Source organism: Dysgonomonas sp. BGC7 (genome assembly GCF_001261735.1).
In the GTDB taxonomy this organism is placed as follows: Bacteria; Bacteroidota; Bacteroidia; order Bacteroidales; family Dysgonomonadaceae; genus Dysgonomonas.
Window position 1 is genome coordinate 1 of the sequence record NZ_CVRP01000002.1, and the last position, 57671, is coordinate 57671.

A 57671-nucleotide genomic window follows, 5' to 3' on the forward strand; every position below is an offset into this window, starting at 1 on the left:
TGAAGATTGTATCTCCAATCTGATAGATGCGCACAAATTCTTTTTCAAAGATTGAATCCCGTATATATTTATCCCGCCATTCGGTTCTTATGCTTTCTACAGGTATATATTGAGGCTTACAGCTTGTAAAGAGCCATAGAATAAATAATAAGAATACCCCTATCAGAAGCATTTTTAATTCATTTTTTATTGTCTTATTCATTTTATCCTGTCTTGAAGTACAAACCCTCTTTTTACATCTGCCATATCTGCAATTACACCATTCTCCATTCGTGACATAGCAGCTACTATATTAATGTAATCTTCTGCTGAATACTCAGTCAGTATCTTATCTTTCAGTACGCCTGACCATTTCTCTACAGAGTTAATATATACCTGTGTATGGTTCTCTTGTGGCGGTGCCCACGCTTTTACTATCTTCTCTATAGTATTTCGTTGATACTTGGTCAGATAAGTATGCAGGGTAACAAACATGGCCCTATAGCCGTATGCCATCGACTGAAACTGTTTGAATCGCTTGTCTCTTGATGGGATTACTTCACCCTGAAACTTATCTTTATTAAGCTCGATATTGCCGGGGTTATTATTCAGATACCCTCTTGTCTGTGATTTCATTTTCTTTTTCTATTTGATGTTTTATTACCTCTGCTACTCCTTTGATAAGGTCTTCTTTATTCTCCAGTATTATAGATAAATCTTCGAGGCTCTTATTGAGCTTTCTCTTATCCTTATCGTGTGCTTTTTCGAGTATCGACTTACCCTCTATGAATATCAGAAATCCCGCAGCAATCAACGTCACAAAAGGGTTATCATAAAAGAACATTCCGATGCAGTCGAACATGAAAGCAAAAAGCATCATGGCGTAATAGAGGACAAACTTCGTAACTGTACGCCTCAGTCCGTAAGAAGTCCGGGCTTCGTTCCTCTCTTTTGCTTTACGCCATCCGCTAACAAGATCGGCAGTCATAGCAATAGCCACGATCAGCCACATAATACCCACTATGGCCAGATGAAAGCGTAATGAATCGTAATTCTCACTTAATAATGCCTGTATCATTTTCGTATATTCATTTTTATCTTAAAATATATATTCTGCGATATTTTATCTAACTCCAATCGTTATCATTACTTGGTCCACGAAGCCAGCCATATCCTATTTTTGAGTCATTACCTATTGGATTTCGTAAGCCGTTCACCTTTACGAAAGATGTGACAACACCTCCGTTTATTTCATGGTCTGCTCCATCGATGAAAATGTGAGTACTCAATAGGTCATTACTGTTCACAAGCGTAATCATCTTGGTTAGAGAGCCGCCTGTAAATGTATAGTTGTACTCGGTACTACCTGTTGTCTCTATAACAACCAGATCTACAGGAAATCCGGCTGCATCACCTGTGTTACCAAATAACGGAATATAGTAAACAGTTTTTCCATTATATATAACAGAGCTGAGATTTACGTTAACCGCCCCATCGGTACTTCCATTGACCAATAAGAAAGCCGTACTGTTATTTACATAAACAGTATTTGTCATTTGATGTCCGAAGCTTGCCCTGCACCAAATATTATTTGACATGAAGCGCCATGGTCTGCCGGAGGTATTAACCCCCAGATGTTGCATATCACCTACAAACGTCATTTTCTGTACCGAGCCATCGAAATTGATGTAACAATCTGTATTATTTCCGTCAGCATCAACAGCTGTTAATTTTTTAAAGCTGCCCTCCATAGCCTCTATGTTGGCATCTTTTAGTTTGATGTTTCCGTCTTTATTAAATGTGGCTTTACCTTTAGCAAAGAGTGCGGCTCCTGTCTCTCCATCTATTCTAGCAACTATTTCATTGTTCGAGTTTCGCATTTCAAGGGTAGCGTTCATTATCTCCAGTAGTCCGGCAACAACATTCCATGCCAGATAACGGCTTTGATCTCCTATTCAAGAATTAGATGCATATTTAAGTATTCATGGATTTAAAATTCTTAATAAATTCGATGGGTTCAAAGAAGAAATATTTGAAAACAAATTTGAGAAACAAATATTTGTATGCAAAAAGATGAATAGCCGCGAACAATAAATATTAATAGGATTACCTCATCTTACTGAAATAATCCTATTTATATGCAATTATTCAGACTGGACATTCTTATACCTTTCATTCACCTTACGCATATCTTTCAAAATACTTTTATCCAGCACGCGAGCATAGTGCCGGGTCATCTTCGTATCTGAATGCCCTAGCATTTTAGCCACATTTTCGAGACTAACTCCATTGGCAAGGCAAACAGAAGTGGCATAGGTATGGCGCGCTACGTGAATAATAATCGGTAAAGCGGTAATCAGCGAAACGCAGCGAATCAAACGTAACTCGTTTAATATGAATCAAATTACTCTAATCTGCTACTTTATTAAAAAGCAGGATATTGTAAAATATAGCAGTATTTCAGTTACCAATTCGTTACCACGATAGTTACCGAATTAAAACAGGTAACTTATTACATATCGGAGAAATATAGTTCGGGTTTGTTTGTTCTGATTCACAGCATTTTGCATAACAAAGAGCACTTATAAAACCGGTAACTTTGCCATGCGGCAAAGCCCATAAAATTATAGGTGTATGAAACAAGAAAAATTAAAGGTGTTGCTTTACCTGAAAAAAAGCAGTTTGGATAAATCAGGTAAAGCTCCCATCATGGGACGGATAACCATCGGACGATCTATGGCTCAGTTCAGCCTGAAATTATCCTGTACCCCCTCTTTATGGAATCCAAGAGAAAGCAGATTGGACGGAAAAAGCCGTGAAGCGGTGGAGGTTAATCAACGAATAGAAAAACTCCTGCTTGGTGTTCATTCTGCATTCGACAGCCTCATTGCCCGTAAGAAGCCTTTTGATGCGGAAGCCGTAAAAAATCTGTATCAGGGAAGTATGGGAGCACAAATAACCCTGCTTGCACTCCTTGACAGGCATATGGAAGAACTGCGTGACCGTATCGGCATCGATGTTGCCCCGACTACCTTAAGCGGGTATGTGTACACCTATCGGTCATTAGGCAAATTCATCAAAAAGAAGTTCAAGACCAAAGATATCGCTTTCGGGCAGTTGAACGAGCTGTTCATCCGGGAGTATCAGGACTTCGTTCTTCTCGAACAGGGCTATTCAATGGATACAGTCCGTCATTATCTGGCCATCCTGAAAAAGATCTGTAAGATTGCCTTCAAAGAAGGGTATTCCGAAAAACTTCATTTCGCCCATTACAAACTGCCTAAACAAAAAGAATCTACACCAAAAGCATTAAGCAGGGAGAGTTTTGAAAAGATACGGGACTTGGAGATTGCTGCCAACCGTCATTCGCATCTGCTTACCCGAGACTTGTTCCTCTTCGCTTGCTATACAGGTACTTCTTATGCAGATGTTGTTCGCATAACGGAAGATAATCTTTATACTGATGAAGAAGATAATCTTTGGCTTAAATACCGCAGGAAGAAAACCGATTTCCAAGCCCGTGTCAAACTATTGCCCGAAGCTATTGCTCTGCTTGAAAAATATAAGGATGAGAATAGAGATACCCTGTTTCCTATACAGTCTGCAGAAGTGGTACAACTCAACATGCGAGGATTACGTATTATGGCGGATATTAAACAGCCGATCTCCTATCATTCAGGAAGACATAGCTTTGCCAGTTTAATTACGCTCGAAGAGGGAGTTCCTATAGAAACCATCAGCCGCATGCTCGGGCACAGTAACATTAAAACAACTCAGGTCTATGCCCGTGTTACTCCCAAAAAGCTTTTCGAGGATATGGACAAGTTTATCGAAGCAACCAGCAATTTGAAATTAATCCTATAACCGGAATATGAGTTAATAACAATATGAATCTAACATTTAAAAATATATCATTATGCGAAGTACATTCAGAATATTATTCTATATCAATAAAAACAAAGTAAAAGCAGACGGTACCACAGCTATTCTGTGCCGGATCAGTATAGACGGAAAACAAAGCGTTATCACAACAGGTATCTATTGCAGCCCTGAAGATTGGAATGCCAGAAAAAGTACCATCAAAATAGAAAGAGAAAATAATAAGCTGATAGCCTATCGTAACCGTATAGAGAACACCTACAATCATATATTGAGAGAACAGGGAGTTATCAGCGCGGAACTATTAAAAAACACCATCATTGGGGTTAACTCTATCCCCACCACGTTACTACAGGCAGGCGAAGTGGAGCGTGAACGTCTGCGGCTTCGCTCCATCGAAATAAACTCTACGACAAGCTACCGCCAATCGGGAATATCACAACGGAACCTGAAAGAGTTCCTATGTTCCAAAGGTATGAAAGACATTTCTTTCTCGGATATTACCGAGGAGTTCGGCGAATCGTTCAAACTCTTTCTGAAAACCGTAGGGGAACGCAGGGCAGGCTATATCAATAAATGTATCACCTGGCTGAACAGGCTTATATACATCGCTATCGATCAGGAAGTATTAAGAAGTAATCCGTTGGAAGAGGTGAGGTACGAGAAGAAAGAACCTCCCAAGCATAAACACATCGGTAAAGATGATTTACAGCGACTGCTGGAAACTCCCATGCCTGAAGAACGGTTGGAACTGGTACGCAGGGCTTTTATTTTTTCAACAGTAACAGGGTTGGCTTATGTAGATATATACGGATTGTATCCACACCATATAGGAAAAACAGCGGAAGGTAGATTGTATATTCGTAAACGTAGGGTAAAAACAAATGTAGAGGCATTTATCCCCCTGCATCCGATAGCGGAGCAAATTCTTCTGTTATACAATATCGAAGATGACAGTAAGCCTGTATTCCCTTTGCCTGTCCGTGATAAGATCTGGTACGAGATCAATCAGATAGGAACATTAATCAATCTGAAAGAAAATCTCTCCTACCACCAAAGCAGGCACAGCTTCGGAACCTTGTTGCTCTCGGCAGGAGTTTCGATAGAGAGCGTTGCCAAAATGATGGGACATGCAAATATCAATACGACTCAGGTATATGCACAGATTACAGAGCAGAAAATATCGCAAGATATGGATAAGCTAATCAAACGAAGAAAAATAGCGCAAAACACAGCAGTTCAAACCTCAATAATAATATAAGCCTACCATGAAGAGAGAAATAAGAGAAGTAATTACAATGAGCGATAATGGAATAGTAACTGTTCCAAACAACGTAAGAATGAATATCGGGGAAATAGCCAATTTATTTGGTATTTACTACCGGACGGCAAAACGGTATATCCGTGTCATTGAGAAATCGGGTATTGTGAATGGTGATTACTCCATGTGCTGTACAGTCGAGGGACAAAAAGTCTATCCGGAGTATTATGGGTTGGAGATGGTTATTGCTCTTGCTTTCCATATCCAGTCTCCACAGGCTATAGTTTTTAGAAAGTACTTGGTAAAGATAATCAACACACATTCGCTTATTATACAACTCACGGATAAAATTCAGAAAATAGATAATTACCTTCTAAATTAAATAATGTATTTTTCAAATACAAAGCCAGGCCATTAATTATTGGAAGCCCGCCTTTGTCTATATTTTGTATCTATATTGGCCAATATCATATATGTTTATAATAAATAATATATAACAAATTACAGGTTGACCGTTTTTTTTATTAAAAACAGAGTCCCTTTTAATATTTATAATCCTATAAAAATAAGAAATATTACTTTATTAAATGAATGTTGATGATTTCTATTGTTATATTTATTTCATTTCTATATCTTTACGAAAGGCTAACACATAAGGAATGGAGCAACAAAAAAAAGTTTTTAAAATCCTCTCAATAGATGGAGGTGGTATAAAAGGACTGTATTCGTCAACGATACTCGAAAGATTTGAGGAGAAATATAATTGTTTAACTTCTGATCATTTTGATTTACTCTGTGGAACTTCTACCGGTGGGTTAATTGCTCTTGCTTTATCATTGAAAGTACCGGCTAAAACTATATCTTCTTTTTACTTTGATAAAGGACCGACAATTTTCTCAAAAAGGAGATTCAGCCTTCTAAGACAACTTTTTTATGGTGGAAAATATTCGGAAGTCAATCTGAAAAAATATCTTGAAGAAATATTTGAAGATAAGCTATTGGGCGAAAGTCATAATCTTCTCTGTATACCAGCATTCAACTTAACAGACTCCAGCACATGTGTTTTCAAATTTGATCATAAAGAAGGAGATTATGGAAGGGACAACAAGATAAAATATGTTGATATTGCTCTTGCCACATCGGCTGCACCAACGTATTTTCCTCTTTGCCACATATCGAACTTGGAAAAACAATATGTTGACGGGGGATTGTGGGCTAACAATCCGGCTTTGGTTGGTTTAACAGAAGCCATAGCGCATTTTGTCGGTCCAAAAAAGGATTATAATTCTGTTGAGCTGTTATCTATAGGCAGCTTAGAGATAAAAAAGGGTAAACCGATATATAGTAACAGATATAGGTCAGCAGCTCGATGGAGAGCCGATCTCATTAGTCCCTTTTTTGTAGGACAGGCTTTATTTACTCACAATACTCTTAACTTTCTTCAGAATCATAGCGATATAGAACTCGATTATCACAGAATACCCAGTACAATCATATGTAAAGAGCAAGAAAAACTTATTGGGATGGACGTTGTTTCTGAAAAAGCCTTGAGATTTATAAAAGGCCAGGGGCTGTCTCAAGCAGATGATTGGTACCGGAAAGATTCGATAAAAAGGATGTTCACTACAAAAAAAACATATATCATAAATTTATAAAAGCTTATGGCAAATAATCATGAACAATTCATTGCATTTGATGATACAATTGCTCTTTCACAGACAAAAGAAGATGAACTAAAAAAGAATAGGAAGGCTTTACGGGAAAAAATACGGAAATATTTTAAAGATAATAAGTCTGATGAAATACAGCCGAAATTTAATAGTCAAGGATCTTTTGTTATGAAAACAACAGTTAACCCAATTCCCAAATGGTCAGACGAAGATAAAAAGAACTTGTATAAATATGATATTGATGATGGGATTTACTTTATGGGAAATGAAGAGCCCGCTGATAGATACGAAGAACAAACATACCATAACTGGATATATGATGCAGTTGCTGACCATACTAGCAAAGGAGCTCAGGATCGGACAACATGTGTTCGCGTTCTATATGCAGATGGTCACCATATTGATTTGCCAATATATTATAAAAGAAAAGATATTAAAAATAGTATACCCGAATTAGCTCACACATCGAAAGAATGGCTCGACAGTGATCCTGAAGAATTCTATAAATGGTTTAATACAAAGGCAGATTCGAATAAGCAATTAAGACGGGTTGTACGATACTTTAAAGCTTGGGCTGACTATAAAAATACAATGTCCTCTACAAAAATGCCCCCCGGGTTTATATTAACAATCTTGGTTACTAATAATATTTCTTATAATGGAAGGGATGATATTGCGATGAAAGAGACATTGATTAACATTCAAAATAAAATAGATGATTCTAAAGGGGGCATTTTTAAATGTTACCGACCGACGACACCTAGCAATGAAGATTTATTTGCAGGTTATAGTGATACAAGAAAAAATAACTTTCTTAACAATCTGGATAGTTTTGTTAAATCAGCCAGTCAGGCTATAGAAAATACAAATCAAAAGGAGGGTTGCCTGAAATGGCAGAAACATTTTGGAGAGCGTTTTTCCTGCTCTACAGCCAAAGATAAAGATGAGCAGTCTAATCTTAAAACATATTCATCTCCGGCAATAATAAATCAAAATGCTAAAAGTGCATAAATGGTGTATACTGTTTTAGAATCAGCTTTCACTGAGTTGAGTAAATCTGAATCTATTATAAGGGATTTCAAAGACTTAAAGAAGGGATATATAGAGAAGTGGGAATTTAATACTGAGATACAAGTGAATAGTTTCCTTGTTGAGGTTTCTTTTTACATGTATTTCAAAGAATCTTTTCCTCTCTCCATTCCTAAAATTTATGTAACGGAAGATTCTTATAATAAATTAAAATATATACCACATTTAGATAGTGACAGGTCTATTTGCATATTTGAAGAAGATACCTTGATTTTAGATCCAGATAACCCCAAAGGCATTATTTTAATTTGCTTGAGGCGAATAAAGAAAATTATTCAGGAGGGGTTGGAAGGGAGCAATAGTGATGATTTCAGAAATGAAATAAAAGCATATTGGGTTCAACAATATAGCGAAGAACCAGAAGTCAAAATTCTCAGCTACTTGAATTTGCTAAGTATTTATCCGACAGAGACATGTTTGATTAAACTAAATAAGCTTGAACCTCACTATAGAGGTTTTAGCTATATTTTATCGGATGAGGCAAAGGTATCTTCCCTATTCTTAGAGTTCTTTAGAGTTAAGGGCTATAAATTGAAAGAACAGGAAGCCTTATTTTTAAGCGATTATAAATTAGAAGAGCAACCTCCATATTCCATAAAGAACAAAGATTTACAGACAAAGATAAGCTGTGAATCATTCCCCTTATTTCGGAAATATATAAACCAATCTTTACCAATAAGTAAATATATTTTCTTTCGTAATGGAGAACATATATTAGGATGGGTACATACGGCTTTTAATACAAAAAGAAATGGCTTTCGCCCCGGTACGCTAAATAATTGGAAGATATTTACAAATTTTCAAAAGAATGATTATGTAAATAGGATATATGTTAATACATATAATAATGATAGGATTGAAAAACGCACAGCTGGAATTATTCAGCCTAAATTAAAGTTTCTGATTGCCGGACTAGGGAGTGTCGGGTCGAATCTGATATATTTCTTAAATGCAGTGAATTATCCCGATTATAAATTAATTGATGAGGATATCTTGACAATTGAAAATATCGGTAGGCACCTTTTAGGTATCGATTCTATAAACGCTCCTAAAACTGAAGGAATAAAAAAGTATATCAAGAATACTCGTCCCGATCAAAGTGTGGAAATAAAAACGACTAAGTTAGAGACAGTTTTACTGCATCATATTGAATTTGTCAATGATAACGACTACGCATTTATTGCCATCGGGAATCAAAACATAGAAAATTATTTACTAAAACTTATAAATACAGGTGAGATTACTGTACCTGTATTTATTCTCTGGGTTGAACCATATTTATTGGGAGGGCACTGTCTTTATATTCATCCTGAAAATAAAATAACAGAAAATTGCATTTTTGAAAATTATATTTATCTATTTAATGTAATAAGTTCAAGCGAATATAGAGCAAATAATCCATTATTATCTAAAAATGAAGCTGGTTGCCAAACATCTTATTCTCCTTATTCCCAGAATGACCTTGTTTTGTTTTTGTCGGAAATATACAAAGAGATAAATAGCATAATAAAACGTACTAGTAAAGAAAGCGTTGTTATTAGGTGGACAGGAAATACGCTAATTGCAGATGAACTGAATATATCGTTAAATAGGAATATAGGTAAATCATATAGTTATCAAATCACTAAGTTATGACTCAGATAATTGAAAGAGGAAAATACAAAGTACATGTTCCAGAAAACGTTATCTCCATTCTAAATATGTATAAACAGGATAAAAACCATAAGAAAGAAGCAGGTGGAATAATATTGGGCTCTGTATCAAATGACTATAATATATACATCTCTAAACTGTCATTACCTTCTGTTTTTGATAAAAATAACCGATATTCATTTGAACGGGATAAAAAGGTTGCACAAATATTAATTAACTATGAGTTTCACAACTCGAAAGGTAGAACTATATATCTAGGAGAGTGGCATACTCATCCAGAAAAATATCCGATACCGTCAAAAGTAGATATTGATATGATACAAGAGCAATATAAAGAAAATCACATAAATGATGAATTCTTAATACTATTTATAGGTGGTCTTGAAGGGTTTTATTTAAGTATATATGATGGACATACATTGATGAGTTGATGTGGTATAAATACTGTTCTTTTGGATCTATACAGAGATACAAAAAACTGCCTGGTGATATAATTAAGAAGGTAATGTGGTAAAAAAAACATACATTTGCAATATCAGAAGGATTATAATTTTGATCTTGATTTAATATCTAATATATAAATACGAATACAAACAGATTACAATTAATTATATGTTTATACAAACAGACTTTAATATAAGCAAGTGTTTTGAAAATTTAGGGTTCAAGAGAATTAAAAAGGACACTTGCCACCATGTAGAAAAAGATAATATTTCGATCTTCTATTATAAACATGATAAACTATCTATAAATACAGGGGGAGGTATGGATATGCAGGTGTTCAAGGGAAGTGAATTAATCTATCATGGGCTTACTCCAACCTCTGAAGAATCTTTGCTGCTTTTATTGGATTTACTTTTCCCATCTTCAGATTTAATAAAAAAGATAGAGATGGCTTTCGACTGATATAAGAATTTTTTTATTCAAAATAAAAATATAACATGAAAAAAACTTTACTATTCTCATTCCTTATTGTACTCATACCTCTTTTATGTTTTATATCATGCAGCAATGATGATAGCCAAGAAAATGTAAACATTGGCAGTATTAAGGGGTTGGTTGAAAAGGGGCCTTTTGTTTCAGGATCTTCTGTCAGTATCTATGAACTGGATAATAATCTAAATGCAACAGGGCGTGTATTTGAAGCTAAAACAGATAATGAAGGAGCTTTCTCGATAACGACATCGACATCTTTAGTCTCTAAATATATTAAGTTGTCTGTAACCGGATTTTACTTTAATGAATACACCGGTCGTTTATCTGATGCTCCGGTTTCTCTGGAGGCGATAAGTTCTATTGATAATGTAGATAAAGCAAATGTCAATGTCAATACTCTAACGCATTTAGAAATGCCGCGTGTTATAAATCTCGTATCTTCGGGCAAAAGTTTTCAAGAGGCAAAACAGCAAGCACAAAAAGAACTATTGAATGCTTTTCTAATAACCAATCAACTAATGATCCCGGAGGAGACCAGTATAACAGCCAATAATACATCTGCAAATATATTGATAGCAATTTCTTCTATTCTATTAAATGAGAGGAGTGACGCTCAATTTACTGAATTTATGAGTACATTGAGGAATGATCTTTCTGATGGAACAATAACTCAAGACACTAAAAATAAAATTGCAGAATCAAGCCTTAAACTAAGTTATTCCAATATCAAAGATAATATCAAGAAAAGATATGACGAATTAGGTAAAACTGTTGAAATTGGAAATTTCGAGTTATTTATTGATGGTGATGGTGACGGGCAAATTGGTGATACATACGAGGAAAATAAACCGAATGATGTTATCACAACGGAGGATGTCTTTACGTCAGAGCAAATGGTGAAACAATTCTGTACTGCCTCTGTAGCTCAATTATATACATTTATCCAAAACCAATACTTATTCGACGGGGTATATACAAATACCGTTAGTAGCGATAATCTTAACCGTTATTACGAATTAAAGTCAATTTACGAGCATAATCTCACATCATATATGGCTTTACCTAGTGACTTGTGGAGTTCTACTTATAAAGCGATAAGATATGATAATACACTTATAGAAAAATCAGGTGAAACTAATTTAGATTGGTTCAAAAAATATCAATATTATTCGAGAGTTTTCCGGGCATATAAATATTTAAATATGGTAACTCTATGGGGTGATGTGCCTTTAGTTACATCTTCAAATATTATAGACAACCCTTATTTCGCTCGCGCTCCGCAAAAAGAGATCTTGAATTTTGTTATTAATGAGCTTGAAAGTGCCTATCAGAATTTACCGGAGAGCAGCTATCAATTTGAATGTTCTAAATATTTTGCAAAAGCGGTTCAGGCAAGAGCATTTTTACAAAATGAAGAATACAATAGAGCTTTGGAAGCCGTCAATATTATAATTAATAGTGGCAAGTTCTCATTAAGCAATGATATTAATTCTATATATGCAGGGAACAATAAAGAAAATATTTTTGAATTGCCAAATTCAAATGACTATTCAAGTATCCCTTATCGTGATTTAATTAAAAAAGGAGATAATATAGCTGTTTGCCGTTATTCCGATATTTTATTGATGGCATCCGAAGCAAATCTTAAATTAGGTAATGCGAATCAAGCTATTATTTATCTAAATCAAGTTCGTAATAGAAATGGACGTACCTCAATCAATAGTTCATCTAATATAGAAGATGCTTTAATAAATGAGTGGAAAGAAGACTTGAAAAATGAGGGCCTGTATTTTTATGCATTGAAACGCTTTGATAAAGCTAAACAAGTATTAGATATTTCGGAAAATAAACTTTTGTTACCAATTCCGATATCGGAAATGAATGCTAATCCTAAAATGACGCAAAACCCGGGATACTAAGATTAGTATATCTGAAAGGAGCTTCTGTCATAAGGGGTTAATTATATAAAAGACATGCCAGTGTTTATTTGCTTGTTTTGCATCCATAAAGAAAGAAAGAAAGAAACAAACAAGCAAAATACCACAAATGGTTCTGAGCTTTTTCCTATGCAGGAGACGGCTAGTTTCACTCTGATATAGTAGAAGTATCTATTTCAGAAGAGCGAGGTGCCAAATAATTTCTGTTTCCCTTTTAGCATACCCTTTTACCCGACAGATTATGCTTCGCACCATATCCCTTTGGCGAAAATACATGGATAAGCCAAGCGGTCAAATTCAGGCTCTACGAGTTTAGCAGAAAATACTACACCCTGCGTTATCACTCCGGTATAGTATTTCCTGCTAAAAATTTGACGCTTAACTTTCCTCATCTGTGGAGCCAAAGGGACATAGCATGCGAAGCCGACATCCGACGCATAGGATACAGGGCCGGCTTAAGGTCAACTCAATAAAATACAAAAGAGAGGGGAACAAAAGCTGCTCCCCTCTTCCTCTGCATAAGACCGGATTGTCATAATACTCCTTTTCTCGTCCTACTGCCCTCCCTTACGGTAGTTCTCCTCCAATAGCTTCTGTATGTCTGATTCTCTCTACAGGGACTTACTGCCTACCTGTATTTAGAGAAAAAAGCTATGTGTTTATAAGCTTTTTCTTACAGTCAGATACAGCCCTTTGAAATTATACAGATTGAGGATTTTTATCTATTTATGCGAACAACTCATCTTATGCCCCTGCTCTTTCTTCTGGGAATTTGAACCCGTTCCTCTTTTTGTGCTTTATTCAACACATCAAAACGCTTGTTTTCTTCCTTGGTCATAGCTGACAAACGGATGGTAATATCCTCCCAGTTGAAGTCCTTACCTAAAAGGTCTATCTTTTCCGTAAAACGGATATCATCATAATAACTAAGACCTTTGGCTGCGCGATAGGGGTTTGTCTGCGGATATTTTGTTCCGAATGCCGTCAGCATTTCTTTTAGCGATAAATACCCCGATAAATAAGCCACATCGATAAAGTCTTTCAACCGGGTACCATTGTCGGCAATAGCCGATAGTTTCATCGCTGCAATATCCTTCAGACTGTATAAGCGTATACCATCATCCTCTATTCTAGCTTCTACATCCGGATAATCGTGGCGGATGAAATCCAGTTTGACACCCTTAACTTCACCTTTCAGGCTGAGTCCTTCGCGAAAGTCACCTCTGAAAGCATATTTATCCTGTAAATATTTTTCAAGCCATGAGGGATTGAATTCTTCTACGGTAAATAAATCAAGGTCGATGCTTTTTCGGTGTCCGATAAGCAATGACAAAGCAGTACCTCCGGCCAATGAGAATTGATCGAATACGGTATCACTCATAATAGATTTTAAGAGTTCATAAGTGCCTGTCTCGACTGTTTGCGTATGTAACATTTGAGATCCTCCTTCTTTAAGTTAAAAGCGGTACAAACAAAAGCAATATCTTTATCGGAAAGGATCAATACTTCATCCCGTATGATTCGTCTGACTCCATCCATTCCCCCGTAAAGAGCGAACAAGGCATAATAATCTTCATCCCAGCCCCTTTCTATAACACGCTCTACTACCAGAGCCCTCATATATTGCCAGTCAAAACTGCAAAGGTCATATTCCCACAATAAACTGTGCCTTACCTTTGGCTGGTGTTTGATTTGTTCTTTCCAGTCAGACCACATAATGCATTTTTTTATTTGTTAGAACAAAAATAAGTATTTCTATCCGAATGGGGTCTATTATAAAGAGTTAATTGCTATTGTCATGCTGCTTCTATTCATGATTAAACAAAATTGATTAAATAATGATTCTCTTATTTATCCGTCCACGAATGAACAGCAAGCCGGTAAAACGCCAAAGCCGAAGCCCTAAAGGGTTTTCCTGAACAGGAAAAGCTTTGTCTTATTTACCATTGCCTGGCTGTATGGTAAAAGTTACCGGATGAAAAAGAAAAAAATAGTTGGGTTTGGGCTAGCTTAGTCCACATCTGAAGTTCACTGCCATCCTTTACGGTAGTTTTCCTCCAATAGCTTTTGTATATCACTTTCCAGGTACAGCACCTTACCGCCCAACTGAATATAGGGTATCTTGCCTGTGGTCCGATAATCCTGTAATGTCCTTCGGCTAACCTTCAGCCTGTCCGATACTTCAGGATCGCTCAGAAAACGTTCCCCGTTCAGGGTTGGTTTACATCCTGCCAGTGCTGTTTCTATTTTGTCCAACACCCTGTCCAATGAACCGAAGAACCGTTTTATACGATCATTCTCTTTTGTCATAATTTGGTTACTCATACCTCTTTGATTTTAATTTGTTAATAACTGCTTCCACATCTTCAGGTTTGTAGAATATTTTATGGTTTATCTGGGTAAAAGACAGTGTTCCGTTATCCCGGTAAGTCTGAAGGGTACGCTTGGAGATATTCAGTATCCGGCACACGTCCTGGTTATCCAACCAGCGGTGCAGGCTCTTATCCTGATGATCCCCGCACAGTTTTTCCACCCTGTCACAAAAAGCCTCGAAACGGCTCATCATCGCCTCGAAGGTTTGCGCTTCCATGTTTATTACTTCCATATACGTTACTTTTTATAATGAATAATTTCGTTTACAATCGCAATATATACCACTAAATAGCAAGTTTTTCCCCTGTGGCACCATTTGTCGCTATTTGTCGTCATTTGTCACCTTTGAAAAGACTGTCTCGTCCTTGAATAGGTTGACAGGTTCAAATGACAACTAAAAATGAAATAAGACAACTTGTCTCGTCCAAGTAGACGGACAAAGAAAGAGTTAATTGTGGGAAGTTTTGGGCACGGCCTCCTGCACTGTATAGAATGGCGCTGATTTGGAAGCGTATGGCGTCGGTACTCTGTGATTTTCGTTCTCCATAAGATAAAAGCAGCCTGCGGAAATGAATCCGTAGGCTGCTTTTATTGCCTGTCCGATCTTATATATCTCTACATCTATACCTTGCCCGAATATGCCTATTCCCTTATAAACTTGCGGTATGCCTCATTTTTGACCGACTCATAAGGTGTGTTGCCCTCTACCTTGTCCAGAGCCAGCAGGATGCGTTCCTGAGCACGGGGGATACGGGTGATCAGTTGTTCGAAGAATTCCGTATTGCATAGCTTGAAGGCTGTCTCGATCGAAGTTCTCTTGCCTTCATCCCCAACTTCTTTACCCGTAGCCAGCTCTCCCATTGTTTCCAGGTCATCCCATATCACCCCGGAATCTCCCTGATCCATCATCCGTGCCCGGGAAATAGCAGCAACAAGGTTCTTATGCATCAATTCTTCCAAGAGTTCTTTGCTGACAAGCGAACGGGCTACACTCACACGCAAATCATAACTGCTTTCTTCCATATAAAGCGAGGCTTTACTTAATTTCTGTGCTATAAAGCCGAGTGCTATTTTAGACAACCTTAGCATTTGTTCTTTTATTGCTTTATATATATCCAATACCATGCTGCGGTGCATATCCACAAATGCCCTTCGATGCGATGGACTGATCAGAAACAAGCTGATCCATAGCCACAGGTTTATGGCTATAAGTATTTTTATCAATGTCTCCATTACTCTGTAGGGTTAAGATTGTTTGTACGGTAAATAGTGTCTATATCCTCTTTAAAGGTCTCCAGATGATGCTGAATGATATTTTCCACATAGCTGCTGATGGTAGCTTTGGATTCGTCCATCAGGTGGACAATACGCATCAGGCGGCGATGGGTAGCAGCCGTAATATAGAGTGGTTTGCGGTGGGTAAAATCCACCCGTACAAAGAATGCCTCCTGATAGTCATCCTGGGTTTTACGTTTTCTTTTTGCGGGAGCTTTGGATAATGGGAGTTCTGTTGAGATTGTTGTTATCGATGCAGGTGTATTATCCTGTTCTGGCTCACTCTTTGCCGTATCTGAATCATCTGGTATAATATCAGTAGGCTCTGTTTCTTTCTCTTCCTGCTCTGTTTTATGTACAGGCTGATTCGGATCAATACCGTTATGTACCAATTTGAGCAGATCATCGTATTTATTTGCTGTTTTTTTTGTTGCCATTATATTCGGGGTTTTAAGTGAATAATATCCAGTAGCTCATCGATCAGCATATCCAAATTGCTGCCTTTGACCAGGTTCTTATCAGCAGGGAATATGGTGGAGAGAAAGACGGCATCGCTGCCCTCCAGAGATTGCTCCTTGTCATAGCGGACGGATTGGGGAATGGCTGTCTGCATCAGGGATAAACCGAACTCCCGGATAACGCCTTGGTAATGGGTGAGCCATTCTTTTTTGATCCGTCCGTCGATACGGTTCCAGAATAAGTGGATGGATTTCAGGTTTATATCCGTATGTTCCTGTATCAATTCACTGGCGGGGATAATAAACGAAAGGGTGCTTTCCATCGAGAGACGGGAAGCAGACATGGGAACAAAGACATAATCCATCCCCATAAAGGTAGCAATCACCCCTTCGTTATTAATTGTTCCGGGCAAATCAAAAAAGACGACATCATAACCGGCAGCCTCTTTTGATAAAAATTCTTCCGCTCTGGATATAGCTTCTTCCGGTTTAGAGCAGACAACCGGATAAGTCTGTTTACCCAGTGATTCGAATAGGGTAATAGCTTTGGATTGGTAGTGCAGGTTGGTTTCCAGTTGACGGATCTCCCGTTTGCGCATGTCATGGACGCTACACTGTGGGTAGTCACAGTCCATCACGGCAACATTCAGCCCTTTTTGGTAATGCAGGTAACTTGCTGCCAGGATTGTGAATGTACTTTTGCCTACTCCTCCCTTTTGGGTGGAGAAAGCGATAAATAAAGGTTTTTGTTTCATACGAATTGACAGTTTTAAAATTAGACATAGTGTAAGTGTGAACGTTTTCAGTTTTTATATCCTGATTAAAAGTTATATCGATAGTTAGACAATTTTATATTTATCTTATTTTCAAGAAAATATTAAATCAAGAAAAATTGAAAATTTGTCTTCAAATAACCAATTTATCAAGTTTGATAATTATCAGTTTACCAAAATTGAAAGGCTATTTTAAAAGCAGCAAATCATAAAAACGACAGATTTTCCAACTTTACTATTTTATCGATAAGTTAATATCAATCAATTTTGCTATCGGTAAAAACTGCCTATTTTAAGTTTATCAAGCTTTCAGGGGACGAATATATAACAACTTGTCGATCACTGCATAATACCGGATTCTATTGCATGAAATGGCCTTGTTTTGCACTAAAATGATGATGGTACCATCGGTTGGTTTGATTTAAGAGAGAGAATTTAATTTTTTGTACGCGGTCATTTTCCTCAATTATAGGATTGGCAAATCTCAGCAGTTTGCACCGGTATTTTTATGCCTGAAATGGTAATATATAGCGAGTTTCCGCAGAATAATCCGATTGGGGTAAAGTATTGTATTCCAGGGAATATTATTATTTAATTCGTGGTCTGTATCATTAAAAAGACAGACTTATGAAAAGTAAAAAAGCAGTACTAGCGGTTTCTTATCCAAACCGTATTTTTAAGAATGATGTAACAATTAAATGTCCGGGCTATATGGTTTTATGTTCCGGAGGGTGTTTAACGGTTGCCGCCAATTCAAAAAATAAAGAGACTACCACCTCTTTATTTTTTTCTCGTCGTCAAAGGAGCGAGGTTATGTTTTGATTGCATCAAAACCCTCGCTTTGGCTTATCAGCCAAAGGGGAAATTGCTCCCGTTGGTCGACAATTCCAGTAAAAACGATTTAAAAACTATATCGTAATTGAATCAGGACAATCAAGATAAGCGAAAAGGAGGACGCCCGAAGAAGAGCTCCGTTACTCGTAAAGACAAGACCATTGCGGTCTGCTTTTCCGAGCCGGAACTCTATGCTATCCGGCATCGGGCAGCCAAAGCCAATCTTCCGCTTAGTGTTTATTGTCATGATGCTATCCTGAACGGTGAAATAAAAGAACCACTCAAAAAAGAAGAACTGGATATGCTTCGAAGCCTCTCCAACATGGGAAATAATCTAAATCAATTCGTAAAAACAGCCAAGTTTTTGAGCGCAAAACGGCTCGAAAATATGGCTATTCCATTACTGGAATCGATACAAAATATCATAAACAAGCTTTCGAATGATTGGAAAAATAGTAAAAGGAAGAAGCTTTAAGGGGTGTATTTCATATGTTTTGGCTGATAAAGATGCTAATATTTTAGCGAGTGAAGGTGTCTTGGAAACCGATGTTAAATCCATTATCAACAGCTTTTATATGCAAAGTTTGCTCAATCCGAACCTCTCGAAATGTGTGGGACATATTCCGTTGGCATTCTCTCCTGATGACAAAGAGCGGATGACGGATCAGTTTATGGAACGCTTAGCAAAAGAATATATGAAATTGATGGGCATAGAGAATACACAATATATCATCGTTCGCCATAGCAATACTTCTCACCCACATTGCCATATTGTATTTAACCGAGTGGACAACGATGGCAAGACTATTACTGACAGGAACGACCAATATCGTAACGAAAAGGTATGCAAGCAGTTGAAGAACAAGTATAATCTGACTTATGGAAAAGGTAAGGATAAAGTGAATGTTCTGAAACTAAAAGGAGCGGAGGAGACTAAATACGAAATTTACCATGCGATTAAATATATACTTTCTAAAGCCCAAAATTGGCGACAGTTTGAAGAAGCCCTGAAGCAGAAAGGTATATCCATAGAATACAAGCGTAAAGGACAAACAGATGAAGTACAGGGGATTTCATTCAAAAAAGGAGAGCATTCGTTCAAAGGTTCGGATGTGGATAGAAAATTTAGCTACTCCAAGCTGGATCGACAGCTAACTGAGAATAGCTATTCTCATGAACAGCTACAATATGAACAACAGCGAGTAACCCCACCGAAAGAGGCAGGAGCCAGCTTAATAGAAAATGCTGTTTCTGGAGTAGCTGATGCAGTATCATCTATAGGTGGTTTATTTGATATGCAACCGTCTAATTACGATATGAACGAAGCGGAAGCCTTGTTGCGGAAAAAGAAAAAGAGGAAAATCAAGAGACCAAGACTTTAAAATAAATTATTAACAACTTAAAAATAGAAAAATATGGCACAGTCAGTATCAAACGATGCACTTTGGGAAAAACTTTCAGAGGTCGATAAGAAATTGGAACGTCTTTTCAATACACAAAAACCATCCAATTTAGATAATGAGCAGGCAATCATCAAGCCTGATTTTCAGAAAGAAAGAGACGAAATTGTATCTAAATTAGAGAGGTACATTCAAGGCTTGGGGACACATTGTGATTCTCATTTCAATGTTATTCATAAAGATATTGAGCAGTTAGAAAAGGATACGGAAGGAGTATATAAGATACTCTCTTGTCTGTCAGCTATACTGAAGGAAACCGGGGAACAGTCTGGAACAAAGCAGGATGATGGAAAGTCCTACCTGAATTTCAAATTATTCAAACTGCGGAAATCGTCTTTGGTGATTGCTATTCTTGGTTTGCTGGTGTTTATTCTGACATTGTTTTGTATGAAGCAACAGAATGATTATGTGTTACTGTTGGACGAAAATTATAAACGGAATATGGCTATGCCAGCTGTACAGGCAGAAACAGATAGTCTAGAAACCGTTTGTAAACGGAACAAATAGAAAATCTCTACCAATGTTTTCCCCCAATAAATAATCAGTCTTAATTTAACTATGTTTTTTATCTTTGCCATCAACATTACTCTTCGAATAACCTCTGGTGCGAAGCGTACACAGTTCACACCAGAAATTAGTATTTTTCAAAGTTTATTTAAAAGCCTTTCCAAAAGCATACACTTCCGCAACTTGAGCTACATTTCGCCTTGATTCCTCAACAACGTATTTAATATAACGCCCTCTCACCTTTGTTGTTACTTTAGATCCAAAAGAATTGAGATATAAACCTGTGACAGATTCTTTTTCGGGTTGAGTATGAGGCAAACTTATTTGCGCAATTTTAGTCATACCTTCATTAGATATAGTAGCACTAGGGTCGTTACCAACCCAAACAGAAACTTCACGCGCATCCCAGTTTGCAGCATCAGTACGACGGCAGATTGCCACAGAGTCCAACTCCGTAGTATAACCCATATCTATCAACACCCACTGGGGCATTTTGCTCATCAGGTCTTTATCCCCTTCGTGTGAGTCACTGTAGCCTGTATGCCAGATACTGGTTGTATTCCCATCTAGTATTTGATAAGGATCGTCTCCAGAAACCCATGTAGTAGCAAAAATCACTTTCCAATCATTTATTCTGTCAATGTCAGTCTCTTGTGGACCCGTTTGGGTTATCGTGACTTCTTTTCGCTTATCACCTTTACTGATAGTCAGGTTTGTGGTTCGTGTCCCAGCTGGTTCGTCAAATGAAGATACAGTTATCTCTATTACATTATTCTCTATTTTATAGGTGCACCATGTGTCGGCAACAACACCATCTACGGTAAATTCTCCGGCATTGGTAACAATAACAACTTTTTGACTACTTTTCTTTGAATTAAAGAACATCTCTTTAGGTCTTATACTCAAAAAAAGGTAATCCTCCTCAAAAAGAGTCCCCTTATCATCGGAACAACCACTTAGCATAAGTGAAGCCAACATCATGAAAATTATTTTCTTTATCATAGTCTTCTATTTTTTATTGAACTTACAAATGAGTTATTTGAAATCGTTTATTGTTTTATCTGTAATTCTGGAAAAATCTTTGGTAGGTTTAGGGTATTTTTTTTCTGCAATATATTTTTTACAATCATCGATCATTTTCGGCGTAACAGTAAACCTTACCACTCCATAATCGTCAATATTCATATCAATTGGAGTCAGGAATCCTGATTTTTCGAAGAAATCAGTCAAATCGAGTTGAGCTACATCGCTACAGATCTTCACAAACTCAATCTGGCATTGTCCATCTGTTTCGGGATTAGGATTGTTTCTTATTGTTTCAAAAACCTTAGGATAAAAATCGTTCTTGCCCAATACATTATGTATATACAATTTTAGTTGCCAGAATGGAACAAGCTTAACCAGGACATCATCTTCTACATTTCTAGCATTATGAGGCTCCCCGTCTATGGCAAATCTCTGATATGCATCTGCATATGAGTTTTTTCTTGACAAGCGCGTTTCTACACCAAACTGCTCTACAATAAATTGAGAGAAAATATTGTTCGTAACTTCTCCCATTCCTATCCACTTCAGTCCGGGACGGGTTTGGTTTATATGGCCGATTTCATGAGCCGGTCCCCACCAACTGTCGAAATTAGCAGGATCCTGATTCACATTAAGAATCATACTTTGAGTGGTAAAATTATAGCCTGTGTGGTATGAGCCTGCATACATATAGCTATTAGGAACTCCTAAAAGGTACATTCTGTTTTTGAATTCTCTGTTTGTTCCAAAAACACCCATAAACTCTTGTTGAAGTCTGACTAAATCATCATACTTATTAATAAGGGCCAAACCATCAGGTGTGTATTGCCTGTAGGCTTCTGTTTGAAATGTCATATGGGCATATTTACCAACCAAATCGAACATCAGAAAAGTTGCTTTATTCAACAAAGTAGCCCAATCTTCTTTTTTATGTTTTTGACTATCGAAATATCCGTTAACTATACCTGATACAAAATTTAACTTGACAGCAGGTTCTGTACCGGTATCAGTTTGATACAGAACATATACCAACCCATCCAGATCTGCCTTAATTATATTAAGTCCGTCTTGCAGGAAGTAAGAGCTTCCACCCATAGCTACCTGTGGATTACTAATAATAATATTAACATTTTTGCTTTCAATTCCTTCAGCCATTATAATCAGATCTTTACCCTTCTGAGCATAAATTCCTGTAGGATTATCCCTAAGGCTATATTTAGCCGTTTTATTGGCTGCTGCCTGAATATCAGGGTGTATCCAAGACTTATACTCCTGTACCCTGAATTCTTTCCGGTCAATTCTGTTTTCAAGTATATCCAAAGCCAGATTACGATAGAATTCCAGAGGAACTTCATCTATTTTGGAACGATTCATTTCGGCTTTGAGTTCGCTACACGATCTGTCTGTAAATACGGTTAACAAGTCAAATTCAGCAGGAACCTTCTGGTAAAATTCCATTTCGGCACAGGAAACAAAGCCTCCTTCACCGCTATTGATCACAAACCGAATCGATTTAGGTTTTTCTATTGAGGTTGTAAAGTTGATTCTGGAGACAGAGGATGTACCTTTAAAGTCGTAAGAGCCGTGTTTTACAAACTCAGGATTCGATTCGGTAGAAACAAATAAATCAAACTCTTTGAAGTTTCCATTTACACCTGTTACCCTTGGTTTATAAAGGATATAATCCATTGTTGATATATTCTCAAAATTGTATGTGAGTGTAATCGGTAATCCTGTTTTATCCCATTTGGAATGATACATTGTAGTCATATCCCCATCAAATGTTTCATTGATGCCTGAATCGTCTGATTGTTGGGATGAAGCTGTTCCGTTCTTAACCGTTAACTTAGTGTCATTCCCCAATTGATTTATACTAGATGCGAAACTATATTGTGTTATCTCGAAAGTAGTAGTAGCATCTCCTCCCCCTTTAAGACGGACTGTCATTTTTCGGTCTTGGTCTGTATTATTGTCTTCTGTAGCAATCGTCAATTTCCCGTTAGCATAACTAAATGTTGCCCAGTCGGCTTGAGACGGCGATGTTGCCGTAATATTCTGTACATTGGTATTCACATCCAAAATACGAGTTTCTCCTTTGATGGGAAAGGTATAGCTATGTTCGGCAAGTTCAATATAACTCTTTGTAACATTATCATCATCACTGCATGCAATGAGGCCCATACAAAGTCCAAAGAGAATAATTATGCTTAAAATGAATTCGAATGTCTTTTTCATAGTTTTTATTTTTTATAATTCCATATAAATCTTTATCTCGGTTCCGTTACTATAAACGGTTGATAGGGTGAGAGGCTGAACGTGAAATTCCCATACGTATTCGTTCCATTATATCCGGATATTTCAGCCTTTACAGTATATTTTGAATTGGCATTATAACTGTCTACTTTCAGAGAATAGAGATAAGTCTTGGTTTTATTCGTACCTCTAAAGTTATCGGCAAAACCACGGTGAGTATCTTCTGAAATAACTTTCCCATTTTCGAGTAACTGTACTTTTTTGATGTTCAAGAAAGATTCTCCTTCGGTATGAAATAGGCCGGCTGTAATACGTCCGTTAGCATATACCTTATTTGTCACATCCCATTCTAATATTTTATACTTGGATGAAATTTCGGCAGGAGTCCACGTTCCGGCTATATAACCTCCCGGACGGTAATAATCAATTTTCAACTCATCGAGTCTTAACTTGGTACTCTCAATCCGTTTAGAAAATTCGTCAAAATCTTTCTCACCTTTGCTTATCCATCCTATTTCGGAAACAGCCATTAATCGTGGAAAATTTTGCACATTCATATCTTTTACTTCTTGAGGTATAGCTGTCCACATATTGGCTTGTAGTCCCAATACAAATTTTTCCTCATGTGGCTCAAGCCCTTGAGTAGGATCGTACAGGTAAATACGCTCTAAGGAATTAATATTGCCATATGCCAAGTCGGAGGTAGTACCATCGTGACGGCTTTCTTGTGTAATATCGAAATAAAGATAGCCCGTAGGCGTAGCTACTACACGATGTCCTTTACTGGCAGATTCTTTTACCGCCTTACCTCTAAGCCAGGCCATTATGGCTGTTTCTTTCGGTAGACTTTCATCCTTTAGCACATCGTTCCAGCCAATAGGAGTTTTACCTTTTTGTTTTACAATCTGAGATACCCTTGTTACAAAATAACTTTGCAGGTCAATAACGGTGGACATATTATTTTTCTGCATAAATTCTTTTATATGAGGTTCATTTTCCCATACTGTATGTCGCACTTCATCACCCCCAAAATGGAAATATTGCCCCGGAAAAAGAGGGGCAAGTTCAGAGAATACATCATCGAGAAACGTGTATACATCTTCTTTGGTTGGATCAAGAGTATTAGGCGTAAACTGATTACCCCAAATACCCCAGGATGCAAGGAACGGAAAAACATAATCGGGGTAAACCTTCCGATTGACCCCCAAATGTGGATAGACAATAAGTACAGGCCAGCTATGCCCCGGAACATCTATTTCGGGAACGATTGTAATATTTCGTAATGCGGCATAAGCAACAAGTTCTTTAATCTGCTGCTGTGTATAGAAACCGCTGCGTTCGGCAGGTTGATTATATTCAGCCGGAAATACCGTTGTTTTCTCACTTGTAAGCTCTGGATACTTTTTTATCTCTATACGCCAGCCTTGGTCGTCTGTCAAGTGTAAATGCAATACATTGAGTTTGTATAAAGACATTACATCTATATACTTCTTCATAACTTCGACACCGAAAAAAGTACGGCTTACGTCTTGCATGTAGCCTCTCCACGAAAACCGAGGTTGGTCAACTATATTTACTGAGGGAACAACCGCGCTCAAATAATCAACCTTTCTGTCTCGCTCAATCAGGGGCGGCAACAGTTGACGCAATGTTTGCCCTCCATAGAGTAATCCCTCTTGAAATGGGGCCGAAATCAGTACTCTTTGTGAACTGACAGTTAGCTGATAAGCTTCTTTGTTTTCCGCTTTTGATACTTTTCGCAGAGCAAATACAATTCCCCTACGTTGCGAAGCCGGATTTTTGACTGTTTTTACTGGTAATTTATATCCGGTTGATTTTCGTAAAACTTCTGCTATAAGGTCTGCAATCTCAAAAGATTCCAGAGGACAAAAAATTTCAGTCGTTTCATCGATATGATATTCTCCTTGCCCTACGGTTATTGACTGAGGCTTTGGTATTATCGAGATCTCAGCGCTTTGTCCATATAGCTTTCCTCCAAAAAATAATGTTATGACAGAAGTTATCAATGCAATTATCTTGTAGTTTATTTTTCTCATCTTTTGGTTTTAATTCGTTCTTTTTTTAATACGGGCAAGGGTATAAGCTTGCCCGTGATTTGAATAATTATTCTACTTCGAAAGGCTCGGAATAGTTGTAATGTGTAGTACCTGTAACACATGCAGCAACACGTACATATACAGGTTTACCCGGATCTACTCCGCTAACTGTTACGGATAATTCTTTATCGAGATTGTCCGCTTCCTTGTCTGCGGAAACAGATATTTCTTTAAAGTTACGGCTTCCATCAACAGTGACTACCTGTGTGTTTTTGTCCAACAAAGGCGTATTTGCCCATACAACTCTATATGTACTTAATCTTCCGGTAGTCGGATTAGAGGACTTACTAATTATAAATTTAACAGTAATATCGTTTCCGCTGAAACTCAGATAAGCATCATTGATATTGATACGTAGAAAGGGCTCAAGATAAAATTTAATGTCCCCTGAGGTAGGAATCGATGTTCTTATTGTATCTTGATCAGTCACAAAAAATGGACCTTGAGGAACAAGCTTATAATTACCTGAAAAAATCATAGCACCTTCAAATGTCCCATCTCCTTTAATTGAAAAATAAGTAGGTTGTACGTAGCCTTCTTCATAGAGAGCTATCTTGGCTCCGCTAACGGTTTGTACAGGAATCGTTTTTTCCTGTCCGGAACCTTTAGTCGTCATATCTATAATAGCTCCTTTCACTCCGGCATCGGGAGCATCATAATTATCCTGACTGCAACGAAGGAATAAAATGGATAGGATTATAGTTATATATATTAAATTTTTCATAATGTATCAATTATTAATAACCCGGATTTGGAATAATGGTAGGATTAGACGATATAACCTGATCATCTATCTTATTATAGTACAACTTCGAACTAAATACACGCGGTATTTTTAATGCGGCTTCACGTTTGAAAATGACTTTATATTTAGATATTGGTTGTCCTTCAATAAGATCAGAAGATTGAACCAATAGATAAGGAAATAACCCCTTAAATTGGTGATTGTTGATTTTATCCTCCATCTTACGCCAACGGATTAAATCCCACCAGCGTCGATTTTCAAAAGCCAACTCAGTCTGCCTTTCTTTTCTTACCAGTTCAAGATTTATACTCGTCAGCCTTTTTACTCCTGCCCTATCGCGGATCTTATTCACATAGTCTAAAGCCTTATCTGTATCTTGATTCAATTCTACGGCAGCTTCTGCATAATTGAGATAAATCTCGGCAAACCGGTAAACGATATAATTTTGGGTGGATTTTCCAGAATCTATTTTACCTCCGGGATTCATATATTTTTTTAAATAGAACCCGGTTTTTGTAGGGTCGCCTGTAGGAATTATTCCATCTTTTCCGCCAATGGCTGTAGTTGTATTTTTATACTTACTTGTCAGATCGGCAGCTAATGTAGGGGCATTGGTACTTATTCCTTCAATAATTCCTCTCCTCACATCTATAAAATCTCCTTGCCAAGATCCGAACGGAACCAGAACAGAGGCCATAAGGCGAGGATCCTTATCTTTGAACAAGTCGTACGGATTATCAAACTCTATTGGTTTACCATTTGAGTCACTCACCTTCAATGTTCCTTCGGAGCCATCAATGTAATCAAAGGCTTCTACAAGTTCTAGAGTAGGGTTAGTAGCACAACCGTAATCGACCTTGAATGATTGAGGTGCGTTGAAATAATCGAAGCTGTGCGCTTTATCTACCGTGTAGGCTTTTACAAAAATGAGTTCTTCATGCCATACTTTGTCTAAAAACAGATTCTGAAAATTAGCTTCCTTATCCGCATCCTTTTCGTAAAGTTTAAAGTCTGTATTCTTTATTATTTCTTCAGAAGCTTTTTTCGATTCATTAAAGAAGAAATCCGCATCGGCACTTTGTATTCCACACAATCCGTTCATGCCGGCATCGTAAACTCCGTATTTTGCAATGCATGCAGCATGTAACATGGACTGTGATTTCAGAGCTAACGCCGCGTATTTAGTTGCACGGTACAGGTTCTCGGCATTCGGCTGTTTTGCGGCATCCGGTAATCCCACAATTGCGGCATTCAAATCTTCGAGAATGAATAGATATGTGTCCTTTTCGGTACTGCGAGGTACTCTTAGCGTTGTAGGATCAGGATTAAATTCCTGAGGCTCCTTTATTATAGGTACACCTCCATATCTGCGTGCGAGTGTGAAATAATAAAATGCCCTGATAAATTTTGCTTCAGCTAGATATAGTTCTTTCTCTTCAGCTCTTAGATTTCCGTTTGGTACTTTCTTTATCATGTCATTCACATCCCTGATTTCAAAATACCCTTTATTCGTATTCCACCAAGAAGTGAGGTTATTTGGGAAAAACTGATCGTTTGTACTTCCCCATGTATAGCTGCGTATGGCTTCATCTGTCCATGTGGATGGATATGCAGCTTGGGCACTCATTTCATATTCAAAACTTTCTACTTCCATTCCGGAGTATAAACGTGCCAGATATGCTTTAATACTTGCCGGATCGCTCCACAGCTTGTCTTCATCTATTGTATCTCTGGGATTTGTATCCAAGAAGTCGCTGCATCCCGAAAACAGAGTGATAAAAGCAAATAATACTATAGCTATATGATTTTTTATCTTATTCATAATTATTTGGATTAAAACGTTAGATTAAACCCTACATTATACGATTTTTGCTGAGGATAGTAAAAACCACGACTCCCCTGGGATGCCTCCGGATCGAATATGTCCAGCTTAGTGAATGTGAGTATGTTATATGCTGTTGCGTAAAAACGTAACGATTCCAGCTTAAATTGCGTAAGGAGTTTCTTGGGTACGGTATATCCTATCTGTACGTTCTTCAAACGAAGATAGGTCGCATCTTGAAGCCAGAAGTCAGAAACCCTTCTGTTACTTTCTTTTCCTCCGGCGTAGGTTGATGGGTATTTTCCGGGTATCCATCGGCTTTGAGGATCAAATAGATCTTCCCGATGCCACCTATCGTAGAATACCTCGAGAGAACTAGCGCCATTGAAAAAGGGAACCTGTGCTTCACTATCGAAGTAAGCGTCGAAATTTGCTGCACCTTGTAGAAGAATTGATACATCAAAATTCTTATACTCAACAGTCAAATCCATACCGAACATTATTTCCGGTGTATTATTACGCCCGATAATAGCCTGATCGTTGTCATCAATAACACCATCGCCGTTTAAGTCCATATATTTAATGTCTCCCGGAGAAAGGCTATTGTTCCCATTATTATCCTGAATGGCCCAATTCGCTATTTCTTCGTATGATTGGAATTGTCCCGCCGACTTATAACCGAAACGTTTATTCATCCAGCGATACATATCATTTACACGCCAGTTGTTATATGAATTAGTCGCATCTGCTTGTTCCAGATATTCATATTTTGCACGAGTAAAAGACATATTGCCGCCGACACTGTAAAAGAGTCCGTTTTTCAATCGGTTCTGATGTTTAAGCATTATTTCAAATCCACGATGAGAATCGCTATTAAGATTCTCCTGAGGCATTTTTTGCCCAAACTCTAAAGGAAGAGATGTTAGGCGGGTAGCTCTTTTTCCATCACGGCGACGATAGAAAAAGTCTATTTCTCCTGTTAATTTATTATTGAATAGACCAAAATCGAGACCAATGTTGGATGTTTTAGATATCATCCATGTCAACTGATCGTTAGGAATACCCAATGACGAAGCTGTAGGATAGATGAATTCGCTCTCCCCTCCATAAGATCCGAAGATATACCCCGGAATAGTATTCCCTTTAATATCTTTGCCCGGAGTTTGATAACCTGTACGATCCGAATAAGGTTCCATAGAGGCATCATCACCCAAGCGTGATGTCGATGCACGAAGTTTCAGATTGGAAATAACTGATGAGTATGGCTTCATGAAATTTTCTTCGGTAAGCCTCCATCCTACAGATGCGCCAGGGAAGAAGCCCCAACGTTTCACTTTTGGATAGGTGCTGGATGCATCGTATCTAAAGCTTAGCTCAAGCAGATACCTGTTATCAAAAGCATAATTAATACGTCCAACATGTCCGATTGAGTTTTTGTCACTTCCGCTACCTTCATTCTTTTGTCCGGTTGCGAGACCTAAATTCAGCTCTTCCATATTGAAAAGAAAGTCTCTGCTGCCCCTGACATAATTACTCCATGTCTTAGTATATTCTCCGACATAAAGAGCCGCGACATCGTGACGTCCAAATTTATTTTTATATTCGAGGGTTGTTTGCCCTATTGAGGTACTTCCCGCCGACATATTTTCATACAAATATTGCGGAGGAATCCCTGCATTGGCATTTATTACTTTATCTGTTGACTTATCATACTTGAATAAATCATAATATCTTCTTAATTTTTTATCCCAAGTGTTATAGGTTCTGTAATAAAAACTTGCTTTGGCGGTCAGACCTTTAAGGAAGGGTGCATCGTACTGAATTTCTCCTTTACCTTCAAATACTTTGGTCTCTTGTTTATTATATCCACTCAAGTCTTTATTGGTCAACACAGCAGGATTTTGCTGAGTAAGATTAGTTACTGCAGGATAATTTTTATCTCCATTCACGTAAGGGCTGTACATTGGATGATTTCTCAACAATCCCCCCATCACAAAGGAAAGACTTTCATAAGGAGATTCTCGATCTTCTTTTCTTCCCGATAGATTGATCCGGGCTGTCAGATTACTAGCAAGTTTGGCATCAACATTGGTTCTGAAGTTATAACGTTTAAAGCTTGTGTCTCCTGATTTGTATAATCCTCCCTGATTGAGGAAGCCTAACGATGTGAAATAATTGATTCTTTCGCTTCCCCCACGAACATTCATATTGTATTGTTGTTGTGGTGCAAAGTCACGTATAACTTCCTTATACCAATCGGTATTCGGATAATCAATACCTCCGGTTCTCCAGTTTTCGAGTTCTTCTCTTGTTATATTTGGTTTCCCTGTACGGTTTATTTCCGATTCAAGCATCATTTCCTGATATTGTACCGAATTTACTGCCTTAGGAAACTTTGTTGGCTGTTGCCATCCAAAATTCGATGAAAAAGAGAATTTCGGTCTGTCGAGTGTACCTCTTTTAGTTGTAACAATAATCACTCCATTGGATGCTCTGATACCGTACACAGCTGCGGCTGCGTCTTTAAGGATAGAGATACTTTCTATTTCATTCGGATCAAGTTGCTGGAAATTAGCAGGTACTCCATCCACAATAATAAGGGCACTACCAAAACCACGAATATCAATAGTTCCCGGTGCTGTTCCCGGTGCACCACCCCGGTCGACAATACGTAAGCCCGGCAGACGTCCGGTCAGAGCATTTGCGGCATCAGAAACAGGAGATTTCACTATTTCTTTAGCGTCAACAGTAGCAATAGCTCCGGTTATAGACTTTCGTTGCTGAACACCATATCCGACAACTACAACTTCTTCTAGCTCTGTATTTTCTCTAAGACTGGCATTTATTGGAGTTTTATTATCCACCTTTGTTTCCATAGACTCATAACCTACTAATGATACGACTAGTATATCACCTGGAGATGCATCTATTTCGAATTTTCCATCTATATCCGTTTGAACTCCTTGTTTGGTCTTCTTGTTGACAATTACTGCACCGGGAAGAGGCTCTCCTTGGATATCTGTTACTGTACCTTTGACAGGAGCAACCGACTGCGATGTGGCCGAGGGTTTCGATTGTGAGTTTTCCGGTTTGTCATATTGCAACAATATTTGCTTTTCCGGTTTTACTTGATAATAAATCCCAGTTCCTGAAAAGATCTGCTTTAGAGTCTCATTTATCGAAGCGTTGTTAATACTAACAGATTTATTAGTATTAATACCCGGCAGATCATTATTGTAAAAGAAACTATATCCTGATTCTTTCTCGATCATACGAATAATCTCACTGATTGGCTTATTTTTTGCCTGTATCGTAATCTGTGCTTTAAGATTAAATGCACAAATTGAGCATAATAAGGCAAGAAAAAGTGTCAAAACTTTTCTTTTTCTCATAGTGATTTAAGTAAATATGAATTGATTTGATTAATTTTGGAATCTTCTATGTGTATAACAATACCATTTCCTTTAAGATCATCAAATCAAAAGGAATTTATGCTTGTCGCACATTAAGATTTTTCTTTTATTGTACGGGCTTAACTTTGGCGAGGGAAGCCTGTACTTTTTTTATTATTCATGTTTCTGTCATAAGTTTAAATTTTAGGTTAATATTTCCGGGTTTAATTATATATAAGAATAGTATCGCCTGATACCCTCTTGTATTTCAGCCTATGACGACTCGTCGTACTTAAAACTTCCAATACATTTTCGAGACTGCTATTTTTTATGAGTCCTGTAAATTGTTCCTTTTTCAGAATTTCTTTACTGAAAATAAAGTTCACATCATACATCCGGTGCAACATCATACAAATATTGTGGAGTTCTTCTCCATAAAAATCCAACTCATTGTTCAGCCACAACAAACTACTTGAGTTTGGACTAATTATATCTTTATGCATCTTACTTGTAACTAAATCATAGTGAAGTCTTTCATTAGGATCTAAGAGAAGTTCATTTGACAGGTTACTTACCTTCACCTTTCCTTCGACCAAAACAACAGCCACCATGCTATCAGAATCATATGATCTCACATTAAAGGTTGTACCTAAGGCTTCAACCTTTAAATCTTTGGATTGCACAACAAATGGTTTTTGCTTATTATGTGCTATTTTAAAATATGCTTCGCCTTCCAATTTCACTTTTCGGTCTACTTTGTTATAGTTCTTATTATATGTCAATGATGATGATGAGTTTAAAAAAACTTTTGTCCCATCGGGTAAATCAACTTCGGCTTTTTGTCCGTTATTAACTCTAAAGATAACCTCTTCGGATTCGCTAATAGCAGCCTCATGATTTATGCCGGCATGAAATGCAAATACGCATAAAATAACAGATGCAGCGACCGAAACGGCAATATAAATCCAACGGAATCTATTTTCTGATTTCTTCGTGGTTTTATATAATGTACTCTCTACTTCCGGAGTCCAATTAATCTGACCTCGGATTTCCTCGAACATCTGGTTTCTGGTATCTTTATCCATATCGAAAGAAGATCGCTGCCATATATCTTGTAAAGTTCCGGGTCGAGTATTCTCATCCAAAACCTCATTCTTATTGTTCATATTTGATTCGGATTTATCCTTTTCATCATTAAGATGGATTTTACCCTTACAATTTTTGTTCTTTTCCATGTTATCTATATTGAATATCTTTGAGAAAGTTTTTCCCTTACAACCCATTCATTTATTTAACCATTATTAACCCTTGTCTGACTAATTGATAACCTCAATGAGTTTGCTTTTTAGATATTTAATAGTTCGGTGTATTTGGGTTTCGACTGTTTTTTCAGAAATGTTTAATTTTACAGCAATCTCTTTGTTGGTTAGGTGACTATTTCTTCTCATAAGAAATATCTCTTTTCTGGCAGGCGGCAAATCGTTTAATAATTTCTCTATTTGTACATTTAGTATTTCATTATCTATCTTACGGATAGTTTCATCTTTTGATGATATTTCATAATCATTTAGATTCGTTATTAACATTACCCTCAATTGACGTTCAGACTCTTTATAGACTTCATTCTTTGCAATCTGAAATAAATATCCGGAGAAACTTCCTGTATCGCTATCTATATGCTCCCTGAACTCCCATATTCTCAAAAAAGAGTGCTGGGTAATATCTTTCGCTATTACAGCATCATTTAATAAGGTATTAACAAAATTGTACAGTTTTCCACTATATTTATAGTATAGGGTTTCAAATGCCTGATGACTCCCTGATTTAAGCTGACAGATCAAATATTCTTCTATATCTTTTGATTTTTGTTCTGCTTTCATGCCCATTATTTATATTTTTCAATTACCAAAAGTAATTATTTTAGTAATATCCAACTATATTCTTTTAATTTATAACAGAGATATGGGTTAACTTGTGGTTGTATTACTAAATATTCTGAAGAAATCTCCTAATTAATCGAAAAAGTTGCCTACAAACAACGAAATAGATACTACAAAAAACTCAGAATATAATGATATATCGAAGTAGTTTATGTGAATTTGAAATATTATTTTACCTTTGATCCAAGCTAATCAACCTGCTCAATGCGGAGCAAATTGATGAAGTTATCTCGTTACTTATCCGTTACCTATTTCGAATTATAGCCAATCCAAATGATTGACTCATACAGTGATAGTCGAAAACATTTGGTTTGTCTCTAAATCGTTACCTGTTTTTAAAGAAAACAGTATGTAATATACTAATTAATAGACAGTAAGGTGTCTTACTGTGTGTATGGTTAAGTTACTATCCAAAACATAGCAAATCGCAGAAAAACACACAAAACAGCCTTATATACTAAAAAACAACCAAGTAAATCTAAGAAAAACGCAGAATAATAATCGTTACCTTTTTGGAGATATTCTACAAAATGCAATTCAGAGAAAATTGCAGAATTCCAATCTCTATTCTTTTATATAAAAGCTTAATAACAGAAAAGTCGGAAATAGAGAGAGACGTAGTCGAAATATTGCTAAATTCGTGACCAGACCAACAACCTATGTTATATCTCATAAACTCAAGAAACTAACATAGTAGACCCTGAAAATCATTTATTTACAGGAGCTTTCTGATAATAAAACACCTAGACTTTATAATAGTCAATAACATCTTGAAAGGTGATATAACAAATACAGCATGAGGTAAATTTACAGGCATAATAATCATATTACCCGCTTTTAGTACGTGTAGCGTACCGCCAATTTTAATTTCAACTTCCCCATCCAATACCAGAACGATTACATCAAAAGGTGCTGAGTACTAACTCAACTGCTGATCTTTATCAAAAGCGGAAAGAGTAATGTTACCAATATCATTCTTTGTTATTTGTTGACTCACAACACTATTTTTCGAATACTCAATATTATTGTCAGGTAAAAATACTGTTACTTTTTCTGCTGTCACAACCTGTATTTAACTGGATACAAAATGATTGAAGCAATTGGGATGTGAAAAAAGATGGTTTTATAATAATCCCAAACTATGGTCAATATGTAATTATTGCGAGTAATATCTGTTTTCAAAAAGAAATCATCTCCTAACAACTATCTATTTGCAAACAACGATTACAATAAAAGAAATAGTAAACCAAAATATGGTAGATAAAATTATCTCTCCCACTTGTCTAAAAAAACATCCATCCGTTTTTTGAGGATGGATGTTTAAGCATGAATTATTTCTGAGTTATTTTCTATTTTACTTTATTAAGGACGTTTTTTACAATAATAAGATAGTTCTTGGTTGTTCATCAATCTGCCTGTAACTACCTTATCTGTAGGCTAAAGAAGCCTCCTTCTTATTTAGCTATGCTGAGTTTAGCTATTCCCCAGATAACTCCGCCCGATGTAACATTAAAGGCTCGCGAAGCTGTATTATTACTACCCAGCACATAATATCCGTTTTCGTCATTGTTATTTACTACTCTGAAATATATTTTATCATTGATAACAATTATACCTTGTGCACATTGGAATGTATAAGTAGATTGCGGCATACCTAGAACTTTAGTTCTTCCGGCTGATAAGTTTTCAGTATCAAATACATAATAATCATAAACAACATCAGTCAGATTACCTCGAAAAGAAAGCGCTTGAGATCCCATTTGTGTATACAGTTTTCCATCTTTTACACAAACAACCCCCATTGATGTTCCTTGCATATAATCATCGGCATAAATAATCCAGTTATTATCAAAATCAGTAGCATTCTTTTTAATTCTCACAATGGCCGATTTATTAGTAGCGCCTGTTGCCCCGAAACCATGAGAGCACATATATAAAGCTCCATCATCGCCCATTGCCCACATTTGATTTTCGTTTCCGGGATATCCGATATAACTGATATTATTATTGCGGATGCTTTTTTCGTATTTTCCACTAGTAAGATCTATTACTGCTAATTCGGCAAATCCCAGGGGAGTATTTTTTATAAAATTACCTTTTTCATTAGCTGTATTATAAAACACATCTACATACAACTTACCATCTTTTGCCACAATTAGATTGGTTCCTACATCCTGATAAGGATAATCTGCATTTCTCAGCGATGAGAGGTCTATCTCACCTGTACGTTGCATAGTAGACGGGTTAAATTTCTGAATCTTCATTAAATCTCTATTCAAATCGATATAGAAAGCAGTAGTCTCATTATAGATATAATAGTTAGAATTGTTACCCGAAGTTATACGTCCGCTTTCGACAAGATTACCTGTAGCATCAATCGCGTATCGGATAATTTCATCTTCTCCGCCTTCTTTACCTAAACTGGTTCTTTTGAATACCCATTCGCCATAAGATCTCATACCGTTGGTTCTCATTGATACAGATCCTGTTTTTATATTATCAATATTTCCTGAAGGAAATTCAGTATACGTTGATCCATATCCGACATAAGGCGAAGTGGTTAGATCACCCGTCAACAAAACATAATAATCTTTTGATTCCGTAGTCGGAGTTTCATCATTATTGTCGTCGGAGCAAGATACCAACGTGAATCCTGCGAGTACAATAAAAACACTAAATAATTTTTTAAATAAATGATATTTTTTCATAAATCTATTGTTAATTAATGGTATAACTTAATTTTATATTAAAATTACGACCCGGATTCTGTATCCGGTAGTTGTCGTATATGTCTGAATCGAAAATATTTTTAACTTCCGCACCAATGGCAAACTTATTATTACCGGTATTTATAGTCCACGAACAGCCGATAGTATGTAAATTCTGATCTGGAATGGTAATATCACTTACATTAACTTTGGGTTTTCCCCATAAACCTAAAAAACCATCTGGTTCGTAGTTTTTAGGAACGTAATTGAGGTAATACTGTCTGACAAATCCGTAATGCCAGTAAAAGGAAATGTTATCGCCACGTTTCAATAAATTATTGAATTTGGTCACAACCCCTAGATTAGAAAAGAAATAAGGAGTGTTTCGAAGACGTGCATCTTGATATGCCGGATCATTCTGACCAAACAAGCGAAAGTCTTGGTATGTGAAGTTTCCTGTAAATCTTAACCAAGGTAAAGGGGAATAACTAAGGTCAACTTCTGTACCTAATCCTTTTACCTTATTTACATTCTGATATTTACCGAACATTCCGGTATTTACCAACAGAATAAGATCGTAGGTGCGGCGATAGAATAAATTAAGTTCGGCTGTAAACTGCGACGTAGAATAATAACCTCCAAGGTTGACGTTATAACTGCGCTCAGGTTTCAATACAAAGTTTGATTCAATAAATCCGCCATCACCAAAAAATTCCGATTGTTCGGGCAAACGGACGGCCGTTTCTCCCGATAAACGAATAAAAGAGTTGCTATTAAATGTATATTTCAGAGCATTGCCTACTCCCCAACGAGTTGTAGAATTTTTACTAATTTCATCTTTCTCGGAAATGTAAGAACCATCGTATCCCTTGGTATTTATATAGTATAATTTAGCTAAAAAATCATTCGATAATTTTCCTTCCATAAAATACGATTTGAGCCCCATACCAATAACAAGCTTGTTATATTTTGCAGGCACAGACAATATATCTTCTCCATTCTCAAGAATCTTATCACTATACGGATCTGAGCCCTTCCTTTCAATATCGGAATATACAATGTTGACCTCAAGTTTTTGATTCTGATTGAATGAATAACCAATGTTAGTTCGAGAAATAAAGTTGCGGAATGATAATTTAGTTAAATTTCCATCAGAAGATGCTTCTCCCCTACGAGATGGAACGGACATGAAATTTCCATACCAGTCATAAACACCTCTTACTGTATCGGTATAGTTGGTGTGAAGCTTATTATACACTAAAAATTGATTTATATCCAATTTGTTATCAATCAGTTTTTTTTTGTAATTCAATGTTGGTATAAACGAATGGGAGCTTCTTTCTACACCTCCAAAAGGCGTAGTCATCGTTATACCAAAGTTGTTATCTTTTCTGACATCAAAATAAGTAATACCAAAACGAAGTTCGTCAGCCCAAGGTTTATTTCTCACCCCTCCATATAGTTCAGTATAAACATTCGAAAAACCATTATGAAATAAACGTAGTTTCTGATAATGACTTACAGCAGTTTCTTTATCTGCTACAGGTACATTGGCTTTATAGTCGTTATCCGAATAGTTATAGAAAATATCGGCACCCGCAAACCATCCTCTACTATCATTCCATACCCCATGTAATGCTATTCGGTGTGTATTGAATGAGCCATATTGATACGAAGCATCAATTGTTTTACGATCTACATCTTCTCTCATTACAATATCGACTGCTCCTCCCAGAGCATCGGCTCCCAGATGCACAGGCAACACACCTTTATATACCTCAATACGATCTATTACATTAACGGGAACAATGGAAAAGTTGAATGCAGATCCTAAATAATCCATCGGTATTCCGTTCTTAAAATATTTTATTGCCTTACCTTCAAAACCATTTAACATCAGACTCGCATTAGCCCCAAGCCCACCGGTTTCTCTTATGCGTATACCTGCAGTTCTATTCATCAGCTCAATTAAACTTGCCGACTGAGTATTAACCGCTTTTACATCCAGCACTGTAGCTTTAATAGCCTTTTGGCTCAAGATATTGGCTTTAGATTTGCCTTGTACCGATACTTCATTTAATTCTACCGATTTAATCGTATCTGATTGAGCAGAAGCATAGCACACGTAACAAATAAGGAAAAATAAGGATAATATGTATTTCATTGTCTGTTTTTAATTTAGTTTGATAAGACTGGGTAATAAAACATCAATCATGTATTTTATCCAGACCTTCATTTATGTATTTTTCAGCATCCCATAATTTATAATATTTTCCGGCATGCTCGATGAGTTCGGAGTGAGTTCCTTGTTCTAAAATCCGTCCTTTTTCCAATACATATATTTTATCAGCACCTACAATGGTTGATAGTCTGTGTGCAATAATGATAACAATTTTATTTTTTACTAATTCGTCGATTGCTCTCTGAACAGCTAATTCATTATAAGCATCTAAGGATGAAGTCGGCTCATCAAGAATTACAATAGGTGTATCTTTCAGTAAAGCACGGGCAATAAATATCCGTTGTTTTTCGCCTCCCGAGAGATTGCCTCCTATATCGCCGACTCTTGTCTGATAACCCAATGGAAGATTTGATATAAATTCATGACATTGTGCGCGTTCTGCAACTTCCATAATCTCTGCATCCGTGGCATTTTCCTTAGCCATCCGAATATTATTCATTATTGTATCGTCAAAAAGATAAACATCCTGAAAAACGACCGAAATGGCAGCCATCAATTCGCTTTGGCTTATATCCTGTATATTTATTCCTCCTATACTGATCGACCCTTTCTGACAGTCCGCATACCTCATAACCAACTTTGTAATGGTCGATTTTCCTGAACCAGATTCGCCAACCAATGCTATGACAGATTTTGGAGGAATAGTTATATTTATATTTTCTAAAATCCATGATTTATTCCCTTCGTATTTGAAGCATACATCATTAAATATAATATCATAATAATCAGGTGATTTACAGATCTGAGGATAAGTCAAAGCTTGTATTCCCATCATCTTCTTTATCTGCTGATAACCAGCTTCCAATAAGCTGAAGAACATGGTCATCGCTATAAAATTAGAGATAGGTTCAGCAAAACGAATGATAATAATCATCAAAGCAGTTATAAGCATAGCATTACTACTTCCACTAAGCACAAATAAAATACAAACACCAACGGCTATAAGTAAGCCTATTTCCATAGCCGAAGCTATAATAAGATTCGATTTGGTTCCTTTATTATGCCCTATTATCTGTACAGATTTCACTTTTTCGATAGTATCAAATAAGCGGTTAATTTTTGCTCCCGAATTATTACTTAGCTTTAGAACCGGAAGTCCCTGTACATATTCTACAGATTCGGCCGACAGTTCGGAATGCACCTTATTCAGATAGTCCATTCCTCTGTCGAAAGCAGGTTTACGCCATCTGTAAAGAGGAATAATGCATGGAAAGATGAAGAGTATAACTAATGCTATTTTCCAATCAAAGAGAAATGTCAAAAGTCCCACTGTAATAGGTATCACAAGCGCATATATCATTAAGCTGCAAACAGTCATACTATAACTGATTACCTCATCTACATTACTCCCGATAATGGAACTCCATTGTCCTGAACGTTTTCTCGACAAAAGTTCTAAGGGAACCTGTCGCAATTTCTCGCCCTGTTTAGTACGCAACTCATACTGAGCCAGAGATGAATAACCTGAGTAATCATAGTTCTGCCCAATCCATCTCAATACTGCACTAATAAAAATAAGGAGAAAAGACAATCCTGTCCATAAATATATATGACTCTCATTTATGTTTTTTCCGAGAGTTTCAAAAATGGGATAAAAGCATACATAGGCATAACCTTGTGCCACAGCTGACAGTGTAAGTAAAAGCAGCGATTTTTTTAATTTCGGTTTTACCGAGCCCGACGACTCTACTATTTGATTGTATATCTCTTTAAAAGAGTTTATTTTATGTGCCATTCCTTTTATTCAATATATTATTCTCTAAATATGCCAATTCCGAGCTTGCAGATAAGCATCCCATAGACGACTATATGTAACCGACGATGACATTAATTGCTCGTGATTACCCGACTCGGAAAGTTTTCCTTTGTCGAATACGAGAATAAGATCTGCCGTTTTTATAGTAGGCAGCCGGTGAGCAATCATTATTACAGTCTTTCCTTTCATCAGGTTCTTTAGTGCTCTCATCAAAAGGGCTTCATTTTCCGTATCAGAAAATGAGGTAGCTTCGTCAAGCACCAATATGGGTCTGTTTTGCAATATTGCACGAGCTATGGCTATACGTTGTTTTTGTCCTCCCGAAAGCATATCTCCTCTTTCTCCCGCATTCGTTTGATATCCTTCAGGAAGCTGACGTATAAAATCGTCGGCCTGAGCTGCAATGGCAGCATCAATAACCTCGTTTTCTGTAGCTTCAGGATTGCCCATTCTAATATTATTTATAATAGTATCAGAGAATAGAAAATTGTCTTGAAACACGAAAGCAATCTGATTCATTAGAGTTTCGCCCGACATATTCTGGATATTAACACCTCCGATCTTTATTTTACCTGAACTAACATCCCAAAAACGGGGAATTAGTTTTGCTACAGTAGTTTTACCCGCCCCTGAAGCTCCTACCAGTGCAACAAACGAACCTTGCTCTACTTCAAAGTTTATATCTTTCAGAGCTGCTTCATTTCTATTGGGGTAAGTAAAACTCACATTCTCAAATTTTATAGATGAGTCTGAAGGTTGTTCATTCGAAGTATTATTATCAGCTAAACCTTTTTCGTTCAATAATTCCTCAATTCTCTTTGCACTGATATTAGATCTGTCTATAACATGCGACAGACTTCGGTATGGCATTATCGATTCGATCATACCTGTTCCAAAGAGTAACGAAGCGATGAAACCCGACAAGGGCAGTGTCCCTTCTTGATACCAATATGTACCAATAATCAAGAGTATTATAAATGTTGGCAATGGATTTAGTACCAACATCGAAATACGGGCTCCAAGTCCATTTTGTTTATACCAGTCTTTCAATGTTTTTCTGTAATGAATTAAAGCTTCATCGTAACGCCTAAAAGATTTTTCTCCTCCATCGAATATGCGTACTACGGGCATTGCTTGTATATATTCAATAACTGCTACATTAATTTCTTCCTTTGCCTTGTTGTATGCTGCAGATAATTCCTTCTTGTTTCTGATACTCCAAAACATCAGTATTAATCCAACCAAAAGAATGACCAGACTGATTAGAGCCATTCGGTAATCGAACCAACAGAGGGCCATAAATGTAAAGATAGGAGCAGCATATGCTCTGGCGAATAAAGGAGTACTGTCCGCAACAAAACCATGCAAAGACCTAACATCATCATTTATAATTTTACTTATTGCCCCTGAGCCTGTTTGTGCAAGAAAGCCAATAGGTAGAGCAGATAAATGAACAGCTATTTTTTTACGTAATACAGCTTCCAAATCATATGCTGCATAATGGGATAGGTCATAAGCCCTGAGTCGAAAAATATAACTAAAAACAGTGCATAATAGCATTGCCGAGAAATAATAAAAAACATCTATTTGATCGGAATTATTTAATGCCAGAATTAAATAGACCAGAAAGATCAGAACCATAACGCTCAAAACAGATGAAAACACAGAACAAATAATAGCTCTTGCTATTTTATTTTTAACAGGTAAAACTATATGCCAGATCGATTTTTTTTTTGTCATTATAAAGGGATCTACGTTTCAGACACCAAAATTAGATGTACTGTATACAAAACGAGTGACGCCAAAAGGAAATAAAGTGACGTTAGAGGGATTATTATTCAGAACAATTATAAATAATGACGACATGTATATAAATTTGCAAATCTCTATTGAGGCTATTTAAGAATTAAAAAAACTCATGAAAAAGGAAATGCAAAGCAGATTTGCAATATTAATCTTCCTGTTATTGATATTTCTTGTCCTAACTTTTGTGATTACCATAAGCGTTGGAACTTTAGATATACCACTCGCTGACACCGTTAAGGTTATATTAGGTAAGATGGGAGGATATGAATTAAATGTCGATAATCCGTTTTCGAATATTATATGGCAGCTCAGAGTTCCCCGCGTATTGATGGCTCTCTTTGTGGGAGCCGGACTTGCAATATGCGGAGTAGTGATGCAGGCTGTGGTACAGAATCCTTTGGCCGAACCATTTCTCTTAGGGATATCATCGGGAGGATATTTAGGAGCCGTTTTTTATATTATGCTTGGAGCTTTTATTCCTGTTTTTTACACCGAATTGGGAATAGTTTTTTTTGCTTTCGTCGGGGCTCTACTTGCTTCTTTTTCTGTAATTTTCTTATCTTCTTATAAAAGTAAACTATCTACCACCAAGCTTATATTGTCGGGAATGATTATTAATGCAGCTTTTCAGGCTGTAGCAAATTTCATTGTAGCCATTTCCGGTTCGTATGAATCTATATCACGTATTGCATTTTGGACTATGGGTTCTCTTAATGCTTCAAAATGGGAGTCTTGCTTATTGCCTGCATGTACAGTAATTATCATATCAGCGTACTTTTACTCGCAATATCGAAATCTGAATATTTTACTTCAAGGTGATGAAACTGCTGTAACGTTAGGTGTTAATGTTAATTTATTTCGTAAACTGTACATATCAATAATATCGTTGATGGTAGGATTGCTCGTTTCTTATTGTGGAATTATCGGATTCGTGGGATTGGTTATTCCTCATATCGGAAGGGCTCTTGTTGGAGCAAACCACAAACGTTTAATCCCAATCGCTTTTTTATTAGGTGCAATATTTCTTATGATAGCCGATTGTGTAGCCAGATCTTTACTTGAGAATATGGAACTGCCCATTGGTGTATTTACAGCTCTTGTAGGGGCGCCTTTCTTTGCATATATTATGATAAAAAAGAATTATTCTTTTTCGAACTAAAAATTATAATGAAGAGTACAACAGACTTAAGAGTTGAAAATATACATGTAAAACTAGGCGATTCCCTTATTATAGACGGAATAGACCTGAATGTTTGTAATAACTCTTTTACTGCAATTTTGGGACCGAATGGAAGTGGTAAGTCAACACTACTGAAAAGTATATACAGAGTACTAAAGCCTTGTATGGGATATATATATCTGAATGACAGAGAAATACCGGAAATGACAGGTAAAGAGGTTGCCAAGAAGATGTCGGTAGTCTCTCAGTTTCAGTCTAATTCATTCGATTACACTGTCGAAGAAACAGTCTTTACCGGGCGCACTCCTCATCTAAAAGCATTAGAAAAAGAAAGTTCTGAAGATAAAAAAATAGTAAAAGATGCTTTAATAAAAACGGGTCTGCTAGAATATAAAGATCGAAGTATAGCAACTCTTTCGGGAGGAGAAAAGCAGCGGGTAGCTTTAGCTCGTGCCATTGCTCAAAATCCATCAATCATGATTTTAGATGAGCCCAGCAACCATTTGGATATCAAGTATCAGATAGAAATATTATCGATAATAAAAAAACTGAATATTAATATTTTAGCCGCTTTACATGATGTATCATTAGCAGCAATGTTTTGCGATTATATATTTTTTATAAAAGGCGGAAAAATCCGTTATCAAGGGATACCTAAAGATATTATTACAAAAGAAATATTAAAAGATATTTATGGAGTAGACTGTGAAATCTTTGTTCATCCCGACACAAATAATATTTGCGTCAGTTATTATAAATAATTATCAAATATAAATTTTATGATAAAGAATTTAGCTGTTATTTTTTCAGTCGCTTTAATTTACAGCACTCTGATTATTTCGTGTAAACAAACGAATAAAACTGAACCTGATAAGACAAATATAAATAAATACATAGGGGAAGATAAAAAAACAATATATCCTATCGAAGTGATATCATACGATTCTAATGGAAAGCCGGTTACTCAGGTATTTGAAAAAGCACCTTCTCGAATTATAACCACAAACCTATCGGCTATAGAAACTCTATTAGAGCTGGGGCTGGGAAATAAAATTATAGGCACAACCAAACCGGATAATGAAGTGGATGGAAAATGGAAGTTTGCTGTTAATGAATTAGAACAAATTGGTGATAAAATGACTACTTCGAAAGAGATTATAGTGGGTAAATCACCTGATATTATTATCGGATCAGCTAAAGGATTAACCGATCAGTATTTAGGATCGTTGTCGAGTTATAATGCAATGGGTATAAAAGTATATACGCAGTCGGCCAGTATTATACAAAACAACCCTAAACTGACAACTATTATAGATGATGTTAGGATATTAGGTTTAATATTTGATGTAAATGTGGCAGCTGAAAATTATGCAATGCAATTAGAACAGATATATAATGGAGTGATTGATAAAGTCTCAAAAAAGAAGACAAGCAATAGATTGTCATTATTACCAATGGTTGCTTTCGACTCCGAAAAAAAATCTTATTCGTCTTTCACTGTTTCCGAAGGACTTCAGCTAGACATATTAAATACATTAAATATTAAGCCGGGAATTGAAGGTGCTTCATTGAATAATAATTATGAGAATCTGATTGGTATCAATCCCGATATTATTCTTTATATAAAGGCTGATAGACATAAAAAGTTAGATGATGTGGCTATCGATTTTATAAAAAAAGATGCTTTACTAAAACATATATCGGCTGTTGATAATAATAGAATATATACAGTAACGTATGATAATTTTATGGATTATGGAGCTAGAAATTTCGCGACATTACTACAGCTATATGAAAGCATATATGGTAAATAGTAAGTATCAAAGAAAATCGTTAAAATAGATTTTGCCCGTTTTTCAGATCACTGGGTAAATATCCGTAATAACGTTTAAAAGCAACAGTAAAATGAGTGGGGTTTTTATACCCCACTGTAGCCGATACCTCACTTATATTTTTGTCACTTTCTATAATCAACTGCTTACTGTAATGCATACGCTCTTCCATTAAGTATTTAAATATAGTAGTGTCAAATACTTCTCTAAAACCTTTTTTCAGTTTAAATTCATTCAGCCCCGATATACGAGATAATTCTCTGATAGAGTATGGATTGTCTATTTTCTGAGAAACAATTTCTCGGACATGATATATTTTATCAATATCATCTTTCGTTAAAAATGGAGAAAGATAATTCTGCGAAACATTCTCTCCTTGCTGTATAACTAATAAGATTAGTTCAATTACTTTAGATTCGATAAATATTTTTTTTAAGATTCCTGTTAGTTGACACTCCATCACATCCTTTAGAATAGCCATCATTGGCTGAGAAATGGTCATGTTTTGAGCAAAATATCCGGGTTCTTTATTCAGAATTTTTTCACCAAAAGCTCCGAGTATTTTAAGGTCTCCGTTTAACAATCTCAATAAAAAGTCTCGGGATAATTCTATACCGATTGATTTTTTATAATTATTTTGGGGTTTAAATGATAATATGCCGTCTATATGGGGAATATAGAAAAAACTGTATCTACCTTCATGTATTTCTATATTGTACTTACTGTTATTTGTTCGATATTGCTTATGTCCTATTAGCTCAAAATATATTTCAATATGCTCTTCGTCTTTATCTACCGGAATGCTGAAAATATCTTTCTGTAGCAAATTTGCCCTATCAATAGAAATTCCATTAATTATTGTTTGAGATATATTACCTCTTATATTCTTATAATCAGGACTATTATCTATTATCTCTGTTCTTTCTTTAACTGGTTCTTGTTTGATTTTATTAATATCATCCATACACTATTGTTTTGGGGCTAATTGCTATATATATAATAATTATAACTTACAAAGTTAGCGAGAAGCACACAAGTATGACATACCTAAAAAAGACTAAAAACTACTTTATTTATCATTATATATTGGTAACTTTAAAATTAAAAGATTATATCTTATCAAATAAAAGTGCTAAAGTTTAAGGGGGAGTCCTAGATCTAATTATTCTTTATCTTCAAAAGCGGAAGACTACAAATTGACCAGAAGTACCATCGTCTTATCATCCAACTGAAGGTAAACAGTTTTATCTGCTTCTTGTTTGAGAGTAACCAAAAGCATTCGGGTATAATTGGTTCTCATATGCATCATTATTATCCAAACAAGATTGTAAGGATAGGAGTGAACAAAAACTCGAATCATTAATAAAACCAATCTTATAATTCTCATCGTTAAGTTGTTAAATATTCCATATGTAGAGTATAATACACATTTAATTTCAACATCTCCCAATATTTCGCACCTTGTAATCCATGTCTATTGTGCTTGTTAAATACTTTCTTCATGGTTTAATTTAATTCAAAATTACAGGACGATTGTGAACAATATTTCAAATGCAACTAAATTGCATTAATTGAATTTATATTATATTTGCAGAAGAATTGCAAAAAGAATGAAGTTTCGACAGAATAAAGACATACAATCGATAGTAAAGGTTATTTTCTTAACCCTCTTTATTTGTTATGCCGGTTCCATTACGTTTTTTTTTCACTCTCACATTATTAATGGAGTTACAATTGTCCATTCACATCCATATAAAGCTGATGAGAAGGGAAAACCGCTTCATACTCACACGGGATCAGAAATACAGTTGATCCAATTCTTGTCTTCGTGGCATTCTGTTGGAAAAATTACTTTTACCTTTACTTTTAAAGTATTCCAATCATACTATATCATAAAAATAGCAAGTAAAACTGAATCTGTAATAAAAGGTTTTACTAACTATTTTTATCTATTAAGGGCTCCTCCTTCATTTTATTATTATTGATTTTATTTTAGAGAATCCCAAATATCAAATTGAGATTCAATCTGTTTATGTACTTACTTTTAAAATATCAATAAATAATAAAATGAAAAAATATATATACATTTTTTTATGTTTTGTGTTTTCCCTATTGGATATACATGCTAATAAGCCTGTGGAAATACAGAAGACAGATGCCAATGTGGTTGGGCATATAATTGACAAAAAGACTGGAGAACATATTCCTTATATGACAGTCTCATTAAAAGGGACAACCATAGGAACAACAACCGATGTGACAGGGCATTATTACCTAAAAGATCTTCCTGAAGGGAAATTTATGATTGAAGTAAGACTCGTTGGCTATAAAACAACTTCAAAAGAAATATTTATAGAAAGAGGAAAAACGCTTGAAGTTAATTTTGAATTAGACGAAAGTAGCGTTTCTCTTAATGAGGTAGTTGTTTCAGCTAATCGCAATGAAACGGAGAGACGTCTGGCCCCCACACTAGTAAAAATATTAGATACCAAAACCTTTGATAGGACTAATTCGGTTACCCTTTCTCAAGGATTAAATTTCCAACCCGGAGTCCGAGTTGAAACAAACTGCCAGAATTGTGGATTTACTCAAGTTCGCATGAATGGATTAGAAGGTGCTTATTCTCAAATCCTGATAGATTCACGTCCGATATTCAGTGCATTAACCGGTGTTTACGGGTTAGATCAAATCCCTGCTAATATGATTGAACGGGTTGAGGTTATACGAGGAGGAGGTTCCGCTCTCTTCGGATCTTCAGCCATAGCCGGGACAATAAATATAATAACAAAAGAGCCAACCCGTAATTCGGCACAACTTACCCATACCATAACAGCAATTAACGGTGTAAAAGATTTTGAAAATAATACAGGATTTAACGCTTCTCTGGTATCTGATAATCAAAAGATGGGCATTATGGTATTCGGTCAGAAAAGAGAGCGATCCGGATATGATTATGACGGAGATGGTTTTTCTGAATTGCCAAAATTGGAAAACAGGACATTAGGGTTTAGATCTTTTATAAAAACAGGAACCTATTCTAAACTTTCTTTCGAATATCATAATATGCATGAGTTTCGCAGAGGTGGAGACCGGTTAAACAGTGTCCCTCATGAAGCATATATTGCAGAACAGATAGAATCATCTATCGACGGTGGAGGTCTGAATTATAATATATTCTCGCCTGATGGAAAACATCGTATCAACATATATTCTTCAGCACAATTGACAAACCGTAAAAGTTATTATGGCGGTGGAGAGCCGGTTTCTGTTATAAATGCCGGAGATATGAGTGATCAGGACAAACTGGATGCAATAAATATACGACTAGGTTCGTACGGAAGGACGAAAGATGTTACCTATATTGTAGGAGGTCAGTATTCTTATGATTTTGATAAATTCCTATTTATGCCTTCTACACTAACTACCGGATTAGAATACAATCATGATGATCTAGAAGATCAAAGTGGATACAGACCGGAACCTATCGATCAGAGAATTAATATCAAAAGTGCATTCTTACAAAATGAGTGGAAAAACGATATGTGGAGCTTTTTAGCCGGAGTGCGTATTGATAAGCATAGTTTAATGAATGATGCAGTCATCAGTCCACGTGCGAATATCAGATATAATCCGGTTGAAAATGTTAATATCAGAGTGAGTTATGGTCAGGGATTTCGGGCTCCACAGATATTTGATGAAGATCTGCACGTTGATATTGCAGGAGGAGAGCATATTATAAGAAAAATCGATCCGAACCTAAAAGAAGAGAAGTCTCATAGTTTTAGTGCCTCCGTAGATTGGTATCACCAAGTAGGAGCTGCTGAATTAAATTTTTTGGCTGAGGGATTTTATACAATACTCAATAATCCGTTTACATCAGTCTCAGAAGAGCAAGAAGACGGTTCTATCATTAAACGGACTGTTAATGCTGCAGGTGCAAAAGTATACGGTGTAAATTTGGAAGGACGTGCGGCTATAGGAACACTTTTTGATTTTCAATTAGGAGCCACAATTCAAAAAAGCCGCTATGATGAAGCCCGAAAGTGGTCAGATGATGACACGGACGATGTTATAGCTGAAAAGAGAATGATGCGTACACCTGATGTATATGGGTATTTTGTAGCAACATTAACACCCTGGAAGACATTCAGTACATCTCTTACCGGAAATTACACCGGCAGTATGCTTGTACCGCATGAAGCAGGCTATATCGAAAAGAACAGAACTGAAAAATCCGATTCTTTTTTTGAACTGGGATTAAAACTAGGGTATGAAATAGCTTTGTATAAAGGTTCTACACTCGAAATAAATGGAGGTATCCGCAATATGTTCAATGCATATCAAAAAGATTTTGATAAAGGTCCGGATCGGGCTTCCAGTTATATATATGGTCCTGCTATGCCCCGAAATTATTATGCAGGGGTAAAGCTAAATTTTTAATTATTAGAGACACTTCTTTAATTTTATGAAATATTGTTTTCATTTATATGCATAAATGTATATGATGATTTTAGGGAGCATTGGACTGTGATAGTTTGATGCTCTTATAAAATAAACCAAGAAGATGATGATAAATCCATAGTACCATGAAAAATATTACATACAATATAGTCTCATTTCTTTCTGCGGACAATTTACAAGTCGTAAAAAGGATTTTAGCGTGTTAAATATTCTGAGTAGTTATATAAGTTTAGAGAATTTAAAAGTTATAACAGGTTATTCATCTGGCATCTAGATAAATGAATAACCTGTTATTTATAAATTCCATCAAAAACGAAAATTAATACTCAATCTGAAGATTAATATATTCGAATAATCCCATATTATAGGTCGTATTCTTATAAATTATCCCCAAATAATATTGTCCCGACTCCCAAGCTTTCAGACCATCAATCGGATTCCCGGCTGGAGTATTATTATCTATATCGGCTCCAATTTTTAGCTTTGGCTTACGAAGAGTTATGGGTGTGGTTGATCTATCAGTCGTTGTTGAGAATGAGCCCGAGGCGGGAACTCCTACATGTTGCGCAACATCTACAACGATCGCTTTAGAGTAATCTATTGCCTCAAGTGTTTCCGGTCTATGGTTGTGTTTTTTATTGATGAGTATGATTACAGCTTTACCATCTCCTTTGAGTCCTGAAACCGCAGCCCTAGCGTTCAATAGTTCATCCTTGCTTATGCGTAAATCGGTTTTATCAGGATTGGCTGTATTGTATATTTCTCTAAGAATTTTGTAATTATTGTCTACTGTACCTGCGTAGAATGAGAAAAGTTGAGGATCAACAGGGAGGTTGGCAGCCAAGTATAAGGTAATGGCTCTTTTTTCTTCAAGGGTTGTTCCATTTTGATCTTTAACGATGATTATAAAATCATACTTTCCCTCAACTGCGTCTGCCGGGATGCTAAAATGCTCATGTATAAGTGCATTTTTGACATTTTGATATTGCGACCAGGTTTTCTCGAAACTCCAAGCCTTCTCATAAGTTTCATCCGGTCTGGGCACAATTTTTATCCCAATACTATCAATTTTTGTTGCTGCTAGTACCTCAGCATTGAAATGAAAATCCTTTGCTATAGTTCCTATTTCGTTATTATTCAATCCAATTTCAATGTTAGTTATTTTTGCGGTTTCCTTTGGTTCTTCATTTTCAGGATCATCATCATTGTTGCACGAAGTAAAAAATACACTAAGGATAAATAGTGGTAAAAAAATGAATTTGGATTTGCTTAACATCGTTTTCATAACTTATAATTTATTTGATTATTAAAAATTTTATTTATCGATTCTATTATTCTAATCTTCTGTATCTATATCGACAAGAACAGTAATCGTAACGTTGATTTGGTATTCAGTCCCTCTTGGAATATTGAATTTTCGATATCCAAGAAATATTTTACCGCCTGTTTTATAGGTAATAACTAGAATTGAGTTCAGTGACTATGCCCATTCTGTAGTCCTATGTAGTATATAAACCCTAGTCCTAATAGGATAAAGACAATATTTATCACTAAGTTTTTCTTGGTAGTATCCCGTAATATTTCCGGAATTAAACAACCTGTAGCAAGATAAATAAAACCTCCTGCGGCTACAGGCAGCATGTATATAGAAAAATGGCCAACCTGAGCTCCGATCCATAGGGCTATTATCGTTCCTAATATCGCGGTACAGGCTGAAATAAAATTAAATAGCAAAGCCTTACGTTTATTAAATCCGGCACGGAGCAATATGCCAAAATCGCTGATTTCCTGTGGTATTTCATGTAAGATTATACCTAGTGTTGTAGCCAGACCCAGTTCCGGGCTGAACATCCATGTCGCACCAATGAGTATACCGTCTACAAAATTGTGTATTCCATCGGCATAGAGGCTCAAATATCCGTATGGCTTAATGGTCTTCTTGTTTCCATGGCTGATATGTAATAATTGTTCCAGTATAAAAAACACAAAGAAACCTCCAAGGATAAGCCACGAAGTTAATCTGGCTGATTCCATATGAAAATAAGATTCGGGGACCAGCTGAAAAAAAGCATTCCCTAGTAATGTCCCTATAGCGAAGCAAATCAGCAGATTCAATATTCCGCTTAATTTGTTCGATTTAAAATATAAAAGAAATACCCCGACAAATGACAGGGTACTGACAAAACATGCGCTTAATATCGCATATAAAGCATTATTAATTTCCATATCTGTAGTTGTAATTTTAATTTATTTGATAACCCGTACCAGTTCTGCATCATATAGCATATACATCAAATGGTAAGGATCATTTCTGTTTAGTCGTAAAATGCCTTTTATTTCGATAAATTTATCTGTCTTAACTCGTTTGAGCTCTTTATGTCCTTTTTTTACAAAAATTTCCATAACCGTCTCAATACCTCCTGTGCCACAGAAAAAGCACATCGTTGACGGAGATTTAGAAAGGGCAAATATTTTACCTTCCATATCAATAGGTACATAAAAGCCTTTGATTGATATCGGCTTATTATTTAGAGCTTCAATACTGGTACCAAAGTGAGCTACATCGTAATATTGCTTTAATGCTTTTACATACTCACGTTTCCAATATATGTCATTTAATGCCTGCCAGGCAATCGGTTTTTGTGCTTTTAGCGAACAAAGACAACAAATGAAGATTATAGAAAGAAATACTTTTTTCATTGACTAAGTGTTTTTGATATATTTGTTTTCATTGCTTTAACAGCAGGAATAACTGCGGCTGCCGCACCAATAATTATAGAAGCAATCAATAGCGAAAGATCCGTTAATGTTGCCCATTTTTGCAATGTGTAATTAAAGTTATTATCAGTATAAGAAGATAGTAAGAACATTGCCAAACGGCTGGTCACAAATCCTACTATATATCCGATAATCGCAAAACTTATCCCTTCCAGAATAACGATAGCAAACAATCGAAATCGACTTCCTCCCATAACGCGTATTAAAGCCAACTCATATTTTCTTTCTTTTAAGGAGTTCAGAAGAGAGATAAATATACTCAAGGCTGAGATTAGGATTATAAATCCACTTATGTAGGTCAAGGCTTCTATTCCAAGGCCCAACAAGGAGTACAGGCGATTTATTTCCTGCACCGGGGATGCCGCCTGCATATTTGTCGATTTATTGATCAGCCGTGGCAAGGTGATAGCACCCATAGGACTTTGATACTGGATTAACAACGTTGTTATTTCTTTGTGGTTTTCTCCTTTCTCGTGTTCATGCTTCTCATGGCTGTGATCACAATCTGCATCGTGCTCATGATCATGTCCTCCATCTGTATTATGCTCATGATCCTGTTCTGCCTCGCTATGCTCGTGATGATGCTCATGGCTATCATGTATTTTCCATACACTCTCAATATTGGTTAAGATCAATTGGTCGAGCACCGTCCCTGTTTCTTTAAAGATGCCTGTTACTGTATAAGGAGTACTCTCATGTACATCATCCGACTCTGCCGATAGACCGTGTACTCCTGCAAATTGCCGGCCTATTGCTAAACCTGTTTTTGAAGCAACTTTCGAACCTATCGTTACCTCAAAGTCTTTTAGCCATAAGCTTCCCGCTTGTATTTGTCCATTATAAATAGTGGGGTATGCCTTATTGGTTCCAACTATGCGGAATCCGTTAAAGTTATCTCCAAGAGCAAGAGGAATAGCTTGTTTAATCAAAGGGTTCTTACTCAGTTCTATTGCCTCATTATAATCTATATTTCCGGTTGGATAGTCAACATGGTAAATTCCTGATAATATAAGTTGTAAAGGGCTGCCTTTAGCTCCTACAACCAGATCTATTCCTCCGGCATTTTTATCCATCTGGTTTTCAAAAGAGTCTTTAAGGAGGAAAACCAAAGAGATAATGGTTACTCCGGTTGCAAAAAGAATTATATTCAAAACCGAGGATAACGGACGGCTCTTTATTTGTTTGAAGTTGAATTGTATAATATTCATGTCAGTTTTTCAAGATTCTAAATGAACGATTTTTGAGAAAGCCTGAATAAGCCTGTTGTCATGTGTGACGATTACCAACCCCGCCTGAAGTTTTTCAGCTTGGTAGCGAAGCAGCTTTACAGCTTCTCTACAATTTTTATCATCAAGGCTGGATGTCGGTTCATCTGCGAGGATTAGAGAGGGTTTATTTATAACAGCCCGTGCTATAGACAGGCGTTGTAATTCTCCCTGACTCATCTCATTTGTTTTACGATTCCGACAATGCACTATATTTAAAGTCTCAAAAAGGCTATCCATATATATATTATCTACTGACAAGTTATTAAGGGATACTGCCATCTTTAGATTTTCCTCTGCTGTTAACGATTTTATAAATTGAGGCGTTTGAAAAACAATTCCGATTTCCCGTCTTCTGTATTTATCCAACTTGGTACCTCTTAATTGAGCAATGTCATTTCCTTTTATCAAAATACTCCCCCTTTTGGGTGTAACCAGACCTGCAATCAGGTGAAGTAATGTTGTTTTCCCACAACCCGAAGCTCCGGTAATAAGCAAATGTTCTCCTTTTTCACACACAATATCCGGAAACACGAACGTATCGTTCTTATTATAAGAATATTGAACACTATTTGTTATTAAGTTTTTTTCCATAACCAATAAAATTTTCAACAAATGTAATTATTTTTCCATACATGCAACTGTGTTGCAAATGAATTTATATTACATTTGCATTATTGGTTCGTTTCAGATTTAAAATACATCATTATGGAATCTGTCAAAGAAATATTACACAGGAATAATTTAAAAGGAACATCTGCCCGTATTGCCATCTTGAATACGATTATAGGCAGTGAGGATCCTTTGAGTGAATCCGATATAAAAAAAAGAATACATGAAATTGACAGGGTAACATTCTATCGCTCAATTAAAAGTTTGTTGGATACGAAAATTATTCAGGGTATGATCACTCAAGGTAAAATAATCAAATACACCTTCTGTCATGAGAATCATAGCAGTGAAACAGCAGTCCGGTTTTATTGTACCGAGTGTAAAAAACTGACAGACGTGGAGATAGAAGCCCAGATTCCTGTTGTTCCGCAAGGATATACGGAAAAGACATGCAGTATAACTATAACCGGAATTTGCAAAGCATGTAATAATTCAGATGAAGAACAATAATGGTTTTTGTAATCTAACATCAAAATATAAAAGGTTTAATAATGAAAGAGATCAAAGAAGAATATAAATTAATTGAATTCTATGCAAACTGGTGTGCTCCGTGCCGCACATTCGAGACCACTACTGCCTCAATAGAGAAGAAAAATGAGAACCTGAATATTCAAAGAATAGATATAGATTCCCATCCGGGTCTAGCCCTACAGTTTGGAGTTCGCTCTATACCTGCATTGACACTGCTTAGAGGAGAAACTGAGATTTGGAGAAATTCAGGTATGATATCTGAACCTGAACTGGTTTCTGTATTAGCAAAGCATTTAGATAATAAATAAAAAGAAGATGGAAGTAAGCAATCTATTTTATGGAATACTAGCCGCATTAGGCTATGTATTACTACAATCGCTGTTTATTGTTGGTGTGCGAATCGCTGGCGATGACAGCACCGAAATTCTACCCAACGGAAAACAAAGGGATCGTATGGGGATGATATTATATCCGGTTTTAAAATACCTGAGCCGAACAAAACAGGAAAAAGTATACTATGATGGTTCTCAGTTTACGAGTCTCATAGATCAGATTCGGATGGCGCTACCCGATTTGGATATGATTGAAGGAGGTGGTCGATTGAAAATAATAAAGAGAGGACAGTCTTTGGGGATATATGTCAATAAAATAGAAGATGCACTCTATCATATTGACAACAGGGTAAAGATGGAAATAGAAGAAGGATTGCTTCGGTTTTACAGAATGGACGAGCAATACCGGCTCAATAAATACCTGCGGAAACCTATTCTTCAATGCCCTATTTGCATGGCCTCAGTCTGGAGTATACCCAGTTATTGGATACCCATTATATATAAGTCCGGATTTAATATGGAGATATTGTATCTGGGAGCAATTAATATCTGTGTGGTAGCTTGTGTCAATGCCCTTATCTGGATGAAGTTCAAATCTATGCAAAAATCATTATTATAAAACGAATTATCTAATCAAACAATGAAGGGCAAGATATCCGTGACAATAATAACCGGTTTCCTCGGAGCCGGAAAGACTACTCTTATCAATAACCTGATAAAGAAGCACCCTGATAAAAAATTTGCTATTATCGAAAATGAATTTGGCGAAATTGGCTTGGATGGGAGTTTTATTATCGGAGCTGATGAAAACATATTCGAACTGTCCAACGGATGCATCTGCTGTTCGTTGAACGCCGATTTTTATGAACTGATCAATAAGTTACAAACAGGAGGCTATGATTTCAACCATTTATTGATTGAAACAACGGGCATAGCCGATCCTACATCGATCGTAAATGCTTTCCTTTCCGATTATGAGATCATTGAACGTTTTACTATTGATTCAGTTATCTGTCTGGCGGATGCCGTCAATATTGAAGATCTGATAAATTCAGAACCGGAAGCCCGTAAACAATTGACTATCTCCGATATTATCCTGCTGAACAAAATAGATTTGGTAAGGCAAGGTTACTGCGATGAGCTAATAAGTAAAATACAGGATTTTAACCAACTGGCAACGATATATCCGACTTCACAGGCAGATATTTCACAATTAGAAATTTTAGATACCCATCAATATTCAGGTAGAAAAATAGAACAATCAGTTTCGACTTTTAAAAATCTGGCCTTTCTAGGTAATAATAATCTGAAGCATGATATCAAATCAATCGGAATCTCCATTCCCGGAGATCTGGACTTTGAGCGTTTCCGCTTCTGGTTCGAGACGATCCTCTTTTTTGCGAAATATCGGCCATACCGTGTAAAAGGGATTCTCAGTTTCAAAGATGTACCCGAAAAATGTATTCTGCATGCGATAAAAGATAATTATGTCTTTGACAGGGGTGATTTATGGAAGCCGGATGAAGAACGTTATTGCAAGCTCGTATTTATCGGTCGTAATCTGGATAATCTGGAAATAGAAGAAAATATATACAAATTAAGAGCAGAATAATAAACTAAAAAAATAATGAATAAGATACCAGTAACAGTCTTAAGTGGCTTTTTAGGAGCCGGAAAGACAACCATATTAAATCATATTCTCAATAACCGCGAGAATATGAAAGTCGCTGTAATAGTCAATGACATGAGCGAAGTCAATATAGATGCACAGTTAGTGGAAAAAGGTTCGGCACTTTCCCGCACAGAGGAAAAGCTGGTACAGCTCAGTAACGGCTGTATATGTTGTACTCTGCGCGATGATCTTGTAAAGGAAGTAACCCGCTTAGTTGAGAACGGAAATTTCGACTATCTGCTGATAGAAGGAACGGGTATAGCTGAACCTATGCCGATAGCCCAGTCATTCAGTTACGCTTTCGAAGATCTGGGCGTTGATCTGACTAAAATTTCACGTCTGGATACAATGGTAACCGTTGTTGATGGATTCAATTTTTATAATGATTTCGGATCGTCTGAAACATTAACAGACAGGGATCCTGATAATACGATCAGCGAACGTTCCATTGTAGACCTCCTTGTGGAACAGATTGAATTTGCTAATGTCATTGTTCTGAATAAAGTAGACCTGATATCGGCACATCAACAGGAAGAAATGAAACGTATTATCCGAAAACTAAATCCGGATGCAAAGATTATTCAAGCTAATCATGGTAAGATTGATCCGAAAGAAATACTAAATACTCATTTATTTGATTTTACTGAGGCTGCTCAAAGTTCGGGTTGGCAGAAAGAACTTCAGAATAAACATACTCCCGAAACAGATGAATACGGCATCGGCTCATTTGTGTTTCGTGAGCATCGCCCCCTACATCCCAAAAGATTCAAGGAATATTTAAGCAAAAACTGGGATGCAGGCATTGTCCGCAGCAAAGGATTCTTCTGGCTGGCAAGCCGTAAGAATGAGGCATTATTACTGAGTCAGGCCGGAGGTTCTATCGTGGTGGAACGTATCGGTTCTTGGTGGGCTTCTTTTCCAACAAAAGAACGAAATCAGCATCCTTCGTTTCAGGCGAATGAGGAATATATTATGGGACGTTGGGATAAGGCATGGGGTGACCGTATGAATGAAATAGTATTTATCGGACAGGATATGGATGAGAAAAAGATCAGACAAGAAATGGAATACTGTCTCTGTACGGACATTGAATACAATGCCTATCAGAATGAACTAT

53 protein-coding genes and 2 pseudogenes (1 of these 55 running past the window's edge) are annotated in these 57671 nt (G+C 36.5%); 22 read left to right on the top strand and 33 right to left on the bottom strand.

The features are described 5' to 3' along the window. From BGC7_RS01430 to BGC7_RS17545, 5 genes and pseudogenes are all read right to left on the bottom strand, one after another. Positions 1-202, bottom strand: a pseudogene (locus tag BGC7_RS01430) (hypothetical protein); the annotation flags it as partial. Beyond that, positions 199-615, bottom strand: a complete 417-nt coding sequence (locus tag BGC7_RS01435) for a structural protein P5 (RefSeq protein ID WP_050699783.1) — start codon at positions 613-615, stop codon at positions 199-201. The gene BGC7_RS01435 and the pseudogene BGC7_RS01430, both read right to left, overlap by 4 nt. After that, positions 584-1057, bottom strand: coding sequence for a phage holin family protein (locus tag BGC7_RS01440; RefSeq protein WP_050699784.1), 474 nt, complete (start codon positions 1055-1057; stop codon positions 584-586). Before BGC7_RS01440 ends, BGC7_RS01435 begins: the two co-directional genes overlap by 32 nt. Positions 1058-1106: 49 nt before the next feature. Continuing rightward, positions 1107-1859: a hypothetical protein gene (locus tag BGC7_RS01445; RefSeq protein WP_185112934.1), complete on the bottom strand. Its 753-nt coding sequence runs from the start codon at positions 1857-1859 to the stop codon at positions 1107-1109. Positions 1860-2123: 264 nt separating this feature from the next. After that, positions 2124-2312 (bottom strand): annotated as a pseudogene (locus BGC7_RS17545) (tyrosine-type recombinase/integrase); the annotation flags it as partial. A gap of 301 nt (positions 2313-2613) precedes the next feature. On the opposite strand from BGC7_RS17545, the gene BGC7_RS01450 reads away from it, so the two are divergent. The 9 genes from BGC7_RS01450 (at position 2614) to BGC7_RS01490 (ending at position 12386) form a co-directional block, all read left to right on the top strand. Continuing rightward, complete coding sequence (locus tag BGC7_RS01450) at positions 2614-3843, top strand: site-specific integrase (RefSeq protein WP_050699786.1); 1230 nt, start codon at positions 2614-2616, stop codon at positions 3841-3843. Between the two features lie 52 nt (positions 3844-3895). After that, positions 3896-5119, top strand: a complete 1224-nt coding sequence (locus BGC7_RS01455) for a site-specific integrase (protein ID WP_050699787.1) — start codon at positions 3896-3898, stop codon at positions 5117-5119. Between the two features lie 7 nt (positions 5120-5126). Beyond that, complete coding sequence (locus BGC7_RS01460) at positions 5127-5501, top strand: helix-turn-helix domain-containing protein (protein WP_050699788.1); 375 nt, start codon at positions 5127-5129, stop codon at positions 5499-5501. A 277-nt stretch (positions 5502-5778) separates the two neighbouring features. Further along, entirely contained in the window at positions 5779-6774 is a 996-nt protein-coding gene (locus BGC7_RS01465; RefSeq protein ID WP_050699789.1) for a CBASS cGAMP-activated phospholipase, read from the top strand. A gap of 6 nt (positions 6775-6780) precedes the next feature. Further along, positions 6781-7800, top strand: a complete 1020-nt coding sequence (locus BGC7_RS01470) for a CBASS cGAMP synthase (RefSeq protein ID WP_050699790.1) — start codon at positions 6781-6783, stop codon at positions 7798-7800. Next, positions 7801-9513 (top strand): E2/UBC family protein, encoded by a 1713-nt coding sequence (locus BGC7_RS01475; protein WP_050699791.1) that lies wholly within the window; start codon positions 7801-7803, stop codon positions 9511-9513. Beyond that, the gene (locus BGC7_RS01480; protein WP_050699792.1) at positions 9510-9962 is read left to right on the top strand and encodes a Mov34/MPN/PAD-1 family protein; all 453 of its coding nucleotides are present in this window, start codon (positions 9510-9512) and stop codon (positions 9960-9962) included. The genes BGC7_RS01475 and BGC7_RS01480 overlap by 4 nt, the downstream gene beginning before the upstream one ends. 181 nt (positions 9963-10143) lie before the next feature. Continuing rightward, positions 10144-10437 carry a hypothetical protein gene (locus BGC7_RS01485; protein ID WP_050699793.1) on the top strand — a complete coding sequence of 98 codons (294 nt, stop codon included), beginning with the start codon at positions 10144-10146 and terminating at the stop codon, positions 10435-10437. A 35-nt stretch (positions 10438-10472) separates the two neighbouring features. After that, a complete protein-coding gene (locus BGC7_RS01490) occupies positions 10473-12386 on the top strand; it encodes a RagB/SusD family nutrient uptake outer membrane protein (protein ID WP_050699794.1) in 1914 nt (637 codons plus the stop codon). Between the two features lie 257 nt (positions 12387-12643). Here the strand turns inward: BGC7_RS01490 and BGC7_RS17800 are convergent, their stop codons facing one another. The 8 genes from BGC7_RS17800 to BGC7_RS01525 form a co-directional block, all read right to left on the bottom strand. Next, positions 12644-12796, bottom strand: a complete 153-nt coding sequence (locus tag BGC7_RS17800; protein WP_157258613.1) for a hypothetical protein — start codon at positions 12794-12796, stop codon at positions 12644-12646. Positions 12797-13143: 347 nt separating this feature from the next. Then, on the bottom strand, positions 13144-13785 hold the full coding sequence (locus tag BGC7_RS01495; RefSeq protein WP_050699795.1) for a nucleotidyl transferase AbiEii/AbiGii toxin family protein: 642 nt from the start codon (positions 13783-13785) through the stop codon (positions 13144-13146). Between the two features lie 8 nt (positions 13786-13793). Next, a complete protein-coding gene (locus tag BGC7_RS01500) occupies positions 13794-14120 on the bottom strand; it encodes a DUF6922 domain-containing protein (protein WP_006799146.1) in 327 nt (108 codons plus the stop codon). A 312-nt stretch (positions 14121-14432) separates the two neighbouring features. After that, the gene (locus tag BGC7_RS01505; RefSeq protein ID WP_050699796.1) at positions 14433-14729 is read right to left on the bottom strand and encodes a helix-turn-helix domain-containing protein; all 297 of its coding nucleotides are present in this window, start codon (positions 14727-14729) and stop codon (positions 14433-14435) included. After that, positions 14722-15009, bottom strand: coding sequence for a helix-turn-helix domain-containing protein (locus tag BGC7_RS01510; RefSeq protein WP_050699797.1), 288 nt, complete (start codon positions 15007-15009; stop codon positions 14722-14724). The genes BGC7_RS01505 and BGC7_RS01510 overlap by 8 nt, the downstream gene beginning before the upstream one ends. Before the next feature lie 410 nt (positions 15010-15419). Next, positions 15420-16010: a hypothetical protein gene (locus tag BGC7_RS01515; protein ID WP_050699798.1), complete on the bottom strand. Its 591-nt coding sequence runs from the start codon at positions 16008-16010 to the stop codon at positions 15420-15422. After that, entirely contained in the window at positions 16010-16489 is a 480-nt protein-coding gene (locus tag BGC7_RS01520) for a DUF3408 domain-containing protein (RefSeq protein ID WP_050699799.1), read from the bottom strand. The genes BGC7_RS01515 and BGC7_RS01520 overlap by 1 nt, the downstream gene beginning before the upstream one ends. Next, a complete protein-coding gene (locus tag BGC7_RS01525; protein ID WP_050699800.1) occupies positions 16489-17265 on the bottom strand; it encodes a ParA family protein in 777 nt (258 codons plus the stop codon). Before BGC7_RS01525 ends, BGC7_RS01520 begins: the two co-directional genes overlap by 1 nt. A gap of 645 nt (positions 17266-17910) precedes the next feature. On the opposite strand from BGC7_RS01525, the gene BGC7_RS17805 reads away from it, so the two are divergent. The 4 genes from BGC7_RS17805 to BGC7_RS01540 all read left to right on the top strand — a co-directional run bounded on the left by BGC7_RS17805 (position 17911) and on the right by BGC7_RS01540 (position 20084). Next, positions 17911-18105 carry a hypothetical protein gene (locus BGC7_RS17805; RefSeq protein WP_157258614.1) on the top strand — a complete coding sequence of 65 codons (195 nt, stop codon included), beginning with the start codon at positions 17911-17913 and terminating at the stop codon, positions 18103-18105. A 97-nt stretch (positions 18106-18202) separates the two neighbouring features. Beyond that, positions 18203-18592, top strand: coding sequence for a plasmid mobilization protein (locus BGC7_RS01530; RefSeq protein ID WP_050699801.1), 390 nt, complete (start codon positions 18203-18205; stop codon positions 18590-18592). Then, positions 18558-19499 (top strand): relaxase/mobilization nuclease domain-containing protein, encoded by a 942-nt coding sequence (locus tag BGC7_RS01535; protein ID WP_050699802.1) that lies wholly within the window; start codon positions 18558-18560, stop codon positions 19497-19499. Before BGC7_RS01530 ends, BGC7_RS01535 begins: the two co-directional genes overlap by 35 nt. A gap of 33 nt (positions 19500-19532) precedes the next feature. After that, a complete protein-coding gene (locus tag BGC7_RS01540) occupies positions 19533-20084 on the top strand; it encodes a hypothetical protein (protein ID WP_050699803.1) in 552 nt (183 codons plus the stop codon). A gap of 144 nt (positions 20085-20228) precedes the next feature. Here the strand turns inward: BGC7_RS01540 and BGC7_RS01545 are convergent, their stop codons facing one another. The 13 genes from BGC7_RS01545 to BGC7_RS01605 all read right to left on the bottom strand — a co-directional run bounded on the left by BGC7_RS01545 (position 20229) and on the right by BGC7_RS01605 (position 41825). Then, a complete protein-coding gene (locus BGC7_RS01545) occupies positions 20229-21086 on the bottom strand; it encodes a discoidin domain-containing protein (protein ID WP_050699804.1) in 858 nt (285 codons plus the stop codon). A 33-nt stretch (positions 21087-21119) separates the two neighbouring features. Beyond that, complete coding sequence (locus BGC7_RS01550) at positions 21120-23345, bottom strand: M60 family metallopeptidase (RefSeq protein ID WP_082206412.1); 2226 nt, start codon at positions 23343-23345, stop codon at positions 21120-21122. 32 nt (positions 23346-23377) lie between these two features. Beyond that, a complete protein-coding gene (locus tag BGC7_RS01555; protein WP_050699806.1) occupies positions 23378-25420 on the bottom strand; it encodes a beta-N-acetylhexosaminidase in 2043 nt (680 codons plus the stop codon). Between the two features lie 67 nt (positions 25421-25487). Next, positions 25488-26204 (bottom strand): DUF3823 domain-containing protein, encoded by a 717-nt coding sequence (locus tag BGC7_RS01560; protein WP_050699807.1) that lies wholly within the window; start codon positions 26202-26204, stop codon positions 25488-25490. A gap of 13 nt (positions 26205-26217) precedes the next feature. Then, positions 26218-28047: a RagB/SusD family nutrient uptake outer membrane protein gene (locus BGC7_RS01565; RefSeq protein WP_050699808.1), complete on the bottom strand. Its 1830-nt coding sequence runs from the start codon at positions 28045-28047 to the stop codon at positions 26218-26220. 11 nt (positions 28048-28058) lie between these two features. Next, positions 28059-31439: a TonB-dependent receptor gene (locus BGC7_RS01570; protein ID WP_050699809.1), complete on the bottom strand. Its 3381-nt coding sequence runs from the start codon at positions 31437-31439 to the stop codon at positions 28059-28061. A 224-nt stretch (positions 31440-31663) separates the two neighbouring features. Next, entirely contained in the window at positions 31664-32674 is a 1011-nt protein-coding gene (locus BGC7_RS01575; RefSeq protein WP_185112936.1) for a FecR family protein, read from the bottom strand. A gap of 81 nt (positions 32675-32755) precedes the next feature. Then, positions 32756-33319, bottom strand: a complete 564-nt coding sequence (locus BGC7_RS01580; protein WP_050699845.1) for an RNA polymerase sigma factor — start codon at positions 33317-33319, stop codon at positions 32756-32758. Between the two features lie 775 nt (positions 33320-34094). Then, positions 34095-34265 (bottom strand): cupin domain-containing protein, encoded by a 171-nt coding sequence (locus BGC7_RS18275; protein WP_347339023.1) that lies wholly within the window; start codon positions 34263-34265, stop codon positions 34095-34097. A 568-nt stretch (positions 34266-34833) separates the two neighbouring features. Next, entirely contained in the window at positions 34834-36087 is a 1254-nt protein-coding gene (locus BGC7_RS01590) for a hypothetical protein (protein ID WP_050699811.1), read from the bottom strand. A 10-nt stretch (positions 36088-36097) separates the two neighbouring features. After that, positions 36098-38251 (bottom strand): TonB-dependent receptor plug domain-containing protein, encoded by a 2154-nt coding sequence (locus tag BGC7_RS01595; RefSeq protein WP_050699812.1) that lies wholly within the window; start codon positions 38249-38251, stop codon positions 36098-36100. A gap of 43 nt (positions 38252-38294) precedes the next feature. Beyond that, complete coding sequence (locus BGC7_RS01600) at positions 38295-40064, bottom strand: ABC transporter ATP-binding protein (protein WP_050699813.1); 1770 nt, start codon at positions 40062-40064, stop codon at positions 38295-38297. 24 nt (positions 40065-40088) lie between these two features. Beyond that, on the bottom strand, positions 40089-41825 hold the full coding sequence (locus BGC7_RS01605; RefSeq protein WP_050699814.1) for an ABC transporter ATP-binding protein: 1737 nt from the start codon (positions 41823-41825) through the stop codon (positions 40089-40091). 178 nt (positions 41826-42003) lie between these two features. Between BGC7_RS01605 and BGC7_RS01610 the strand changes: the two genes are divergently transcribed. Genes BGC7_RS01610 through BGC7_RS01620 form a run of 3 tightly spaced genes read left to right on the top strand, consistent with a single transcriptional unit; the run spans position 42004 to position 44885 of the window. Next, positions 42004-43050 carry a FecCD family ABC transporter permease gene (locus BGC7_RS01610; RefSeq protein ID WP_199318997.1) on the top strand — a complete coding sequence of 349 codons (1047 nt, stop codon included), beginning with the start codon at positions 42004-42006 and terminating at the stop codon, positions 43048-43050. A gap of 8 nt (positions 43051-43058) precedes the next feature. Next, positions 43059-43832 (top strand): ABC transporter ATP-binding protein, encoded by a 774-nt coding sequence (locus tag BGC7_RS01615; protein ID WP_050699815.1) that lies wholly within the window; start codon positions 43059-43061, stop codon positions 43830-43832. 18 nt (positions 43833-43850) lie between these two features. Beyond that, positions 43851-44885 carry an ABC transporter substrate-binding protein gene (locus tag BGC7_RS01620; protein ID WP_050699816.1) on the top strand — a complete coding sequence of 345 codons (1035 nt, stop codon included), beginning with the start codon at positions 43851-43853 and terminating at the stop codon, positions 44883-44885. A 19-nt stretch (positions 44886-44904) separates the two neighbouring features. On the opposite strand, the gene BGC7_RS01625 is transcribed toward BGC7_RS01620, so the two are convergent. Both BGC7_RS01625 and BGC7_RS17810 read right to left on the bottom strand, forming a co-directional pair. Beyond that, on the bottom strand, positions 44905-45867 hold the full coding sequence (locus BGC7_RS01625) for a helix-turn-helix transcriptional regulator (protein ID WP_082206416.1): 963 nt from the start codon (positions 45865-45867) through the stop codon (positions 44905-44907). Between the two features lie 225 nt (positions 45868-46092). Then, a complete protein-coding gene (locus tag BGC7_RS17810; protein ID WP_157258616.1) occupies positions 46093-46290 on the bottom strand; it encodes a hypothetical protein in 198 nt (65 codons plus the stop codon). A gap of 680 nt (positions 46291-46970) precedes the next feature. On the opposite strand from BGC7_RS17810, the gene BGC7_RS01635 reads away from it, so the two are divergent. Then, complete coding sequence (locus BGC7_RS01635; protein ID WP_050699818.1) at positions 46971-49343, top strand: TonB-dependent receptor; 2373 nt, start codon at positions 46971-46973, stop codon at positions 49341-49343. 340 nt (positions 49344-49683) lie between these two features. On the opposite strand, the gene BGC7_RS01640 is transcribed toward BGC7_RS01635, so the two are convergent. From BGC7_RS01640 to BGC7_RS01660, 5 genes are all read right to left on the bottom strand, one after another. Beyond that, positions 49684-50649, bottom strand: coding sequence for a DUF4625 domain-containing protein (locus BGC7_RS01640; protein ID WP_050699819.1), 966 nt, complete (start codon positions 50647-50649; stop codon positions 49684-49686). 188 nt (positions 50650-50837) lie between these two features. Then, complete coding sequence (locus BGC7_RS01645; RefSeq protein ID WP_050699820.1) at positions 50838-51590, bottom strand: ZIP family metal transporter; 753 nt, start codon at positions 51588-51590, stop codon at positions 50838-50840. A 21-nt stretch (positions 51591-51611) separates the two neighbouring features. After that, positions 51612-52064, bottom strand: coding sequence for a hypothetical protein (locus BGC7_RS01650; RefSeq protein WP_050699821.1), 453 nt, complete (start codon positions 52062-52064; stop codon positions 51612-51614). Then, on the bottom strand, positions 52061-53350 hold the full coding sequence (locus BGC7_RS01655) for an ABC transporter permease (protein WP_050699822.1): 1290 nt from the start codon (positions 53348-53350) through the stop codon (positions 52061-52063). The genes BGC7_RS01650 and BGC7_RS01655 overlap by 4 nt, the downstream gene beginning before the upstream one ends. A 9-nt stretch (positions 53351-53359) precedes the next feature. Beyond that, positions 53360-54001, bottom strand: a complete 642-nt coding sequence (locus BGC7_RS01660; RefSeq protein ID WP_050699823.1) for an ABC transporter ATP-binding protein — start codon at positions 53999-54001, stop codon at positions 53360-53362. Positions 54002-54115: 114 nt separating this feature from the next. Between BGC7_RS01660 and BGC7_RS01665 the strand changes: the two genes are divergently transcribed. The 5 genes in view from BGC7_RS01665 to BGC7_RS01685 are tightly spaced (at most 41 nt apart) and all read left to right on the top strand, a layout consistent with a single transcriptional unit that may run on beyond the window. Continuing rightward, positions 54116-54529 (top strand): Fur family transcriptional regulator, encoded by a 414-nt coding sequence (locus tag BGC7_RS01665; protein ID WP_050699824.1) that lies wholly within the window; start codon positions 54116-54118, stop codon positions 54527-54529. A gap of 41 nt (positions 54530-54570) precedes the next feature. Next, positions 54571-54858, top strand: a complete 288-nt coding sequence (locus tag BGC7_RS01670; protein WP_050699825.1) for a thioredoxin family protein — start codon at positions 54571-54573, stop codon at positions 54856-54858. Between the two features lie 7 nt (positions 54859-54865). Next, the gene (locus BGC7_RS01675; RefSeq protein WP_050699826.1) at positions 54866-55501 is read left to right on the top strand and encodes a hypothetical protein; all 636 of its coding nucleotides are present in this window, start codon (positions 54866-54868) and stop codon (positions 55499-55501) included. A gap of 21 nt (positions 55502-55522) precedes the next feature. Next, positions 55523-56494, top strand: coding sequence for a CobW family GTP-binding protein (locus BGC7_RS01680; RefSeq protein ID WP_050699827.1), 972 nt, complete (start codon positions 55523-55525; stop codon positions 56492-56494). 15 nt (positions 56495-56509) lie between these two features. Further along, positions 56510-57671: the 5' portion of a GTP-binding protein gene (locus BGC7_RS01685; protein WP_050699828.1), read on the top strand. 29 nt of this gene lie beyond the right edge of the window; only the first 1162 of its 1191 coding nucleotides appear in the window; its start codon is at positions 56510-56512; its stop codon lies beyond the right edge, outside the window.

Bases quoted from the DNA above. Each gene is read 5' to 3' on its own strand.
- BGC7_RS01515 (WP_050699798.1), bottom strand. From the start codon at position 16,010: ATGGAGACATTGATAAAAATACTTATAGCCATAAACCTGTGGCTATGG.
- BGC7_RS01500 (WP_006799146.1), bottom strand. From the start codon at position 14,120: ATGTGGTCTGACTGGAAAGAACAAATCAAACACCAGCCAAAGGTAAGG.
- BGC7_RS01455 (WP_050699787.1), top strand. From the start codon at position 3,896: ATGCGAAGTACATTCAGAATATTATTCTATATCAATAAAAACAAAGTA.
- BGC7_RS01485 (WP_050699793.1), top strand. From the start codon at position 10,144: ATGTTTATACAAACAGACTTTAATATAAGCAAGTGTTTTGAAAATTTA.
- BGC7_RS01660 (WP_050699823.1), bottom strand. From the start codon at position 54,001: ATGGAAAAAAACTTAATAACAAATAGTGTTCAATATTCTTATAATAAG.
- BGC7_RS01480 (WP_050699792.1), top strand. From the start codon at position 9,510: ATGACTCAGATAATTGAAAGAGGAAAATACAAAGTACATGTTCCAGAA.
- BGC7_RS01615 (WP_050699815.1), top strand. From the start codon at position 43,059: ATGAAGAGTACAACAGACTTAAGAGTTGAAAATATACATGTAAAACTA.
- BGC7_RS01535 (WP_050699802.1), top strand. From the start codon at position 18,558: ATGATTGGAAAAATAGTAAAAGGAAGAAGCTTTAAGGGGTGTATTTCA.
- BGC7_RS01675 (WP_050699826.1), top strand. From the start codon at position 54,866: ATGGAAGTAAGCAATCTATTTTATGGAATACTAGCCGCATTAGGCTAT.
- BGC7_RS01510 (WP_050699797.1), bottom strand. From the start codon at position 15,009: ATGGAAGTAATAAACATGGAAGCGCAAACCTTCGAGGCGATGATGAGC.
- BGC7_RS01445 (WP_185112934.1), bottom strand. From the start codon at position 1,859: ATGCGAAACTCGAACAATGAAATAGTTGCTAGAATAGATGGAGAGACA.
- BGC7_RS01465 (WP_050699789.1), top strand. From the start codon at position 5,779: ATGGAGCAACAAAAAAAAGTTTTTAAAATCCTCTCAATAGATGGAGGT.
- BGC7_RS01550 (WP_082206412.1), bottom strand. From the start codon at position 23,345: ATGAAAAAGACATTCGAATTCATTTTAAGCATAATTATTCTCTTTGGA.
- BGC7_RS01560 (WP_050699807.1), bottom strand. From the start codon at position 26,204: ATGAAAAATTTAATATATATAACTATAATCCTATCCATTTTATTCCTT.
- BGC7_RS17810 (WP_157258616.1), bottom strand. From the start codon at position 46,290: ATGAGAATTATAAGATTGGTTTTATTAATGATTCGAGTTTTTGTTCAC.
- BGC7_RS01440 (WP_050699784.1), bottom strand. From the start codon at position 1,057: ATGATACAGGCATTATTAAGTGAGAATTACGATTCATTACGCTTTCAT.
- BGC7_RS01490 (WP_050699794.1), top strand. From the start codon at position 10,473: ATGAAAAAAACTTTACTATTCTCATTCCTTATTGTACTCATACCTCTT.
- BGC7_RS01570 (WP_050699809.1), bottom strand. From the start codon at position 31,439: ATGAGAAAAAGAAAAGTTTTGACACTTTTTCTTGCCTTATTATGCTCA.
- BGC7_RS01545 (WP_050699804.1), bottom strand. From the start codon at position 21,086: ATGATAAAGAAAATAATTTTCATGATGTTGGCTTCACTTATGCTAAGT.
- BGC7_RS01645 (WP_050699820.1), bottom strand. From the start codon at position 51,590: ATGGAAATTAATAATGCTTTATATGCGATATTAAGCGCATGTTTTGTC.
- BGC7_RS01565 (WP_050699808.1), bottom strand. From the start codon at position 28,047: ATGAATAAGATAAAAAATCATATAGCTATAGTATTATTTGCTTTTATC.
- BGC7_RS01505 (WP_050699796.1), bottom strand. From the start codon at position 14,729: ATGAGTAACCAAATTATGACAAAAGAGAATGATCGTATAAAACGGTTC.
- BGC7_RS01475 (WP_050699791.1), top strand. From the start codon at position 7,801: ATGGTGTATACTGTTTTAGAATCAGCTTTCACTGAGTTGAGTAAATCT.
- BGC7_RS01655 (WP_050699822.1), bottom strand. From the start codon at position 53,350: ATGAATATTATACAATTCAACTTCAAACAAATAAAGAGCCGTCCGTTA.
- BGC7_RS01600 (WP_050699813.1), bottom strand. From the start codon at position 40,064: ATGGCACATAAAATAAACTCTTTTAAAGAGATATACAATCAAATAGTA.
- BGC7_RS01450 (WP_050699786.1), top strand. From the start codon at position 2,614: ATGAAACAAGAAAAATTAAAGGTGTTGCTTTACCTGAAAAAAAGCAGT.
- BGC7_RS17805 (WP_157258614.1), top strand. From the start codon at position 17,911: ATGAAAAGTAAAAAAGCAGTACTAGCGGTTTCTTATCCAAACCGTATT.
- BGC7_RS01650 (WP_050699821.1), bottom strand. From the start codon at position 52,064: ATGAAAAAAGTATTTCTTTCTATAATCTTCATTTGTTGTCTTTGTTCG.
- BGC7_RS01635 (WP_050699818.1), top strand. From the start codon at position 46,971: ATGAAAAAATATATATACATTTTTTTATGTTTTGTGTTTTCCCTATTG.
- BGC7_RS01620 (WP_050699816.1), top strand. From the start codon at position 43,851: ATGATAAAGAATTTAGCTGTTATTTTTTCAGTCGCTTTAATTTACAGC.
- BGC7_RS01580 (WP_050699845.1), bottom strand. From the start codon at position 33,319: ATGAAAGCAGAACAAAAATCAAAAGATATAGAAGAATATTTGATCTGT.
- BGC7_RS01680 (WP_050699827.1), top strand. From the start codon at position 55,523: ATGAAGGGCAAGATATCCGTGACAATAATAACCGGTTTCCTCGGAGCC.
- BGC7_RS01670 (WP_050699825.1), top strand. From the start codon at position 54,571: ATGAAAGAGATCAAAGAAGAATATAAATTAATTGAATTCTATGCAAAC.
- BGC7_RS01435 (WP_050699783.1), bottom strand. From the start codon at position 615: ATGAAATCACAGACAAGAGGGTATCTGAATAATAACCCCGGCAATATC.
- BGC7_RS01525 (WP_050699800.1), bottom strand. From the start codon at position 17,265: ATGAAACAAAAACCTTTATTTATCGCTTTCTCCACCCAAAAGGGAGGA.
- BGC7_RS01625 (WP_082206416.1), bottom strand. From the start codon at position 45,867: ATGGATGATATTAATAAAATCAAACAAGAACCAGTTAAAGAAAGAACA.
- BGC7_RS01575 (WP_185112936.1), bottom strand. From the start codon at position 32,674: ATGGAAAAGAACAAAAATTGTAAGGGTAAAATCCATCTTAATGATGAA.
- BGC7_RS01495 (WP_050699795.1), bottom strand. From the start codon at position 13,785: ATGAGTGATACCGTATTCGATCAATTCTCATTGGCCGGAGGTACTGCT.
- BGC7_RS17800 (WP_157258613.1), bottom strand. From the start codon at position 12,796: ATGAGGAAAGTTAAGCGTCAAATTTTTAGCAGGAAATACTATACCGGA.
- BGC7_RS01610 (WP_199318997.1), top strand. From the start codon at position 42,004: ATGAAAAAGGAAATGCAAAGCAGATTTGCAATATTAATCTTCCTGTTA.
- BGC7_RS01590 (WP_050699811.1), bottom strand. From the start codon at position 36,087: ATGAAAAAATATCATTTATTTAAAAAATTATTTAGTGTTTTTATTGTA.
- BGC7_RS01460 (WP_050699788.1), top strand. From the start codon at position 5,127: ATGAAGAGAGAAATAAGAGAAGTAATTACAATGAGCGATAATGGAATA.
- BGC7_RS01665 (WP_050699824.1), top strand. From the start codon at position 54,116: ATGGAATCTGTCAAAGAAATATTACACAGGAATAATTTAAAAGGAACA.
- BGC7_RS01470 (WP_050699790.1), top strand. From the start codon at position 6,781: ATGGCAAATAATCATGAACAATTCATTGCATTTGATGATACAATTGCT.
- BGC7_RS01540 (WP_050699803.1), top strand. From the start codon at position 19,533: ATGGCACAGTCAGTATCAAACGATGCACTTTGGGAAAAACTTTCAGAG.
- BGC7_RS01520 (WP_050699799.1), bottom strand. From the start codon at position 16,489: ATGGCAACAAAAAAAACAGCAAATAAATACGATGATCTGCTCAAATTG.
- BGC7_RS01605 (WP_050699814.1), bottom strand. From the start codon at position 41,825: ATGACAAAAAAAAAATCGATCTGGCATATAGTTTTACCTGTTAAAAAT.
- BGC7_RS01595 (WP_050699812.1), bottom strand. From the start codon at position 38,251: ATGAAATACATATTATCCTTATTTTTCCTTATTTGTTACGTGTGCTAT.
- BGC7_RS01640 (WP_050699819.1), bottom strand. From the start codon at position 50,649: ATGAAAACGATGTTAAGCAAATCCAAATTCATTTTTTTACCACTATTT.
- BGC7_RS01555 (WP_050699806.1), bottom strand. From the start codon at position 25,420: ATGAGAAAAATAAACTACAAGATAATTGCATTGATAACTTCTGTCATA.